The sequence below is a fragment of the Polynucleobacter difficilis genome, assembly GCF_003065365.1.
Taxonomy (GTDB): domain Bacteria; phylum Pseudomonadota; class Gammaproteobacteria; order Burkholderiales; family Burkholderiaceae; genus Polynucleobacter; species Polynucleobacter difficilis.
On the sequence record NZ_CP023276.1, the window covers coordinates 397551 to 453857 of the forward strand.

At 48.9% G+C, this 56307-nt stretch carries 59 protein-coding genes (2 of these 59 running past the window's edge); 46 read left to right on the forward strand and 13 right to left on the reverse strand.

What is annotated here, in order from left to right:
- The 12 genes from puhE to AOC34_RS02155 form a co-directional block, all read left to right on the forward strand.
- Nucleotides 1-635: the 3' portion of a putative photosynthetic complex assembly protein PuhE gene (puhE, locus tag AOC34_RS02100; protein ID WP_159074781.1), read on the forward strand. It extends 127 nt beyond the left edge of the window; the window shows 635 of its 762 coding nt (coding positions 128-762); its start codon lies beyond the left edge, outside the window; it ends in the stop codon at nucleotides 633-635.
- A gap of 138 nt (nucleotides 636-773) precedes the next feature.
- Nucleotides 774-1655: a chlorophyll synthase ChlG gene (gene chlG / locus AOC34_RS02105; RefSeq protein WP_108468552.1), complete on the forward strand. Its 882-nt coding sequence runs from the start codon at nucleotides 774-776 to the stop codon at nucleotides 1653-1655.
- Nucleotides 1655-2956, forward strand: coding sequence for a BCD family MFS transporter (locus AOC34_RS02110; protein WP_234408133.1), 1302 nt, complete (start codon nucleotides 1655-1657; stop codon nucleotides 2954-2956). The genes chlG and AOC34_RS02110 overlap by 1 nt, the downstream gene beginning before the upstream one ends.
- A 2-nt stretch (nucleotides 2957-2958) precedes the next feature.
- On the forward strand, nucleotides 2959-4173 hold the full coding sequence (locus AOC34_RS02115; protein ID WP_108468553.1) for a geranylgeranyl diphosphate reductase: 1215 nt from the start codon (nucleotides 2959-2961) through the stop codon (nucleotides 4171-4173).
- Nucleotides 4174-4176: 3 nt separating this feature from the next.
- A complete protein-coding gene (locus tag AOC34_RS02120) occupies nucleotides 4177-4668 on the forward strand; it encodes a TspO/MBR family protein (protein ID WP_108468554.1) in 492 nt (163 codons plus the stop codon).
- A gap of 12 nt (nucleotides 4669-4680) precedes the next feature.
- Nucleotides 4681-5982, forward strand: a complete 1302-nt coding sequence (gene hemA, locus AOC34_RS02125; RefSeq protein ID WP_108468555.1) for a glutamyl-tRNA reductase — start codon at nucleotides 4681-4683, stop codon at nucleotides 5980-5982.
- Between the two features lie 15 nt (nucleotides 5983-5997).
- On the forward strand, nucleotides 5998-7899 hold the full coding sequence (gene dxs / locus AOC34_RS02130; RefSeq protein ID WP_108468556.1) for a 1-deoxy-D-xylulose-5-phosphate synthase: 1902 nt from the start codon (nucleotides 5998-6000) through the stop codon (nucleotides 7897-7899).
- The gene (locus AOC34_RS02135) at nucleotides 7881-9086 is read left to right on the forward strand and encodes a Coenzyme F420 hydrogenase/dehydrogenase, beta subunit C-terminal domain (RefSeq protein ID WP_108468557.1); all 1206 of its coding nucleotides are present in this window, start codon (nucleotides 7881-7883) and stop codon (nucleotides 9084-9086) included. Before dxs ends, AOC34_RS02135 begins: the two co-directional genes overlap by 19 nt.
- Nucleotides 9087-9325: 239 nt before the next feature.
- A complete protein-coding gene (locus tag AOC34_RS02140) occupies nucleotides 9326-10303 on the forward strand; it encodes a cobalamin B12-binding domain-containing protein (RefSeq protein ID WP_108468558.1) in 978 nt (325 codons plus the stop codon).
- 74 nt (nucleotides 10304-10377) lie between these two features.
- Nucleotides 10378-11100, forward strand: a complete 723-nt coding sequence (locus AOC34_RS02145) for a pseudouridine synthase (RefSeq protein ID WP_108468559.1) — start codon at nucleotides 10378-10380, stop codon at nucleotides 11098-11100.
- Between the two features lie 162 nt (nucleotides 11101-11262).
- A complete protein-coding gene (locus AOC34_RS02150; RefSeq protein WP_108468560.1) occupies nucleotides 11263-11715 on the forward strand; it encodes a bactofilin family protein in 453 nt (150 codons plus the stop codon).
- Nucleotides 11716-11828: 113 nt separating this feature from the next.
- The gene (locus AOC34_RS02155) at nucleotides 11829-12650 is read left to right on the forward strand and encodes a hypothetical protein (RefSeq protein WP_159074782.1); all 822 of its coding nucleotides are present in this window, start codon (nucleotides 11829-11831) and stop codon (nucleotides 12648-12650) included.
- Nucleotides 12651-12699: 49 nt separating this feature from the next.
- Here the strand turns inward: AOC34_RS02155 and AOC34_RS02160 are convergent, their stop codons facing one another.
- Nucleotides 12700-13104, reverse strand: a complete 405-nt coding sequence (locus tag AOC34_RS02160; RefSeq protein ID WP_108468562.1) for a bactofilin family protein — start codon at nucleotides 13102-13104, stop codon at nucleotides 12700-12702.
- Between the two features lie 96 nt (nucleotides 13105-13200).
- Entirely contained in the window at nucleotides 13201-13512 is a 312-nt protein-coding gene (locus AOC34_RS02165; RefSeq protein WP_108468563.1) for a hypothetical protein, read from the reverse strand.
- Nucleotides 13513-13760: 248 nt separating this feature from the next.
- On the opposite strand from AOC34_RS02165, the gene AOC34_RS02170 reads away from it, so the two are divergent.
- A complete protein-coding gene (locus tag AOC34_RS02170; RefSeq protein ID WP_108468564.1) occupies nucleotides 13761-14789 on the forward strand; it encodes a helix-turn-helix domain-containing protein in 1029 nt (342 codons plus the stop codon).
- 38 nt (nucleotides 14790-14827) lie between these two features.
- Nucleotides 14828-15298 carry a bactofilin family protein gene (locus AOC34_RS02175; protein ID WP_108468565.1) on the forward strand — a complete coding sequence of 157 codons (471 nt, stop codon included), beginning with the start codon at nucleotides 14828-14830 and terminating at the stop codon, nucleotides 15296-15298.
- 95 nt (nucleotides 15299-15393) lie between these two features.
- Here the strand turns inward: AOC34_RS02175 and AOC34_RS02180 are convergent, their stop codons facing one another.
- Complete coding sequence (locus AOC34_RS02180) at nucleotides 15394-15771, reverse strand: hypothetical protein (protein ID WP_108468566.1); 378 nt, start codon at nucleotides 15769-15771, stop codon at nucleotides 15394-15396.
- Nucleotides 15772-15797: 26 nt separating this feature from the next.
- Nucleotides 15798-16070, reverse strand: a complete 273-nt coding sequence (locus tag AOC34_RS02185; RefSeq protein ID WP_108468567.1) for a hypothetical protein — start codon at nucleotides 16068-16070, stop codon at nucleotides 15798-15800.
- Nucleotides 16071-16252: 182 nt separating this feature from the next.
- On the opposite strand from AOC34_RS02185, the gene AOC34_RS02190 reads away from it, so the two are divergent.
- The 3 genes from AOC34_RS02190 (at nucleotide 16253) to AOC34_RS02200 (ending at nucleotide 18065) form a co-directional block, all read left to right on the forward strand.
- On the forward strand, nucleotides 16253-16828 hold the full coding sequence (locus tag AOC34_RS02190) for a hypothetical protein (RefSeq protein ID WP_108468568.1): 576 nt from the start codon (nucleotides 16253-16255) through the stop codon (nucleotides 16826-16828).
- 104 nt (nucleotides 16829-16932) lie between these two features.
- Nucleotides 16933-17313: a hypothetical protein gene (locus AOC34_RS02195; protein WP_159074783.1), complete on the forward strand. Its 381-nt coding sequence runs from the start codon at nucleotides 16933-16935 to the stop codon at nucleotides 17311-17313.
- A 23-nt stretch (nucleotides 17314-17336) separates the two neighbouring features.
- Nucleotides 17337-18065: a GGDEF domain-containing protein gene (locus tag AOC34_RS02200; protein WP_108468570.1), complete on the forward strand. Its 729-nt coding sequence runs from the start codon at nucleotides 17337-17339 to the stop codon at nucleotides 18063-18065.
- 3 nt (nucleotides 18066-18068) lie between these two features.
- On the opposite strand, the gene rpoN is transcribed toward AOC34_RS02200, so the two are convergent.
- Nucleotides 18069-19460 carry an RNA polymerase factor sigma-54 gene (rpoN, locus tag AOC34_RS02205; RefSeq protein ID WP_108468571.1) on the reverse strand — a complete coding sequence of 464 codons (1392 nt, stop codon included), beginning with the start codon at nucleotides 19458-19460 and terminating at the stop codon, nucleotides 18069-18071.
- A 262-nt stretch (nucleotides 19461-19722) separates the two neighbouring features.
- On the opposite strand from rpoN, the gene AOC34_RS02210 reads away from it, so the two are divergent.
- From AOC34_RS02210 to AOC34_RS02275, 14 genes are all read left to right on the forward strand, one after another.
- Nucleotides 19723-19911: a hypothetical protein gene (locus AOC34_RS02210; protein WP_108468572.1), complete on the forward strand. Its 189-nt coding sequence runs from the start codon at nucleotides 19723-19725 to the stop codon at nucleotides 19909-19911.
- A 151-nt stretch (nucleotides 19912-20062) separates the two neighbouring features.
- Nucleotides 20063-20497, forward strand: a complete 435-nt coding sequence (locus AOC34_RS02215) for a surface-adhesin E family protein (protein WP_159074784.1) — start codon at nucleotides 20063-20065, stop codon at nucleotides 20495-20497.
- A gap of 9 nt (nucleotides 20498-20506) precedes the next feature.
- On the forward strand, nucleotides 20507-21265 hold the full coding sequence (locus AOC34_RS02220) for a PilZ domain-containing protein (RefSeq protein ID WP_108468574.1): 759 nt from the start codon (nucleotides 20507-20509) through the stop codon (nucleotides 21263-21265).
- A gap of 42 nt (nucleotides 21266-21307) precedes the next feature.
- Nucleotides 21308-22123, forward strand: coding sequence for a hypothetical protein (locus AOC34_RS02225; protein WP_108468575.1), 816 nt, complete (start codon nucleotides 21308-21310; stop codon nucleotides 22121-22123).
- Nucleotides 22124-22182: 59 nt separating this feature from the next.
- Nucleotides 22183-23157: a PDZ domain-containing protein gene (locus AOC34_RS02230; RefSeq protein WP_159074785.1), complete on the forward strand. Its 975-nt coding sequence runs from the start codon at nucleotides 22183-22185 to the stop codon at nucleotides 23155-23157.
- Nucleotides 23154-23561 (forward strand): hypothetical protein, encoded by a 408-nt coding sequence (locus AOC34_RS02235; RefSeq protein WP_159074786.1) that lies wholly within the window; start codon nucleotides 23154-23156, stop codon nucleotides 23559-23561. The genes AOC34_RS02230 and AOC34_RS02235 overlap by 4 nt, the downstream gene beginning before the upstream one ends.
- A 39-nt stretch (nucleotides 23562-23600) precedes the next feature.
- Nucleotides 23601-25547: a hypothetical protein gene (locus AOC34_RS02240; RefSeq protein WP_108468578.1), complete on the forward strand. Its 1947-nt coding sequence runs from the start codon at nucleotides 23601-23603 to the stop codon at nucleotides 25545-25547.
- Nucleotides 25548-25576: 29 nt separating this feature from the next.
- Nucleotides 25577-27130 (forward strand): hypothetical protein, encoded by a 1554-nt coding sequence (locus tag AOC34_RS02245; RefSeq protein ID WP_108468579.1) that lies wholly within the window; start codon nucleotides 25577-25579, stop codon nucleotides 27128-27130.
- Complete coding sequence (gene flgA / locus AOC34_RS02250) at nucleotides 27130-27819, forward strand: flagellar basal body P-ring formation chaperone FlgA (protein ID WP_108468580.1); 690 nt, start codon at nucleotides 27130-27132, stop codon at nucleotides 27817-27819. The genes AOC34_RS02245 and flgA overlap by 1 nt, the downstream gene beginning before the upstream one ends.
- Before the next feature lie 85 nt (nucleotides 27820-27904).
- Nucleotides 27905-28240, forward strand: a complete 336-nt coding sequence (gene flgM, locus AOC34_RS02255; protein WP_108468581.1) for a flagellar biosynthesis anti-sigma factor FlgM — start codon at nucleotides 27905-27907, stop codon at nucleotides 28238-28240.
- A 47-nt stretch (nucleotides 28241-28287) separates the two neighbouring features.
- The gene (locus AOC34_RS02260) at nucleotides 28288-28701 is read left to right on the forward strand and encodes a hypothetical protein (RefSeq protein WP_159074787.1); all 414 of its coding nucleotides are present in this window, start codon (nucleotides 28288-28290) and stop codon (nucleotides 28699-28701) included.
- 74 nt (nucleotides 28702-28775) lie between these two features.
- Entirely contained in the window at nucleotides 28776-29579 is an 804-nt protein-coding gene (locus AOC34_RS02265) for a PilZ domain-containing protein (protein ID WP_108468583.1), read from the forward strand.
- Nucleotides 29580-29676: 97 nt separating this feature from the next.
- Entirely contained in the window at nucleotides 29677-30354 is a 678-nt protein-coding gene (locus tag AOC34_RS02270) for a tetratricopeptide repeat protein (protein WP_108468584.1), read from the forward strand.
- A gap of 75 nt (nucleotides 30355-30429) precedes the next feature.
- The gene (locus AOC34_RS02275) at nucleotides 30430-31113 is read left to right on the forward strand and encodes a tetratricopeptide repeat protein (protein ID WP_108468585.1); all 684 of its coding nucleotides are present in this window, start codon (nucleotides 30430-30432) and stop codon (nucleotides 31111-31113) included.
- 33 nt (nucleotides 31114-31146) lie between these two features.
- On the opposite strand, the gene AOC34_RS02280 is transcribed toward AOC34_RS02275, so the two are convergent.
- Genes AOC34_RS02280 through flhA form a run of 4 tightly spaced genes read right to left on the reverse strand, consistent with a single transcriptional unit; the run spans nucleotide 31147 to nucleotide 36452 of the window.
- Nucleotides 31147-31836, reverse strand: a complete 690-nt coding sequence (locus AOC34_RS02280) for a FliA/WhiG family RNA polymerase sigma factor (RefSeq protein WP_108468586.1) — start codon at nucleotides 31834-31836, stop codon at nucleotides 31147-31149.
- A gap of 39 nt (nucleotides 31837-31875) precedes the next feature.
- A complete protein-coding gene (locus tag AOC34_RS02285) occupies nucleotides 31876-32691 on the reverse strand; it encodes a P-loop NTPase family protein (RefSeq protein ID WP_108468587.1) in 816 nt (271 codons plus the stop codon).
- Nucleotides 32688-34325, reverse strand: coding sequence for a flagellar biosynthesis protein FlhF (gene flhF / locus AOC34_RS02290; RefSeq protein WP_108468588.1), 1638 nt, complete (start codon nucleotides 34323-34325; stop codon nucleotides 32688-32690). Before flhF ends, AOC34_RS02285 begins: the two co-directional genes overlap by 4 nt.
- 36 nt (nucleotides 34326-34361) lie before the next feature.
- A complete protein-coding gene (gene flhA / locus AOC34_RS02295; RefSeq protein ID WP_108468589.1) occupies nucleotides 34362-36452 on the reverse strand; it encodes a flagellar biosynthesis protein FlhA in 2091 nt (696 codons plus the stop codon).
- Between the two features lie 141 nt (nucleotides 36453-36593).
- Here flhA and AOC34_RS10210 point away from each other — a divergent pair, with 141 nt between their 5' ends.
- Entirely contained in the window at nucleotides 36594-36764 is a 171-nt protein-coding gene (locus AOC34_RS10210) for a hypothetical protein (protein ID WP_159074788.1), read from the forward strand.
- Here the strand turns inward: AOC34_RS10210 and AOC34_RS02300 are convergent.
- A complete protein-coding gene (locus tag AOC34_RS02300) occupies nucleotides 36751-39318 on the reverse strand; it encodes a flagellin N-terminal helical domain-containing protein (protein WP_108468590.1) in 2568 nt (855 codons plus the stop codon). The genes AOC34_RS10210 and AOC34_RS02300 overlap by 14 nt on opposite strands.
- A gap of 392 nt (nucleotides 39319-39710) precedes the next feature.
- Here AOC34_RS02300 and AOC34_RS02305 point away from each other — a divergent pair, with 392 nt between their 5' ends.
- From AOC34_RS02305 to AOC34_RS02330, 6 genes are all read left to right on the forward strand, one after another.
- Complete coding sequence (locus AOC34_RS02305) at nucleotides 39711-40922, forward strand: flagellin N-terminal helical domain-containing protein (protein WP_159074789.1); 1212 nt, start codon at nucleotides 39711-39713, stop codon at nucleotides 40920-40922.
- Between the two features lie 71 nt (nucleotides 40923-40993).
- A complete protein-coding gene (locus AOC34_RS02310; protein ID WP_108468592.1) occupies nucleotides 40994-41398 on the forward strand; it encodes a flagellar protein FlaG in 405 nt (134 codons plus the stop codon).
- Between the two features lie 91 nt (nucleotides 41399-41489).
- Entirely contained in the window at nucleotides 41490-42863 is a 1374-nt protein-coding gene (gene fliD, locus AOC34_RS02315; protein WP_108468593.1) for a flagellar filament capping protein FliD, read from the forward strand.
- Between the two features lie 26 nt (nucleotides 42864-42889).
- Entirely contained in the window at nucleotides 42890-43333 is a 444-nt protein-coding gene (gene fliS, locus AOC34_RS02320) for a flagellar export chaperone FliS (RefSeq protein ID WP_108468594.1), read from the forward strand.
- Between the two features lie 82 nt (nucleotides 43334-43415).
- Nucleotides 43416-44477: a hypothetical protein gene (locus AOC34_RS02325; RefSeq protein WP_159074790.1), complete on the forward strand. Its 1062-nt coding sequence runs from the start codon at nucleotides 43416-43418 to the stop codon at nucleotides 44475-44477.
- Nucleotides 44467-44763, forward strand: coding sequence for an EscU/YscU/HrcU family type III secretion system export apparatus switch protein (locus AOC34_RS02330; RefSeq protein WP_234408134.1), 297 nt, complete (start codon nucleotides 44467-44469; stop codon nucleotides 44761-44763). The genes AOC34_RS02325 and AOC34_RS02330 overlap by 11 nt, the downstream gene beginning before the upstream one ends.
- 181 nt (nucleotides 44764-44944) lie before the next feature.
- Here AOC34_RS02330 and fliE read toward each other — a convergent pair whose 3' ends face one another.
- From fliE to AOC34_RS02345, 3 genes are read right to left on the reverse strand one after another with little or no spacing between them, the layout of a single operon-like run.
- The gene (gene fliE, locus AOC34_RS02335) at nucleotides 44945-45268 is read right to left on the reverse strand and encodes a flagellar hook-basal body complex protein FliE (protein ID WP_108468597.1); all 324 of its coding nucleotides are present in this window, start codon (nucleotides 45266-45268) and stop codon (nucleotides 44945-44947) included.
- 21 nt (nucleotides 45269-45289) lie between these two features.
- On the reverse strand, nucleotides 45290-46780 hold the full coding sequence (locus tag AOC34_RS02340; RefSeq protein WP_108468598.1) for a sigma-54-dependent transcriptional regulator: 1491 nt from the start codon (nucleotides 46778-46780) through the stop codon (nucleotides 45290-45292).
- Between the two features lie 23 nt (nucleotides 46781-46803).
- Nucleotides 46804-47946, reverse strand: a complete 1143-nt coding sequence (locus tag AOC34_RS02345) for a sensor histidine kinase (RefSeq protein ID WP_159074791.1) — start codon at nucleotides 47944-47946, stop codon at nucleotides 46804-46806.
- A 178-nt stretch (nucleotides 47947-48124) separates the two neighbouring features.
- On the opposite strand from AOC34_RS02345, the gene fliF reads away from it, so the two are divergent.
- The 8 genes in view from fliF to fliM are tightly spaced (at most 32 nt apart) and all read left to right on the forward strand, a layout consistent with a single transcriptional unit that may run on beyond the window.
- Nucleotides 48125-50074 carry a flagellar basal-body MS-ring/collar protein FliF gene (gene fliF, locus AOC34_RS02350; RefSeq protein WP_159074792.1) on the forward strand — a complete coding sequence of 650 codons (1950 nt, stop codon included), beginning with the start codon at nucleotides 48125-48127 and terminating at the stop codon, nucleotides 50072-50074.
- Between the two features lie 17 nt (nucleotides 50075-50091).
- Nucleotides 50092-51186, forward strand: a complete 1095-nt coding sequence (gene fliG / locus AOC34_RS02355; protein WP_108468601.1) for a flagellar motor switch protein FliG — start codon at nucleotides 50092-50094, stop codon at nucleotides 51184-51186.
- Nucleotides 51173-51979: a FliH/SctL family protein gene (locus tag AOC34_RS02360; protein WP_108468602.1), complete on the forward strand. Its 807-nt coding sequence runs from the start codon at nucleotides 51173-51175 to the stop codon at nucleotides 51977-51979. Before fliG ends, AOC34_RS02360 begins: the two co-directional genes overlap by 14 nt.
- Complete coding sequence (locus AOC34_RS02365; protein WP_199908311.1) at nucleotides 51976-53361, forward strand: FliI/YscN family ATPase; 1386 nt, start codon at nucleotides 51976-51978, stop codon at nucleotides 53359-53361. Before AOC34_RS02360 ends, AOC34_RS02365 begins: the two co-directional genes overlap by 4 nt.
- 6 nt (nucleotides 53362-53367) lie before the next feature.
- Nucleotides 53368-53814, forward strand: coding sequence for a flagellar export protein FliJ (locus AOC34_RS02370; RefSeq protein WP_108468603.1), 447 nt, complete (start codon nucleotides 53368-53370; stop codon nucleotides 53812-53814).
- Between the two features lie 26 nt (nucleotides 53815-53840).
- Nucleotides 53841-55424, forward strand: a complete 1584-nt coding sequence (locus tag AOC34_RS02375; RefSeq protein ID WP_108468604.1) for a flagellar hook-length control protein FliK — start codon at nucleotides 53841-53843, stop codon at nucleotides 55422-55424.
- Nucleotides 55425-55451: 27 nt separating this feature from the next.
- Nucleotides 55452-56201, forward strand: a complete 750-nt coding sequence (locus AOC34_RS02380; RefSeq protein ID WP_108468605.1) for a flagellar basal body-associated FliL family protein — start codon at nucleotides 55452-55454, stop codon at nucleotides 56199-56201.
- A gap of 32 nt (nucleotides 56202-56233) precedes the next feature.
- Nucleotides 56234-56307, forward strand: partial view of a flagellar motor switch protein FliM gene (fliM, locus tag AOC34_RS02385; RefSeq protein WP_108468606.1) — the beginning only. 1024 nt of this gene lie beyond the right edge of the window; only the first 74 of its 1098 coding nucleotides appear in the window; it begins with the start codon at nucleotides 56234-56236; the stop codon falls past the right edge of the window.

Consider the following 56307-nt stretch of genomic DNA (forward strand, 5'->3'; position numbering starts at 1 on the left):
TGTTGTTCTTTGCGTTTTGGGGCATCAGCATTTCCAGTACGCAAGATACGGTGCTGGGGGCTTACTGCGCATTCACCTGCGCCATCTTGATTTGGGGTTGGCAAGAATTGGCTTTCTTGCTGGGCTACATTACCGGCTCACGCCGTGTACTCTGTCCAGCGGATGCGAAGGGTTGGCAGCGCGCCTGGTACGCATTTCAAACCATCAATCACCATGAACTCGCTTTGCTCGTACTAGGCATTGTGTTAGCCGTATTGCATGTCGACGCCGTTAATACGACGGGTCTGTGGGCTTTCGTGATTTTGTGGGTAATGCGCCAAAGTGCCAAAATTAATATCTTTCTGGGCGTGCTCAATTTAAATGAACGCTTCTTGCCAGACCACCTCAAGTATTTGCAGACGTACTTTCGCCGCCGTCCGATGAATTACCTGATGCCGTTTTCGGTTGTGCTGGCGGTTATTGTGGTGACGCCGTTATGGATCGATATTTTTACGGCGACGGAGAGTGCATTTGCTCTTACGTCCAAAACCTTGCTTGCGACCCTCTTGTCGCTGGGCATTTTGGAGCACATTTTGCTGGTCTTGCCGTTTTCGAGCGAAGGCTTGTGGAAATGGGGATTTCGGGAGGGGCGCTAAAGCCCTTTTTTAAGGATTCCTGCACTTTGCAGTAATCTAATGGTAAACCCGTAGGATAGGGTAACTCCCAAGCCCTAAACGGGTAAATAGTGTCAAATTTATTTGACAGTCTGATATGTAAATGTAAAAATTATTTACATGAATATGCCTCAGATCAGTGCTGTCGCAACGCTGCTCAAACCCATTACGTGGTTTCCGCCGATGTGGGCGTTTGCTTGCGGTGCGATCTCATCTGGATATTCCATTACTGCCAATTGGCAGATCATGTTGATTGGATTATTACTCACAGGCCCCCTGGTCTGTGCATCCAGCCAAGCCACCAACGATTGGTTTGATCGCCATGTCGACGCGATTAACGAACCGAACCGACCCATTCCATCGGGACGCATTCCAGGTCATTGGGGTTTATACATTGCCATCGCGTGGTCACTCTTGTCATTACTCATCGCTAGTGCCTTGGGTCACTGGGGATTTATTGCAACGATGGTGGCACTGGTTTTAGCGTGGGCCTACAGCATGCCACCAGTACGATTAAAACAAAACGGTTGGTGGGGAAACTTAGCGTGCGGATTAAGTTACGAAGGCTTGGCGTGGATTACAGGCGCTGCACTACTTGCCGGCGGTATGGCGCCGAGCATGCCCTCATTGACCTTTGCGATTTTGTATAGCCTCAGCGCCCACGGCATCATGACACTCAATGACTTTAAGGCGATCGAGGGCGATCGCAGAATGGGCGTGCGCTCCTTACCAGTCCAGCTCGGTGTCGATCGCGCAGCGCGCTTAGCGTGTTGGGTCATGATCGTGCCACAAGTGATTGTTCTCATCTTGCTCTTGTATTGGGATCGCAGTAACTACGCACTGGCGATTGCTGGCTTAATCGTATGTCAGCTGGTGTTGATGCGGAAATTTTTATCGGATCCCGTGCGCTACGCACTGTTCTATAGCGGCTTTGGTGTGCCACTCTTAGTGAGCGGCATGATGGTTTCCGCATTTGCCATACACGCATTCGGGGCACGCTAATGAGCATCGCACTCACTCCGACATTTATCCGTACGAGCGGTTTTGGCTGGCTCGATATCGTGCGTTTGGGTTTGGTCCAAACCGCCATTGGCGGGATTGTGGTGATGACCACATCGACCCTCAATCGCATCATGGTGGTGGAATTGGCGCTACCTGCGATTCTTCCCGGTTTGCTGGTGGCCTTTCATTACTTCATTCAAGTCATACGTCCCCGTATGGGGCACGCTTCTGACAGCGGAGCCAAGAAGACCCCTTGGATTATTGGCGGTATATGCGTGTTGGCCCTGGGCGGATTTGGGGCAGCGCTTTCCACCGCTCTGATGGCAAGCTACTTGATTCTCGGGATTGCGTGCGCTGCATTGGCTTTTTTCCTGATTGGTATTGGCGTCAGCATTAGCGGCACTTCGCTGCTGGCACTGCTTGCCAAGGGTGTCAACGATGAGCGCCGCGCAGCAGCAGCAACCATCGTGTGGCTGATGATGATATTTGGGTTTGCGTTCACCAGCATCATGGCCGGTAAGTTTTTGGATCCCTATGAGCCTTACAAAGTAGTCGTGATCTCGGGAATCATTTCAACGATTGCAGTATTGGTAACCATCGCCGCCCTCTATCGATTGGAAACCCCTGAATTACAAAATAGCCCTGTGCACGCAGAACGTAAAACACCGTTCCGTCAGGCATTGGCCGAAGTGTGGGCGGACGGGGATGCCCGTCGCTTCTCGATCTTTATCTTTATCTCCATGTTTGCGTTTAGCTCGCAAGATTTAATCTTGGAACCATTTGCAGGCATCGTCTTTGGCTATACCTTAGGGCAAACGACCAGTCTCTCAGGCGTGCAGCACTCGGGCGTACTGATGGGCATGCTACTCGTGGCGATTTGCGGTTCGAGTCGATTGCGCGCCTACTGCGGCTCTTTACGTCTATGGATGATTTATGGCTGCGTGGCTTCCGGTATCGCAATGCTGGGCCTGGCGATTGGCAGCATGGTTGGGCCTGAGTGGCCACTGCGTTTTAACGTCTTTCTATTAGGCCTTGCTAATGGTGCATTTTCGATTGCCGCAATTGCCTCGATGATGCGCTTGGCGGTTGCTGGCGGCGCTGGAAAAGAGGGTGTTCGCATTGGTCTTTGGGGCGGCGCGCAAGCGATTGCCTTTGGTGTGGGTGGACTCCTTGGCGCCGCAGCCAGCGATATCGCTAGAGCTTTGATGGAGAGTCAATCCGTTGCCTACGCCAGTGTATTCAGTATTGAGTCGGGATTATTTATCGCATCAGCTTATTTAGCTTCGAAAGTGGAGAAGTGATTATGCAAACAAACCAACATTCCGTTGTGTATGACGTCGTCGTAGTCGGCGGCGGTCCAGCGGGCGCTACTGCGGCAGAGACGCTCGCTAAAAAAGGCAAGAAAGTATTGTTGCTAGATCGACGGGGACGCATCAAGCCTTGCGGGGGCGCAATACCACCACGCCTCATTAAAGATTTTGCGATTCCCGATGAACTGCTCGTTGCTAAGTCCACTTCAGCGCGCATGATTTCCCCAGCGGGTAAGAAAGTCGACATTCAAATTGAGAATGGCTTTGTCGGTATGGTTGATCGTTCGGAATTTGATGAATGGTTACGCAATCGCGCAGTTCAACATGGCGCAGAGCGACGCGATGGCATTTTTGAGAAGTTAACGCGGGAAGGTGACTTGGCACGCATTCACTTTAAGGTGCGCGATAACAAGTCCACGGTAGAAGGCGCAATGGATAGCATCCTGGCAAGGGCGGTGATTGGTGCCGATGGCGCTAAATCGCAAGTGGGCCGCAGTGCCGGCGTGAAGGGATGTGCTGAAGCCAATTACGTCTTTGCCTACCATGAGATTGTGAAAACACCAGCAGTGAAGCCCGAGTCGTACAACCCGGATCGCTGCGATGTGTTTTACCAAAAACCGTTATCCCCTGATTTTTATGGCTGGGTATTTCCCCACGGCGATACTTTAAGTATCGGCACGGGCAGCGCGGATAAAGGTTTCTCACTGCGCCATGCGGTTGGCAAGCTCCGTAAAGAAATTGGCCTGGAAAATGCCGAGCTGGTTCGCCACGAGGGCGCGCCCTTGCCAATGAAGCCCCTTAAAAAATGGGATGACGGCAAGCAGGTGGTACTCGCCGGCGATGCCGCTGGAGTCGTCGCTCCGGCATCAGGCGAAGGTATTTATTACGCCATGCTCGGCGGTCAATTGGCCGGTGAGTCGGTGATGGAATTTTTAGAGAGCAAGAACCCAGCATGCTTGCAACTCGCTCGTAAGCGTTTCATGAAAGAGCACCGCTTGACCTTCATCGTGCTGGGCATCATGCAGTATTTTTGGTACACCACCAATAAACGCCGTGAGAGCTTTGTGAAGATGTGCGAAGACAAGGATGTGCAAAAGCTGACCTTCGAGTCATACATGCATAAAAAGCTGGTGCGCAAGAAGCCTCTGGCCCACGTCAAGATTTTCTTTAAAGACATGGGCCACCTTCTCGGGATTGCCAAAGCCTAAAAAATGAGTACTACCGACTTCCTTCTTCAAAAGCATGTGCTCGCTGCTGCGGCCTGGGTTTTGGTCGTAGCGATTGCGGGCGGGCTTGCGACTGAAGTAGGGGCTTGGTACAAAGCTTTGGTACAGCCACCATGGAAACCACCCGACTGGGCTTTTGGAGTGGTGTGGACCTGCATCTTTATTGCGTCGGCGTTTGCCTGGCTCGAGTTTTGGAGTCGCGGCCCGAGCACCAATCAAAAATCCATCGTGATTGTTTTGTTCCTCTTGAACGGTGCTTTCAATATTTTGTGGAGTGTCTTGTATTTCAAGCTGCACCGTCCTGATTGGTCGATGATCGAAGCATTCTTTTTATGGGGATCGGTCGCTGCCATTATTGTGGCGATGATTCCGGTATCGAGCGTAGCGGCGTGGTTGATGGTGCCGTACTTGGTGTGGGTCTCGATTGCGATGGCCCTCAATTGGGAAACGATTCGCCTCAATGGACCGTTTGCTTAAGCGGATATCACCATGAAACTACTCAACCTAGGCGTAAACCACCACACCGCACCGATTGATATTCGGGAGAGTGTGGCCGTAGCGCCTGAGGTTTTGCGCGATGCCTTGCTGGATTTACGGGCCTATCTCAAAGGTACCAATGCAGCGAGCTCGCCTGAGGTGGCGATTTTGTCGACCTGCAATCGCATGGAAATCTATTGCGCTGCCAATGATTTGGATTACACCGACAATCACCTAGAAGCCAAAGCGATTGATTGGCTCGTGGCGCAAAAAAACATGCACCACCATGAACTCAAGCCCTATATTTACTCTGCCAAAGAGAATATGGCAGTAAAGCATGCCTTCCGAGTGGGCTGCGGCCTGGATTCGATGGTGCTGGGTGAAACCCAAATTCTGGGGCAGATGAAACAAGCGGTGCAGCACGCCGATGAGGTAGGCACCCTAGGTTCTTATTTAAAGCCGTTATTCAATAAGACCTTCTCGATTGCCAAAGCGGTTCGGGGCAATACGAAAATTGGTAGCCAGTCGGTATCCATGGCGAGCGCCGCGGTGCGCTTAAGTGAACGTATTTTTGGCGATATTGCCAATAGCAAAGTACTCTTTATCGGCGCCGGTGAGATGATCTCCTTGTGCGCCAATCATTTTGCAACCCGCAAGCCCAAGCAAATTACGATTTCCAATCGCACCCTCGATAAGGGCCATGAATTAGCTGCTGTGTTTACGCAGCAAGGCATCGCTACCGAGGTATTTGCTTTGCAGGACCTGCCAAGCCAATTACATCAGTTTGATATTGTTGTTTCCTGTACTGCCAGCTCCTTACCCATCATCGGTATGGGCATGATTAAAACCGCATTGAAGGCGCGTAATCGCCGGCCAATGGTCTTAATTGATTTAGCGGTGCCGCGCGATGTGGAGCCAGAAATTAAATCGATTCGCGACATTTACTTGTATTCCGTAGATGATTTGGGTGAGGTAGTGCAAGCCGGGCAAGACAGCCGCTTGCAAGCCGTATCCGAAGCAGAGTCGATTATTGATCAGGGCGTGAGTGAGTTTTATGAATCCCTGGAGCGCCGTACCGTTGTGCCGATTATTCAGTCTTTGCAAGAATCAACCGAGCAGTTTAAGCAAATTGAATTGGAAAAAGCCCGCCGGCGTTTGGCCAAGGGCGATGATCCGATGGATGTGATGGCGACGATGGCGCAGGCCTTAGCGAATAAGTTAATGCATGCGCCAATTCATGCCTTAAAAACATCCCCCGCCAATGAATTGAATGATTTCAAAAAAATTATCGCCAGTATGTATGGCCAAAAATAGGACAGTGAGGTCGCTATGCTCAAAGTAACCAATCTTTTAGAGACCATTGGATCCCCGCAGGATCTTAGAGACTGCGATCCAGGTCAACTGCCGCAGCTCGCGCATGATTTACGGGAATACATCTTAAAGTCGGTTGCTAAAACGGGTGGACACCTGTCATCCAATTTAGGCACGGTAGAACTTAGCTTAGCACTGCACTATGTACTCAATACCCCAGAAGATCGGATTATTTGGGATGTGGGTCATCAGAGTTACGCGCACAAGATATTGACCGGTCGCCGCGAGGGCATGGCCAGTTTGCGCCAGTTCAATGGCATTTCGGGATTTCCACGGCGTTCTGAAAGTGAGTTTGATGCCTTTGGTACCGCGCATTCGTCGACTAGTATTTCAGCGGCATTGGGCATGGCGGTTGCGGCTAAGACTAAAGGCGAAGATCGTACAGTAGTGGCGGTGATTGGCGATGGCTCCATGAGTGCAGGCATGGCCTTTGAAGCGATGAATAACGCTGGCGTGCGCAAAGATGTGCCGCTGATCGTGATTCTGAATGACAACGAGATGTCGATTTCACCTGCGGTGGGCGCGCTCAATCGTTACTTTGCAAAACTGATTAGTAGTTCAGCTTATGCCGTCACCAAGCGCGGCCTGGATCGCGTCCTGTCGTATGCACCGCCGCTGCGGGAGTTTGCTAAGCGGCTCGAAGGGCATGCCAAAGGCATGGTTGGGCCAGCTACCATCTTTGAAGAATTTGGTTTTGACTACTACGGCCCGATTGATGGGCATGACATTCATGCTCTCGTTGCTACGCTCGAGAATATTAATAAGCTGGCTAAAACCGAAGGCCCGCAGTTCTTACACATTGTCACCAAAAAGGGCAAAGGCTACGATCGCGCTGAGGCCGATCCGATTGCTTACCATGGCCCCAGCCCGTTTAATATTGAAGCCGGAATACAGCCCAGTAAGCCGTCCAAACAAACCTTCACTCAGGTATTTGGTAAGTGGTTGTGCGATATGGCGGCAGCCGATGAGCGCTTGATTGGCATTACGCCGGCAATGCGCGAAGGCTCTGGCCTAGTGGAATTTGAGCGCCGCTTTCCAGAGCGTTACCACGATGTCGGTATTGCCGAGCAACATGCCGTAACGTTTGCTGCCGGTATTGCCTGTGATGGATTAAAACCCGTTGTCGCGATTTACTCCACCTTCTTACAACGCGGCTACGATCAGTTGGTGCACGATGTAGCCTTGCAAAATCTACCCGTAGTCTTTGCGATTGATCGGGCCGGTATGGTCGGTGCGGATGGCGCCACGCATGCCGGTGCATTTGATATTGCTTATTTACGCTGTTTACCCAATATGCTGGTGATGACACCGGCCAATGCACGCGAGTGCCGTGACATGCTCACGACGGGCTTTACCTTCGATGGCCCATCGGCGATTCGCTATCCCCGCGGCAGTGGCCAGGGCCCCGATGCAGGAACATCACTTGAGGCGATGGCAATCGGTAAAGGTCAGGTAGAGCGGAGCATTCAAGGTAACCCTGCTAAGCGCATTGCATTCATCTGCTTTGGGCCGATGCTCTATACCGCCATGGAAGTGGCCGAGGCAATCGATGCTACGGTGGTCAATATGCGCTTTGTAAAGCCGCTCGATGAGGAATTACTCAAATCCATTGCATCCAGCCACGATGGCATCGTGTTTGTCGAAGACAGCTGTGTGATGGGTGGCGCTGGTAGTGCCTGTCTAGAGTATTTAGCAGAGCAGGACATTCAAGTATCGGCCTTGCAGATTGGTTTGCCCGATCAATTTACCGAGCACGGCGATATTCCTTCGCTGATGGAGCTGTATGGCATCTCAGCTAAGCAGATTGAAGCTCGGGTGCGCACCCGTTTTGCGATTGAGGCATGCACGACAGCGCCGTAAATCAAGTCGCACCCTATCGGGATTTATGCACTGACTGCGGCGTATCGCGCAGCAGTGATCCCAAGCGCTGCGGCTCTGCCTGTCAGTTTATTCAGCCGGACTATCCCAGCTTCGAAACCGCAGTGCATGGTCGCCCGCGCAATCTGATTGAATCCGATGAGGTCTTTTTCGGGCCTTACCTCAGCATGGCGCGGGCGCAGATGAAAGAGCCTCTAGCGGGAGCGCAGTGGACCGGCATCATCACGCGCATTGGTGAGTTGCTGCTTGAAAAAGGGATTGTGGATGCCGTGGTGACGGTAACAGGTGATTCCCAGGACCGCTGGAAACCCGTGCCCATTATTGTGACCAAGGCAGCCGATATGGCCCAGTGCCGCGGTATGCGCATGGGCTACGCACCCGTAGTGCAGTACCTCGAACTAGCCAAACAAGCCGGTCACAAAAAAGTAGCGATGATTGGCATTCCGTGTCAGGTGTATGCAGCGCGCGCATTGGAGCAGGAGCTGGGTTTTGAACAACTCCTGATTGTGGGCTCACCCTGTTCAGACAATACGACGACTGAACACTTCCATCACTTTTTAAGTTTGTTGAGCAAAGATCCCGATAGCATTACTTACTTGGAATTTCGGGCGGACTACAAAGTCGAATTGCGTTTTAAAAATGGCACGAAACAAGAGATCCCCTTTCTGAATTTGCCCTTATCCGATTTACCCAGCGATTTTTTTCCGCTGACGTGCAAGACCTGCGTGGATTACGTCAATGCCTTATCGGATATCACGGTGGGCTATATGGCCGGTACCGGAGCGCAGTGGGTGATTGTGCGCAATCCGCGCGGACAAGCTGTGCTGGATTTGATCGCTCCTGAATTAATACTCGAGCCAGTCACTACTGCGGGTAAACGCATCTCGGCAGTGCAAGGTTTCATGAAAAACGTCAAATTAGCCGCTGGAGGCTTACCCGTTAACCGCATGCCCAATTTTTTGCGTCCGATCATGGCCTGGGTCATGCCCCGATTTGGTCCTCGTGGACTGGAATTTGCTAAAGCCCGTGTTGAGATGAAGGGTATAGAGTCGGTTTTGCACTTGCGGCAAATGGCGCCCCACAAAATCAAGAACATGGTTCCCAATCACGTTTGGGCAATTACAGATAAGTATGGGTTAAGCCCTGAATCGACTGAAAAAATAAAGTAAGGCATAGCAGATAAGTGGGGGCAAAGCAGCTTAGATGGTGAATGGTATTTTTTTGTAATGTGAAAGCCGACCTACAGGTAATCCCCTAGTGGTATTGGAGACCGTGCGAGAAAGAAAAAAACCATTTATAACGTAAGTTCATTTACTTACCTGGACCTCTTATTTGCCTTCGATTTCATTTACGTATATTTAATATTTCCTCGTAAAAATGATCTGGTGGGACCATTTAACCGAATAACATGAACCTTCTAAGGTTAGTTGATTTAGCGCGCGAGAAATTGGTTATCAAAACCAAGCCGGTATCTAGTGCGCCCGATGCAATCAATAACAGCCAGCGCAATGCATGGGCCGATTGCTTGACCAATGATGCGCCGATTGATGGGGGTGCGAACACCCCAATTGAATCGCATCCCTTATCGAAGGCATGTACCCCGGAAGAGTATTTAAGTTCTTTGGTGAAAACAATTGAAGGCAATATCCTGCCGCACATTGTGGAGCATCACTTAAAGGCCGATCGATTAGAAAACGGCCAACTCAATGTGCCAGCGCATCCCAGTATTGACAGTGCGCACATTGATCAGCTTTTAATCTTACTTTTGCAAGACGACGCCACCCCTTCAGCAAACTACGTTAAAGAATTGTTTGCGAATGGCATTGAGCTGGAAGAGATTTACCTGAACTTACTCACGCCAGTGGCGCGCAAGCTCGGCGAACAATGGGAAAGTGACGAAGCGGACTTTACGCAAGTCACGGTAGCGCTGTGGCGCATTAAGCAATTAATGTATGACCTGAGCCCCGTTTTTCAGGAGTACGCCGAGTACAAGCAACAAGGCAAGAGCGTGATGTTAGTCCCTTTGCCTGGTTCGCAGCACACCTTAGGCCTCTTTATGGTGTCCGAGTTTTTTGCGCGCGCAGGCTGGCGCGTGTGGGGTGAGCTTGCCGCAACTGAAGCCGATATTTTGCGCATGGCCAAGACGCAGTGGTTTGATGTGATTGGTTTATCCGCCAGCGTGCGCGAGCAATTTCCGGATCTCAAACGCATGATCATGGAAGTGCGATCGGTATCGCTCAACCCCCATGTCGGCATCATGATTGGTAGCCCGGTGTTTAATCAAAACCCCGAATTGGTTGAGGATTTGGGCGCGGATATGGTTGGAGTGGATGCCGTAGACGCCTTAGAAAAAGCCACCTTTCATGTGGAGCAGCATAAAAAGTAAAGGCGCGCTTTGTCGGCGGTGGGGTGATCGGTGTATTCTGCTAGGCAGACATTCACCGATCCTAATCCCATTGCATGGCCAAACCCCTTACGCTCGAAAAAATACTCTTTAGCCAAGGCTTTGGTACTCGCCGCTATTGCAGTGATTTGGTGTATGCCGATTTAGTCGAGGTCAACGGCGTCCTTGCCGATGATCCTGAAATCAAAATGGACCCAGAAGGCCTGGTGCTACGGGTTGAAGGCATGGATTGGGTTTATCACGAAAAAGCCTATATCGCGTTTAATAAGCCTGCTAATTACGAATGCTCCCATAAGACCAAGCATCACCCGAGTGTCTATAGCCTCTTACCAAGACCCTTAATTGAACGAGCAGTGCAGTGCGTTGGGCGCCTGGATCAAGACACGACCGGTTTATTACTACTCTCGGACGATGGGCAATTTATTCACCGCATGACCACCCCCAAGAAGAACATAGGCAAGGTCTATGAGATCACTGCAGCCGAGCCAATTACCCAAAAGCAAATCGACCATTTACTGAATGGCGTTGTCTTAGATGATGATCCCAGCCCCTGTTTTGCCAAGGCATGCGTTTTGATGGATGAGCGGCGCTTGGCAATGACGATTGTGGAAGGGCGCTACCATCAGGTTAAGCGCATGCTCGCCGCAGTCGGTAATCACGTTGCCGCTCTACATCGTTCCTCAATCGGAAATTACGGCATGCCAGCGGATTTGAAAGAGGGTCAATGGCGCTGGATTGATCCCCATGAAATGGCATTGCTGGCACAGCCGATCGAATAAGCTGTGGCGGCAAACCTGATGCCTTAGATTGCCGAATTATTAAGTTTGTATTTACTAACTTAATTCATTATTTCCACCCAAAAGGAACGCTCGTTGGCATGGCGGAATGAAGCTAGAATGAGAGCCCTGCCAAGAAAAGGCAGGGCGCTATCAGGAGAATGAATGAAAATGTTCAAAAAATCCCAATCTATTAAGTTCTTGCAGCCCACCATGGAGTCCTTCGAGACCATAGTAGGGCCAGCAACCGAGGTGCATGGCAGATTAGTTGCTAATGAGAGTCTGCGAATCGACGGGCGCGTCATTGGCAATATCGAAGCGCGCCAGGGCAAAAGCGTCAGTATTGCGCTAGGTAAAACGGGCGTAGTTCAGGGTGATATTTTTGCATTTCGAGTGCTGGTTGCTGGGCGCGTAGAGGGTAATATTTACGCTACCGAGCGCGTCGAATTGCATGAAGGTGCAGAAGTACGAGGGGATATTACGTATGGCCAGCTGGGAATTGAACACGGCGCTAAGTTAAATGGCTTGATGATTTCCACAAACGGCGAAAGTCCACAGGGATCTACTGACTCCGCAGCAATCTTTCAAGCAAATTGGAGCAAAATAAAAAGTAGCTAAAGCGCGCTGGATACGCCATTGCTTTATTTGCGCCACATTAAGAATAGGTAGCCATGGGATTATTTGATTTAGTAAAAGGCAGGCCCTCGTTCATGGGTCAATTGCAATTTGATATGAACGTCTTCCAATTTTATGGCGAGCGATTTAAATACGATAGCTTCCAACACTTTTGGCATGCAACTATCCCAAAGGCGGATGGAGGAGAGGCGCGTTTAGTTGACCAGCTCTACGCGTGCGAGGTTGAATTTCCCAAAGACGATTTTCTGCATGCTCAGTTAGCGCAGGTGTGCTTAGATATCGAAAAGCATTGGTTTAATACCTACGGAATCAGTCCTGAGTCACAGAGCCTTTTTTTAAATATTAGCGCGCAAGCACGTCAAGCATACGAAGAATCAATTGCATCAGAGCCGGCAGAACAAGCGGAACCAAACCCAGAGCTACGGGTAGAGGGCTGCAATGCGTCTTTTAAAAAATACGAGCAAGGCCTCGCAGAACTCGGCTTACCTGCATTTGATGACGCAATAAAAATGCATTATTTTATGAGTGATATTAATGAAAATTTATCTGCTTCATTTAAGTACAGCGGTAGCGTGCTTAAGGTATTAGAACAAGATTCCTATATGCAGGATGACGATGTGAGCTGGGGGCGCTGGACTCTGTTTAGAGATACCACTGGCTATACCGATATTTGGATTGTGCGAATTGAAGGGGGTAGGGCTGAGGTGGTGAAAATGGTTTCCAAGGTCGATGCCGATACGTATAGTTTGGATGAGGCTCCCAGAGGAATCCAATTCGACACAGAAATTTTCAAAGCAATCGATAAGACCCGAATTACTGCATTTGATAATTCAGAATTTAATGATCCCCCGCCACCGTATTTCCAAATGCTGTCGATGATGCAGGCGATAGCAGCTAAATCCGATAGCGGTTCATAAATAAAAAATGCCCCATTACTGGGGCATTTTGATGAAGGCTTTAAACCAATTACTCGGTGTCGCTAGAGTCCATATTCTGATAACTTGGGGTGCTGGATGGCGAGTAGCTTGTGGATGACACAACGGAGTCGATCACCCTGAGCTCACCACTTAGCTTCGCCCCTTTTTCAACGCTCATTTCAGCGTATTGGGTGAGGCCAGTAATTTTTGCGCTGGAGCGAACATTCAGGTGATTAGTTACGTGAAGACCTTGGGTCACTTCGCCTCTAACTTCGACTATTTCCGCATTGATTCGCCCATTCACAATACCCGAGGTGTCTACTAAAACCTCTTTTGTATTGAGCTCACCTTCGACTAGTCCGGCAACGACAGCCATTTCTGGCACCTCAAATGTACCTTTAACAATGACGCCTTCGCCAACAAAAAGAGATCCTTTTGGATTGTTATCCGCCATATTAAATATCCTGAAGTATTAAATGTGAAACCATAATATATCAATATCGTCAGAAGATAAAAAGGGTATTTGTGCCCGTTGCCCTAAATTAGGGCGTCATTTTTTTGTTGTAGTGGGGGTCGACAGCTCTGAAAACTGATCTTTCAGATTTTTTAGCTCACCAATCTTGCTTTCGATGAGCGGAATTTGTTTTTGAAGGGCCTCCAGATTTTTACGGTAATGGATCTCAATCTCATCCATTTCCTTACGGGTAATCACCCCCCCCATTTCTTTGGTCATTTCGGGGCTAAATCGAATGGCCACCCGAAAACCAAGAAAATGAATGCCGATCCCAAATATTAGAAAGACGCTTATCGATAAAAAGGCGATTTTTACTAAAGTTCTTCCCGTTATCTTGATTTGCTTCATGGTCGAAGTGGACCCTGAAATCCAAATAAGCTGCATTTTGCTGTTAATCCTGTGTAGTTAAGGGTTATCCCTTGAATGAACCTATTTTACCAGTTGACATGGATTTTTTTTAAGCGGTGCGTCCGCCGAATAAAGTTCCTGCAAAGCGGCCTAATTTGCTAATATTCATCTTTATAAATAATAGTGACAAAAGTAAGTATTACTGTGACCCATATTATTGCGGTGCAGTAAATATCAGGATAAGAGGCATGTCGCCAGTAAAAAACACCCCAATGCCAGATATTCTTGGATCCGCACTAAAGGCGGCTAGGGAGTCACGCCGGTATGAACGTAATGAGTTAGCAAGCTTATGCTGTTTATCCGCCAAAATGATCACCGAGTTGGAAGAAGGGGGGATGAGTTCCTTCTACAGCTATCCGCTAAAAATCAATGCGGCCAAACGCGTTGGTACGCTGCTAAATCTTGCGGAATCGTATTACCTCAATTACCCACGCGCAGCTATTGTGACAACGGAAGAGAATGAAGAAGCTTCCTTAGCGAGTGGGATTAAAAATGAGCGTAATGGCAGCGTATCCTCTAAAAAGACCCCTCTGTCTGCGCAAGACAGTGTATCGACGACTGATGCCGTTGATTCTGCAATCACAGAGCGATTGGAGTGGCAGGAGCTGTTGACAGAAAAAGTGGGCGGGGATTTAGCGGAGGCAAATAGTCGGGGTGGATTTCGCTTTCCAGTGAAGTCGATCGCCTTTCTTTCCCTTGGGGTTGTAATTGCGGGAGTCGTATTCAGCTTGAACTCAAAATACGATATCGCATATCAAGTTGCTGCACTGCTTGATCGAGAGCCAAAGCCACACGAAATGCTTCCCGTAGAGCCACCAAAGGTAGCTAGCGATGAGGCGAAGACCGAGGTGCAAAATCCGCCTGCCGAAGCAAGTCAAGAAGTCAAACCCCCTGAGGCGACTGCGGTGGCTGCCAGCCAGTGCCCCTATAAGCAGGATGCGCAGTTGCTCAGCTACCAATCCCCAAACCCAACGAAGCTTGGTGATGTTGTTAATCTGAAAACACTGATTAAGCAGACATTCTGTTTTATCGATGGTAGCGGTAAACAACTTGTAATTGCTTTAGAGGCAAATACTGCTCATGCTTTTAAGGGCGTAGCGCCTTTTACGGTTCTTGGTCAAGATTTAGACAGTGTTGAAATGTTTTATCAGGGCTGGCGAGTACGGCTGCCAAACGTAGGGTCGAAGCAAGTGAAGTTAGTCGAGGTTAATTTATAGTGCGCTATCGTGCGCGCTATTTTTTCTGAGGTATTAACATGTTCGAATTTTCTAAAAAAGGCCCAATGGCCGACACGCAACTGAGTTATGCCAGCACGGTTGGGGCTGGCTCTACAATTAAGGGCAACTTCACGCACCGTGGGAATTTGCTGTTATCTGGCCACCTGATAGGTGATATACATCAGGAGGAGGATTCTGCTGGATCGAATGATGGCTATACTGCTGTCGTTGGTAAAGCGGGATTTCTCGAGGGCAATATTTACAGCTCCCATGCCATCATTATCGGTCGGATCGAAGGTTCGGTTTATGCAAAGGGCCGTGTTGAAATTTATCCTGGGGCTATCGTGAATGGTGATGTGACGTATTCACAGATTAATGTGCACCCGGATGCCAAGGTCAACGGTAATTTGAAGTGCTTACTTTCGGATTCAACAGAGCATTTGGCTAGCGAACAGGCGGATGCAAATCTAAACAATGTGCTGCCGATAAAAAAGGCGGATGGCTATTAAATACTGCGGGCGCAAATCAAGGGCTCTTCAGCCCCTGTTTTCCAAAGTGAACCACTGCGCTGCATAAAAGCCACTAAGTAAATACGGAAATAAGCCTACTTGGGATAGGCGACGTTTTTTTGCAAATCTTGCAACATCCACGTCTTCGTTAAATCGCCAGTTGGACCAAATGCAACGAAGGCGTAAAGCAATCCTAAAACCAGCAATGCAATCAATACCACTTTAAGGTTGGTATAGTCGCGCGCAGCTGGAGCAAGCTTAGGTGGCGCGGAGTGCTTTGGTGGGGCAAATAATTCGGGAAATGCAGACTCAACTGCCACATTTGCATTTTTAACATGACGATGGACGTGCTCTTCGCTAATCCCCTGTTGAAGCCCGAGAGCAGCGCTCTCATATTCCTTACTCGCAGACTCTAGGGACTTGGCAATGTGCATGTAGCGTTTTTGGCGCTCGTTGAATTCCGGGGTTGTCATGGGCCTGTTCTTAAAAGTATCGATATTTAGATCAAAAATTTACCAACCACATACAGCATTAATCCACAGATTAAAAGGTACCCGAAGCCTTTTGCAAGTGCACGCTCGACCCCTTTTTGAACGATCCTATTCTGAATGCTTTCGTCCGCCACAATATTCTTAATATTCCAGAGGTCTTTTCGAATCACATTCAGGCTTTCATCTGATTTACGGTCCCGTTGTGCAAGGGTAGAGCTAATCTCAGCCATGTGCGCATTTATTTCTTTTAGTTCCTTGATTGCGTCATCCAAATTACCCATATTTATCCCAAAATAGTGATTGTGCGAATGGTTTGAGGCGTAAGCACGTCGACATTGATGAATATTCTAGATTATTGCAAATCTAGCAAATCACCCACGAATTGCTGGAAACCTAAAGATTATGCTTTATAGTAACGCTGAGCTAGTTCGAAGGCTTAAACGTTAATAATTCCCTCGTAAAGATGACTCGCAGCATGGATAGCAAGCCTCAAACGATCTTAAGTCTGGTAACAATCTTGGCAAAAAAAATTGCTAAGGGCCTGTTGTATGCGTTCGCTGCTTTGATAGTGGTTTATTTCATTTTTAAAGTGTGGGAATACACCGCTGAATCAGGTCAGCAGCAAGCAACGAAAGTGTTGCAGGGTGAGCAAAGCGAGCAGTTAAAAAATTTAAGCAAGCAGATCGCCACGTATTCTCCATTAATCGTCGGTAGCTCCTCACTTCAGTTTGTGAAGCGCCCCGTCAATGAGCCCCTATTTCAGTATTTGCTTGGCGGCAGTTACCAACTCTTTATAACTGCTTTGGAAGACAGCGAACCGCTGGTTTACGTTGGACCTTTTATTTTGGGTTCAGGATGCCAAAAATTGGGATGCGCGCTATCTCGAGCTGCCTACTTAATAGACCCTAGTAAGGGGCGTGTTTATGCCGCTACGATCGAAAATGGCAAAACCCGGTATTTTGGTTTTACAGAAGGGGAGTCAATCCCCCCTGCGTTTGAAACTTGGGCCACGAAACCGATTGCGGGGGACTCAAAATGAGCGTCGGCTTCAGCAAATGCAAACCCATCTTTCGATTTAGTGTCGCCTGTATTTTATTAATGCTAGCCTGTGGTGCAGATGCAAAGCCCCCGCTAGAATCCAATATGAGCAAGGCCGCAGATCCTAGAGCGGCAAAAAAATCGAGTAGCGATAGCGATATCGTGCTGAGCAAAAATGCCGAGACTACCTTATATTTGCTTGCGGGTTGGGGCAAGGCTGAGGACTCCACAACGTGGTACACCGTCTCAGCCCACTTTAACAAAGACCAAATCGCCCCCGAGGGTAAGCCATTCAATTTGTTTAGCGCGAGCGGCGCCTTGGATTGCAAAGCAAACTCCTATTTTTATTACCGAACGTCCTATCTGTTTTTTGATGCGAAGACGGGATCGCTCAATGAGGTGTATTTTGAAAAGAATAAATCCAATTCAATGCCCATCGATGCCGGCAGCGTCGAAAGCGATGTCAAAAATACGATTTGTAAGTAGTTCATCGTAAGCTGAAGTCAGTTATGGCACTCAGCAAAACCAACACCCAACCCTTGACTAGCAATTTAGTGGATCCTGATCCAGCCAAAGCTGCAGAGCAATTTAAACGCCACCTAGCGTATTTGCAGGAGATTCTGCAAGGAACAAATCGTCAGGCCATGATTGCGTGTTTAACTCAGGACTCGAGTACGACGCCATTTCAGCGGCGCATGCTGATGGAATTTCTGGATGGGGTGCATAAGACCGGATCCGCTAATCGCGATGAATTAACTGGAATGTTGACGCGGTCCAGTCTTTTGGATCGCTACTCCAAAAAGAGCCCTTCCACAAATAACAAGAAAACTGCCTTAACCCTCTACTTTATCGATTTGGACGGGTTTAAGCGCGTCAACGATCAGCACGGACATGCAATTGGTGACCAGGTTTTGACTGCAGTTGGCGCCCGCATTCAGGGCGCGATCAGACCCGCCGATATGGCGGTGCGCTGGGGGGGTGATGAATTTATCGTGGTATTTGAGGACGTGCACGAACCAGAGGTGGTAATCCAGCTGGCCGCTCGCTTGCTCAGAATCATCACCGCACCCTTGCACTTAAGCTCTGAGCAATCGATCGAGGTCATATTGGGCGCCAGTATTGGCATTGCAATTGGAGCCGACGGAACAACATCCATTAGCGATTTAATTGATCAAGCTGATCGAGCAATGTACCAAGCAAAAAAATCGGGAGTAAACAGCATTCACATTTTTCCGTGAGCTCTATTCCTTGCGCAAATGAACTGCTGGAATGCGCAGCGATTCGCGGTATTTTGCTACGGTTCTTCTGGCGATCACATAGCCTTGATCATTCAATAATTTTGCAATATGGGTATCCGAGATTGGCTTTGTGCTGGATTCGCCCTCTACAATTTTCTTAATCAGTGCTTGCACTGCCGTTGAGGAAATGGCACCACCTTTTTCCGAACTCAGCTGACTGCTAAAAAAGTATTTGAATTCGTAAATTCCCAGCGGACACGCTAAGTATTTTTGGGTTGTCACGCGGGAAATCGTGGATTCATGCATATTTACACTTTCGGCAATTTCCCGCAGCACCAGGGGCCGCATGCCAACTGCGCCCATAGAGAAAAAGGTTTGCTGGCGAGCAACGATTTCTTGAGCTACCTTCAGAATGGTTTCCTCTCGCTGCGCAATGTTTTTCACAATCCAGTTTGCTTCCAACATTTTTTGCTTTAATGCGCCATCCGCTTTCTTGCCTCCATTTTCATTGAGGATTCTGGCGTATTCCGTATTGAGGGATATGCGGGGTTTGGCGCTTGGATTGGATTCTACGACCCACTTTCCACGGCTTGGTTTGACGACCACGTCGGGCAAGACCCATTGATCATGCTCGCGTTCAAATTGACCACCAGGGTTGTGTTGCAATCGCCGTATGCATTCAACGGCCTTCATCACTTCGGCCTGTGATTTGCCGCAGGCTTGTTTTATCTTGGGCCAATCTTTGGAGCCTACTTGATTTAAGTGTGTATTCACAATGCGTTTTGCAAGTGCCCATTCATCGGCATTGTGTTTCTGCTCATGGAGGATGCGATCAATTTGCAGTGAGAGGCATTCAGCGAGGTTACGTGCCCCTACCCCTGGGGGGTCGAGTGTCTGTAGTATTTTTAAGCCCGATTCGATGCGCTCCATTGCACTGCGGGCGCTACCCATCAATTGAGCGCCAATTTCTGCATTAATGGATTCCAAGTCGTCCACCAAGTAGCCTCGGTCATCAAGGCATCCAGCCAAATAGGCAAGCAGGGATTGCTCTTGGCTGGGAATGCTCAGTAACTGAATTTGCTCTTCGAGGTACTCCAGCAAGGTTTGCTTGTGTGCCACGCGCTCATGTCGCTCTACCCAGTCCTCATCATCTTGGCTTACGGGGCTGCTGTTGGACCAATTGTTTTGGGCTACTTCGATGCGTTCATTGGATTGACTGAGATTGGATTCGATTTCCGGGTTGGGCTCGAATTCCAAGAGGGGGTTTTCTTCGGCTGCTTTTGCTAATTCCTGCTCTAACTCATTGTTTGATAGCTGTAATAACTTGATGGCCTGCTGCAGTTGCGGTGTGAGGCTAACCTGGGGGCTAAGTCGATTATTAAGGGATATAGCCATAACGGGGTTTACAGACGACCAATTGCTGGGGACTTAGGGTAGGGCCCATTCAATAGGCCGAAATTGAGCTTCCAGATTAAAAAATGCAGTTCGAAAAACATACCCCCATTCTAACCACAAGTACTGGATAAATTGCTTTATAAATTAGAGGCTTAAGGAGTTTTAGTGCCTGCTAGAGTAATTCAGCTGCAATAATGACCTAATCAAAAGAGCCGGTATGGCCGTATTAAGAGAACGACAGAATAAATAGGCATTTCATATTATGGAAAATCCAGTCATTACCGAGCACCGCATACGAGGCGAGCGCTTCTATACCATCGAAAAAAGCAGCAAAATTGCTTTTTACACAACCAATATTGCTGCAGCACGCTATTGGGTCAAGCACGTCATCAACGGGGAGTCGATTCCAGTCCCAGTGGATGGTGGATCTGAGGATGCGCCGACTGCCTAAATTGAGGCTTTGTAGCAGAGTACGTTTACCAATTTCGGGGGCCAAACCCCCTTTGACAGTAGATGGGCTTGACTGTCTAGATGCCCACAACCGATGCACGCGTTTAAGGGCTACTTTTACCCCTTAGATGTCCGTATAATTGCCAATTTATGTGGCTTTGACCATGGGCACCCCTTTTTTCACTAAACTCGTTTTCGCAGTCGCCTCCAGTTTTCTTGGGGCTGGTTTTGCCTATTCTCAGGCAAAAGACGATTTGGTCATGGTTCTCGATGGCAAACAGTATTCCATCGCCTATTACAAAAGCTCTATTAAATCCTTACCCCCCGATTGGAAAAAAGTATGGATCATTACCAATCGAAAAGCGGATGAAGGACAAACTCAATCGCGCGTCGTATCGGTACGCCGAAACATTCTTTTTAATTGCGTGCGTAATACCTACTCTACGCTGGCGGCCATCAATTATGCGGAGCCCAATGCAGCCGGTAAACCCGTGCTGCAAACCGATACCGGCTTTAACTTAAATGATGACCCGGTGCCGGAAGGAAGTCCTTTAGCTATTGTGCAGAGTCAAGTTTGCACGTCTTAATTTAATTCTATGAAATTTAATATACACCCGCCAGAGGCATTAACAAACATAGAGCCAAGCTTTCATGTGGAGCCTCGTGCTATCGCAAAAACGATCGAGCGCGAATTATTTAAAAAACCCCTTGCGGGTTTGTTTGCGCTGGATGGCTTGACCCGGGAATTGCCGGTCTCATTGCTTGAGATCAAACAAGGCTTAATTGTGATGAAGCCAGAAATCAAGCCCGAAGGCGGTCTCACCAGCCTCGTTGGTGGGCAGCGGGTGGTGGTGCTCTGTGGCGATACGGGAAAAATGCAATTTTTAGCCCTTAATCTGAAGTTAACGGAGGATGGAAATATCACCTGTCCGCTGCCATCCGATTTGCTTTTGATTCAGCGTAGAAAAGAGTTTCGTACCCTGGGCCCTGCGGATGATGATTTAAGTTTTGTGCTTTGCTTGGGCGCCGGTCAGGAATTATTGACTAAGGTGATCGATATTTCAGCGCACGGGATATTGCTGGATATTCGCTTGGGCGCAACCGAAGTGGAGGTTGGTCGGTATTGGCACTCTGGTTATTTTGAGCGGCTGAAATCGCGCTCGACCACCATTGATTTGCTGATTAAAAATGTACGGCCCGGGGCAGCAATGGATCGCATTCGCGCAGGCTGTGAGTTGTATGAGCCCAACAAATTAGTCCTGAAAGAATTCGAGAGTACACGCAGCGCGATTGAAAATGCCAGAGTGCAAGGTCGCCTCAATCGATGGCATCTAGGGGCATCATGGTATGTCTAAGTTCACTTTGATGCAGCGCCTCGATTTCGAAATGAATTGACCATGAATTTTTTTGCCAACCTAACTACCGGTAAGCTCATCATGATCATCAGCGTGCTGATGTTCATTGCGCTTTTGTATTTTTTTATCCGAGATTTTTACGGTAAGGTGCTGGACGGGGCAAAGGGCAAGGCGAACGAGGCAAAGCCGGCGGAACCCGTGATGGTGGCGAGTTTACAAAAAACCCATCAACTGGAAGAAGTCATCAATCAAAAAATTGCCAATATGAAGTTGGACCTCATGGCCGAGCGGCTTCGCATTACATCCACTGCCGAGGTTCTAAAAAATCTGGCTGCCGAGCGTCATCTCCCAGAAACCTTGTATCAAATCTATTTTGAGACGCGTGCGTTTCCGAAGAAGAGCCTCGAGGCTCAACAAACTGACCTTGAGTGGCATGCTCAGGCAGGAATTACCGCTTTAAGAGTAGACCCATTGCCCTTAGACGATGGAACGGTGATTCATTTCACACTGCATAACTACCCTTACACACTGACTGCAATTAACCACCGTTTTGCAAGAACCTACTATGTTGAGTTAACCCTGCGTGATGTTGATGATGTGCGATTGTTTGTCGTGCGGGTTAAGGCAAATGAAGCAACCGGCCGCGACATCTTAGAAACGGCCATCATCGAGATGAAGTCGGGTGATTGGATTGATGATATTGCGAGTTGTCGCTTATTGATGGACAAGCGCAAGACGGAAGTGCAGTTGATGGCGGAGCACCGCGAAGTAGAGATGCTAAAGCAGCGCTTCGTATTAAATCAATCTAGCACTAAATTCAGCGCAAGCAAGCCTGACCCTAGTCGTAAGAAAGGCTAGAGCCCATCTTGTTTGCATTTCGCCCCCCTCGATCCCAGCGCACGATTTACTTCTGGTTTTTGGCATTTTCCAGTTTCTTGGTGGTGGTCTCATTAATGACCCTACTGGGGGCGGCGAGTGAACTGTCTAGCTCCTCGGATGAGCTAAAAAACCTTAAGGTAACTGGCCCCAATTTAGAAGACTTTGTGAAGACACAAAGCATCGACTTTCGCTTAACCAATAACAACAACCAACGCCGACTCAGGGCAGTAGATATTCCAAAGCTGGCGGACGATGCGATTGTTCCGGTGGGATTGGATGAGGCCGTCAATCGGGCCTTCCAATTTTTTGCGGAGTTTGAGAATAAGCGGTTTAAACCTATTCTGGACGTGACCTTGCCAGTTGTTGAGTCCGTTGACCCCGCTTCTCCCGCTGGTCTTGCCGGAATAAAGCCTGGGGATATTGTCACCTACCTTAATGCAGTCAAAATTGAATCGGTAACCGGTTTTTATTTTGCGCTCAACGATAGACCTGCTGCGGAAGTGACACTAAAACTATTGAGAAATAAAAAGGACGCTATTTCAGTTGTCATGCGAATAGCCGGCAAGGCGCCAATTAATGACAGTAATGTCGGTTTACGTTTTGTCACCCCTCTAGATGCGGTTTACTACACCGAGCAAGAAACGAAGCGCCAAGTCGATCAATATCGCCGTGAGATGCTCTCCGCAATCCCCATTGATTGGCGTGCGGATGCGGCCAATAATTTAATGCAAAATGCAAAGCGCTTAAATCTGATTGCCAGAGCAATTATTGATCCCTCTGGGGCGAATCCAGCCAAGATTCAATCGCGGGAGGTATTAGCGTGGCAGCACAAAAAGTACCTTGAAAACGTTGAAGTGTATTTTTCGCAGAAATGGAAAATTGAGCGTCGCAGTGCTGACCATTTAACTGGAATGGGCGATGCCGTCGTCGCTCTCATTTGCAGCTTATTTATTTTTGCTATTGCATTTGGCTTATTTTGGTATCAGCGGCAGCTACCGGGTAAAGGTGCATGATGAATAGCGAAAAACCAGAGCATTGGCTTGGTATGCGTATCAATGGAGAGCGGTATGCGCTACCAGCAAGGTCAGTGCAGTCGGTTTTTTTATACCCCGAAGCAGAGCAATCGTTGGGCGATTTGCGTATTAGTGGTGTTGTTGTTCATGAGGGCGCCCCAGTGTATCTGCGCAGTCATTTTCAGGTATTGCGGTTTAATCGCCGCTCAGAAACACTCTCGCATTGGCAGCAAGTACTTAAGCCAGAAAATGCCCCATGGATTCTGGTTTTAAAAGAAGGCCCAAATCAAGGTCTTGGCTTTCGGGTAAATAATATTGCTGGCCCCTTTCATGCCTCCATCGTAAGCGACTCCGTGTTCGTGCATCACCATGGGATCGACTATTTATTGTTGGAGGCTTCTTAGGGCCAGGTGATCGACTGATTCATTCGCTAGAAAAAATTTATGAGCAAAAAATATCAAAACCATATCTTTCAGCGGGCAACGACACCATGGCGCTGGCTGGCCATTGTTTCGTTTGTTATTGCGTTGATCGCCAGCATCAGCGCATTTATCTCCGCACGCAATTGGGTCTCGGATGGCAGCTATTTGCAGTCCATTGATATTGAGCAAATTGAAGTATTGCGCCTCATTCCGGCCTTAAAAGAATTGCAAGCCCAAACCAATGGAGCGGTTGGACTTGATCCTAGCTTTTTCAATAATCTGAAAAAATCCGATAGTCTATTTAAATCTTTAGCCGGTGATCTAAAGCCGCAGGCTAATGCGGCAAATACAGGCGCTTCAAAAGCAGGGGCTTCAGCAGCGCAGCCACAAAATGCGCCGAAGCAAGCTGCAAGCGCAGCGCCGCAAGCCACCCTTTCCGATAACCCGATATTGGCTTTTTTCCAAAAAGTAGACGCCAAAATCATGAATCTCCTGTTTGGTAAGCCCGATAAATATGCTTATTTAACAGAAGACAAGTTAGAGTCTACCGACTCGCCTAGCGATTCTGGAAAGTCGCCTCAGGTCAGCAGCATCCAAGATGTTTTACAAGGGGCCAAGAAAACAGAACAGGCCATTGGCGCCGTTTTAGCCCAGGAAAAAAGCTTAGCCGGTTTCGCTATCCTGGCCAAGTCTGCGGAAGCCTTGTTGGCTCCAAAAGGCGCGTTGGAGCTGGATAAGATGGCGGCTGATTTTCCAGCCAAAAGGTATGCGGAAAGCCTAGATGCGTTTGTGAAGGCAAACACGGCATGGCAAAAAAATATCATTGACTCGGCCAATAATGCCGAATTACAAAAGGCCTTGGGTACGGTAATCGACCAAAAAGTATTGCTTGAGATTGAGTTTGGCAAAAAAGGAGCGGTTAAAGCGCTACCGAAGCTAGGTGAGGTGATGGTTAAGGTAAACCAAACACCGTGGAACACCAAGTTGCCGCAAGAAAGTGCCCTCGCTATAAAAATCTATGCAGCTGGCATATCGACTGTGCGTGATTTTGCGTCCGGTCATGAGGCCTTGAAAGTCGTTGCTCAGCAGAACTCCCAGGGCTTGGGATTCTTTGATTTCGAGACTGCGGGCGGCTTTTTAGGACTTACTCTTTTGTCACTCTTCGGAATGGTTGGGGTTGCCATTGGAGGCTTCCTCTATCAGCGCAATACTAGCCTCAACGCAATCGATTTGCAGCGTGCTGCACCCGTTGCCTCTGCTACCGACCAGCTCCTCAGTTCAATTGATTTAGGCTTTGATAATGCGCCCAGCATCAAGGTGTTGGATAAAAAAGAGCCGGATCCAAAGCCTGCCGTAGCAGAGCGCCAACAAGTCAATGAAGAAGCGGTATCGCCTGAATTAAAAACAGTCGTTAACGTCATTTCCGAGCTGAGTGGTGACTTAAAAGAGAGAATTACGAATATTGAGCGGCGCTTTAAATTACTGGGTCAGTTAGGTAATAAGCTGCGCCATTCAGTCAATACGCTCCAAGACAAGGCAGCGCAAATTCGCCCTGCTAGCCCCAATGAGGACGATGCGATTTATGCTGGCTCAAGCGACAGGAGCAGTAGAGTAGGCCCATTGGATCAACTTCAGGATGCATTCTTTGCCTTGAAACAGCAAGGTGTCCGACTCTATTTGGCGATTTTGGATAATCACTCCAGCAAGCAGCTTGCAGTGGAGACGGAGCAATTAAATCTATTGGTAGACCGTGTCGAAGCGACTGTGTCGAAAATGAGGGGTTCCCTTGCGTTGGCTTTGGACCAAGCGGCTGCGTCGGAGCAGCTTGCCCCAGAAGTCTCTTTAGAGGCGATTGAGCTAATGTCGATGGATGCTAAGCAAGTGATTCGTGACCTCGATGTTTGGCAAGAAGAGTTTGATGGTCTTGGTCAGGAGTTTTCGGACCTGAAACGTCAAGCTAAAACCTAATGCGATGTATTGGATAAAAGCGCAACCTTATGGCTGAAGAAAAACCGCTATTTCTAATTGACGTTGATCGTGCGATCGAGGGGCTGCTCTCGTCTTCCCCGGTCAATGGCGACGCGGGATCAGCCAGAGTGCAGTCTATGGTGATGTACAGCGTTGATTTGGCAAATGCCCTTGACGGAGCTGGGCTAGATGCATTAAGTGGATTCGCCAATGCCTTGTCCGAGAGTTTTGTTGCCAATCGGCCCCAAGCATTTTTGTTAATTCCAGAGTTAATTACTTTAGTCAATGCAGAAGCGGCGTTGATTCATCCGTCTAGCAGCACCCAGGCGCCAGTCAGTCTTGAGCGCTTAAATCAGGCCAAAGCCGATTTCGAGAAAAAATTAAGCCAATTAAAAGAGGGCGTACCCATTTCGACGGAGCCATTGTCAATTGCTACCCCGCCGTCTGATGTGATGGTAGAGAAAGTGGAGCCGCAGGCTTCGCAAATGGCGCCCATCGATGAAGATGAATACGTTGATGAATTTCCGAATCAGGAATTTTCTTCGGAGCTCAAACAGCGCTTGCGTGCATTCGAAAAGCCCGCAGAGCCTCAAGCTCAATCAGCAGCAGCTCAATTTGCAGCAGACGAACGCAGGGATTTTGAGTCGGCTGGCAATGAAGACCACGCTGTTCGTGACCTCAATCGGCTTTTTACGCCACGGCAAGATTCGCCGCCCGCCGTTATGCCAGGGGCTGCGCCAAAAGCATTTTCAATGCCCGAGGGAGCGCCCAAGCCGATTGATCGGGCAAGTACCTTTGATTACTCGGCCCACACACGGTATCACGATCGGCATTACGTTTTAGACCGCGCAAGCAATTTGAATCGACTACAAAAAGCCCGTAGCTTAGCTGGTCAGGGGCAAAGTTGGAGCGGGGTTGAGCTCGACTTTGTACTGAGCAAAGAGCAGGATGAGTTAATCCATGTAGGGCAGCAATCGTTACGGCATATTTTTGATAATTTGACGGATGAGCTTTTAATTGATGAGGTGTATGCCGATGCAGACATAGCCCAGCAACTTCTCACGATTCTCAGTATTTTGCCGCCATGCCCCAGTATTTTTGCGGTTCAGCAAGGGTTGATGATCTTCATCGACCTCGATCACATTTCCTTATCGCAAGAGCACCTGTTGGCAGTGGGAAGCATGATGGCTGAAATCGGTGGCTCTTTAGAGGTGCATCACGAAGGCGTCCGTTTATCGTGCCCATCGAGTCTCTTACGAATGCCGATGGCGTATTTTTCACGCCATGGAAATTACTATGCTGTGTCGGCGATTCAATACTTAGGTGAAGAGCAACTGGACAAAGCCTCTGACTCTAAAGTGGATTCGATTGGTGAAATCATTCATCCAGCCAGAAAGATTGCGGTCCGCGCTGGACTCGAGACCTACTGGCTGTATGCCCACGAATTTTTGGGCGTGGAAAACATGAATATCCATCAAAATATTCCTGCGGTCTTGGATCGACCCCATTGGCTTGCTGGCGTTGCTCTGGATGGGGCCAATAACGTCTATTCTTGGGTTGCGCTCGAGAGGTACATCAAATAATGCGTGGCTTTCGGGTTCCGCTTTGTATTGGCTTACTACACTGGTTCTTGGCGATTTCAGCCCAGGCCGCACTGACGCCGGACTTAGAGGCTTCAATTAAGCGCTACATTCAAAAAAGCCCTAGCGTCAACGGCTTGCGAGTGGAGGTTCAGTTGATTGAGCCCAATCAGGTGATTCCACCCTGCATCGGCGGCTCGATTGAGATCATCACGCCCCCCGGCGTCCGGTTGTGGGGCAGAAGTTCCCTGCAATTGCGCTGCGCCAAGGCCTCGTGGATGGTGAATGTGCCATTAAATATCCGTGCGTACGGCGATTATGTGGTGGCTAGTCGCTATCTCCCTTTCGGGCAAAAGCTGGAAAGTGGCGATATTCGGGTGATTGAGGGCGATTTAAGTATCCTGCCCGACGATGTCTTGAGAACGCCTCGGGCAGCCTTTGATAAGGTTTTGGGTCGCCCACTGCAAATGGGTGCCCCGATTGGGCTAAACGATTTAAAGGAATCTGCCGTAATCAAATCAGGAGACCCTGTTTTGATCCAGTTGGTCGGCAAGGGCTTTCAGGTATCGGGTGAAGGAACCGCGCAAAGCTCTGGCATGGTTGGTGATATGGTGCGGGTGCGCCTGATGGATGGCCAGACCTTGCAGGGTAGGGTATTAAGACCAGGCGTGGTTGGGGTTAATATAGAGTGAGTAGTGACTTACTTTATGCGGTACAGTAGCATTTAGGAGCAGTTGGCTTGTAAAATGCAGGTAAAGCAGTAAACAGGAGAAGACGATGAAGATTAATGAGAATGCACCACTGATTCCGCCACAGTCCGGAGTGGGTAAAGCCACCCCAGGTTCGAACTCGTCCGCTGTAAATCAATCTTCTGCCAAAGCGACTGCTGAAGCGGTTCCGGGCCCAGCGGTTAATCTGGATATTAGTTTGACCGCTAAATTGGCTGAAGTGCAAAGCGATTCCAAAGCCAACAAAGCAAGTGACCAGGCCTTAATCGAAAAACTGCGTGCCAAGGTTGCTGCAGGTGAATTCGAAATCGATTACAAACAAATCTCCCAAGCCATGCTCAAGGATGTGGTTGCTGCGATTGGCCAAAAGCCAAACAGCATCTAAGTCGCGCTCGATCCTGCAGGCAACGCTCACCACGCGTTCACCCCACTATGACCGATTTCACCGGCACAATGCCATTTGATGCATTGCATGCATTTCTAGAAAAAATTGATACTGCTGTTCGGGACTTGCGTTCCGCCCTCGAGGCCAATGACATGGATCGCTTGCCAGCCGCGCTTGAGCTCACCAATGCGGCTTTAGAGTCGATCAATGGGTATCCCGGCGGCGCAGAAAAACTCAGAGGAGATATTAATCAATTCCCAGAAGATCAAAAAGAGCAGTTATTAAACTTGCTCAATGAAACGTCCACCAACCACCAAATCAATGGCGATCTAATACGCCTTGCGATGCAGCGCAGCGCTGCCATGCAGTCCTTTATTGCGCAGCAAGCCCCGGGCGCAACCTATGGCAGCGACGGCGGCGTTCCTGGCTCGGTTGGTGGGGTATTATCCCGCAAGGTTTAGTAGGTATTCATGCCCGTCTAAGGCGGGCTTCCATGGGGTAAACATTCGTATAATTGGGGTTTGCCCAAGCCCCAATGGCGATTCTGCTTGATGGCGGCAAGGGGCCACTTGAACTGCAATCGATGCCATTTAAAATTTACCGACCCGACGCTGGCGACATTGACCCTAAATACGCATTAGATAGTCGGTTTTTGTACAAAAACCTGGAAAAATTCTTTTCCCCAGCCCCAGTTTCCGCCATCTTCAATACCAAATCGTCACAATTGCTGCCAGTAAGTGTGGATGGCATCGACGCTAAAACGGGCTTTAAGTTCAAGGTGGAGGAGCCCCCTAAAAATGGGGTCCACGCATTCATCAGCGACCCTTGTATTTTTGTATCTGGCCTTGAGCTGGGTAAATTGCAATTTCCGATGCAGGGATTGAGGCTACTCGATAACGGATTACTGGCATGCGATATCCCCAAAGCAGTTAATTTAATCCAGCGCCGCGATGATTTTAGGGTTCCCGCCCCGCCCGATAGGGCATTTAAGGCCTTGATTTATTTCAGTGTCGGCAAGGAAATGATTGCAGACATTATTGATATTTCCGATAAAGGCATTCAGTTTGATTTGCGCCTCGGTGCCACCGAGCTGGAGGTCGGGACCATTTGGACCAGTTGCACCTTAGAGCGATTGCAAGCGCGAACCGCCAAGTTTGATCTCATCATCCGAAATGTCAGACCGAGCCTATTAGAGGAGTCGCGAGTCCGGGTAGGGTGCGAGTTATATCAGCCTACGCGCTTGAATCTAAATGAGTTTGCCAGTACAAGGACGGCCATTCAGAGCTCCCGAGTCAACCATCGAATCAATTATTGGTACCAAGATACCTCGTGGTGTTGATTTTCTGGCGCCAATTGTGACAAAACAGCAATGCGACGAGTATGGCTGGCAAACTATAATGGTAATTATTTAATCATCTATTTTGGAGTTCGTTTCCATGGGTTACGGCGCAATTGAATTAGGTCAGCTCAATATGCAAAAAGGCAAATTTGATGTTGCCTTTGATATTTTGTACGACTGTGCGGTCAACGACCAAAATGACGATGCCGTTTTCCTGATGACCAAAATGGTGTTCGACGGAAACCTCTCTCCGGAGCACATTGAAAAATTCTACGAATTGCAAAATGGACATACCAGCCTGGGTAATGGTTATGCGCTCTTTAATGTGGGCTTGATGCACGAGCGCGGCCTTGGCAAGGTGGCCCAGAATTATAAAATTGCGGTCGAGTATTACCAAAAAGCGATTAAAGAAGAGGTAAAAGACGCTTACTGCAATTTAGGCAATATCCTTGCCCTCGGCTTAGGAATGGAGCAGGGGGTTCCAAGGGATGTAAAGATGGGCGTGAAGTACCTTGAAGTAGGGGCTGCAGAGGGAAGTCGGCAGTGCGCTTACACCTTAGGCTCACTCTACGGTAAGGGTGAATTTATTCCGCAAGACCTTAAAAAAGCCTTCTACTATCTCTCGCTAGCAGCGCTGCAGGGGCATGATCAAGCAAAACGGGTGCTGCATATTTTTGTACATAGCCATAAAGAAAACTATGACGAAGAGATGACGGCTGCGGAGTTGCAGTTTGGCAAGATACAAAATCTCCGCATGCTGTATAAGTGCATGTAAACGGCTGGCAATGGAGGTCCGTTTGACCTCATAGTTGCAGCCTGCTGTAGTATCCACACCTTTGATTGGCCCCCCATGCAGTTTGATAATTCGCGCTTAGATATTGCTACCTTAAACCTTAGAAAGGGTAGATACGCTGCCGCATTCGAGATTTTCTTTGAGCTCGCGGTAAACGAATTCGATCAAGAGGCTCAATTTGCTTTAACCAAGATGTGTTTTGATGGGCATCTTGATGCAGAGCAAATCCATAAGTTATTTACTTGGGTGAACTCCAACAGCAGCCTGGGCAATGGCTATGCCCACTTTAATGTGGGCCTCATGCACGAGCGCGGTATGGGGGAGATTAAGCAAGATTACAAGACGGCGATTGAGTATTACGAGAAGGCAGTTAAAGAAGAGGTACACGACGCCTATTGCAATCTCGGCAATATCTATGCACTTGGTCTTGGTGAAGAACAAGGCATTCCAAGGGATATTTTTAAGGGCATTGCGTATTTGGCGGAAGGGGCCCAAGAGGGGAGTCGCCAAGCTGCGTACACTCTGGGCTGCTTATATGAAAAAGGGGAGTACATCCCTCAGGACCATAAAAAAGCCTGCTACTACCTGGTGCTCGCCACCTTACAAAAGCATGATCAAGCCCACCGGGTCTTGATTATGTTTCAGCACGCCCACAAAGGAAATTACGATCTCGAGTTTGATGCGGCTGAGGCGCAGTATGGAAAAATCCAGAACATGCGCAAACTGTATCGCTGCCTGTAAAGGGCTTACACAAACCAATACTGGGCTTTAATACTAGGCCTTCAGCTTGGCCCGAATACGAATCATGCCTTGCGTATGAATTTGGCTAATGCGACCTGGGGTGATGTTCATCACCTGGGCAATTTCCCGATAGGAAAGGTCTTCCTGATAGTGAAGACCGAATACTAAGCGTTCATTTTCAGGTAATCCCTCAAGAATCACCGCAATGCGTTCGGCGAGCTGACTCATCGCAACCGCGCGCATTGGATCGGAATCCATGGCATCGGTGGGCAATAGATCATCGGATAGGTCATCCAGGGGCATCAGATGCACCATGTTGGCCATGATGGCGTGGTATGCCTCGATCGTGATTTCAGCGCCCGTCGCGATTTCCTTTTCGGAGGGGTGCCGACCTAAGCTTTGCTCCAGTTTGCGCGTGACCTTCTCAATGCCTTCAAGTTCATCCCGCTGATTGCGGGGAAGAATGTCATTTTTTCGGCATGAATCATAAATTGCGCCCCGAATGCGAGTGCGGGCATAGGCCTCAAAGGCAAGGTTGGCTTGCGGCTCATACCGATTGAGGGCATCCAAAAGACCAGTCAGTCCTTCTTGAATCAGATCATCGACTTCGACGTTGGGCGGCAGTCGCGAGCAAATTTGATGGGCAATTCGCTTGACCAAGGGCAAATGCTGCTCGATTGCTTGATTTATATCGATCGACTGGGCGTAGGCAGATGGCTTCAATCACAACTCATTTTGTGGGGGCACTTCATTCTATGCGACTTAGCTTGTGATGCGTGCAGAGATCGCCTTAAAAAATCCCATGGGCAACACAAACTCATGTGAATCCCCCTTGCTTACCGGGCTCCAGGTTAAATCATCGGGATCTTCCTCAACGCGCTCTGCGGTGAAGGCTTTGATCCACCCAATGAACTCCAGGGGCTGCTCTAGGGCAGAAAGCGAGGCGGTGTGGAGTTTCTCAAAGGCCTGCGAACCGGCGGCTTCATCTTCTCCGCCCACGATCAAGATCGAGAGCGGCTCATCCACTTGCAAAATCGCCATTTGACGAATCAGGACCATGGCTTTCTTGAGGGAGTCATGGTCGCTTGTCGTTACCAGAATGCGCTTAATGTTGCTGCCGTAATACGAAACAATGTTGGCTTGCGGATCAATTGTGGGAAAAATGATGTAGTCAATATCGATTTCATGGCTGACTAAACGTTGATCCAACTGCGGGTATTTGGCAAAGCGGTGGCTTACCTCGGGACGCAATTTAACGCTGGTTGCATACCAAAAATTCTCTTCAACCGCTTTAATGCTTCTGGGCAAGTCAACGGAGCTGGTAAATACTTGTCCTAAGTCATAGCGAATGGGGTATAAAAACCCCGACATGGTTTTGCGCTCCGACAGCGCAATCTCATCAATCAGTAGTACTTTGTGCCCTAAGTGCTTTACATTCTGTGCGGTGCTATGACCGAGGTGAATGGTTGAATCGGCATCGAGGGTGCTCGCAATGCAAATCACCCGCGCCAACTCGGCGCCGAAGATCGTACGTAAGCCTGCCGCTTGATCTGTACTGCTGGTGGCTGCTGTGTTCATGGATTTACTTTGCGAATCCAGTCGCCCAAGTGGTCTGAAAGCAGCGCAGGCACTTGTTCATCTGTAATCGAGAATGTTTCGGAGAAAGCACGTATGGCCATCGCGCGGTGACTCAAGTAATTAATATCCGGCTGGCTGAGGTCTTCTGGAACGCGCTGTCCATTGGAAACAAACAGCACGGATAAATCATGGCGAATCACACTATCAATCACGGGAGCGAGATGGGCGGCCTCATCAATTTTGGTGATGATCACTGAATCGAGTTTCTCGCCATTGGCATTGAGCATCGCTTGGTTATGCAGATTAATGACCTCTTCCTGGGTACGCAAATCAGTTGTCGAGCTCATGACCAAAATGCGCTTTGCTCTACTAGAGCCATGCTGCAGCAGCAGGGATTGCTCAATCATTAAGGTGTCGCGTTGGCTAACCCCGGCGGTATCCAGAATCACGATCTTGCGATTGGAAAACTCCTTAATCTTTGCAGCCAAATCCTCACTGTCTCTAACGGCCGTGAGCGACAGGCCCAAGATTTTGGCAAAGGTTTTGAGTTGCTCCTGAGCGCCAATACGGTAGGTGTCGGTTGTCAGGAGTGCAACTTGATTGCGGCCATAACGCAATACGCAGCGCGCCGCAATTTTGGCAACGGTCGTGGTTTTACCAACACCGGTTGGACCAATAAACGCAAATACACCGCCGCGATCAAAAATATCAAATGCATGGGATGTCTTGATCATGCACTTGACTTGCTCACGGGCATTTTTGATAAGGGCCGGAACACTCAGATCATCAGGCAGTTTGCGCGCAATTTCAGCGCACAGCTTGGGTGAAAAGCCGCTGTTTAGCAGGTGCTTCACAATTTCGGTAACGTGTTTATTTTCCTGCTGAATACTGCCCCAAAAATTACTGGCAACATGGGACTGCAGGAGGTATTTCACTTCACTGATTTCGGTTAAAAGCTTTTCGACCTTGGGTGAATTGGCCGATTCAAACTCACTTAGACTGGTTGCAACAGGCGGCACGCTTGGGGCGCTAGGAGCACTAGAGGCAACTTCTTTTTGCAATACTGCTTCGGAATTACGATGGGCTTGTGCTGCATTTTGCGCGGCCACCCTGGCGGCGTTTAGCGCTGCAAGATCATGCGTAGCCTTTGCATTTGCGGCGGCAGATGCATTAAATATCGCGTCATTATTGGAAGGATTGATCACGCTGCTGTCGTTGCGCTGTATGCGCTCAACATCATTAAATGAGGTTGGGAAAAATGCTTCGGAACCCGGTGCTCGAATGGGGCGACCCGCTCTAGCTGGGTTACGTCTGAGGCTCCCTACAGGAATATCGCTGCTGCGCACTTTTGGCTCGGGACTCTGCACACGGCGGGCAATGGCATTTTCAAATTTATCGGAGAGGCCAGATTGGGCCATGGACCGCTCTGAAAATGGACTGACTTCCGCATTGAAGGCATCGGCTACTTCCGAGTGGCTAGATAAATTGGCTAAGTCTTGCGAGGTGATGGCAATGATCTCGACGCCTTGGTCGGTGTCTTTCGTGGACAGCACCATCGCATCCGAACCCAATTCAGTGCGAATCAACTTTAATGCTTCGGCCGTATTGGCTGCGATGAATTTTTGAGGGCCCATGCTTTCGCTCCGGAGTAGATCTCTTGTATGGTGATTTTAGGGGTTTTTGCCCGTTTGGGAGCAAAGAACTTTGAAGAAAGCGAGATTGGCGGTAGGCGGTAATTCGCTTAAGGCCAGCACGATTGCTTGGGGGCAAACTCGGCGCGCTATTCTGGAGATGGTGGTGCGGGTTCGTGTGCCGCAAACGATCACTGGGGGCAGGTTTTGGTTCTCCATTTCCTGGACCCCTAGAATAACCTCTTCACCAAACAGGCGGGCCAATGAGGGCTCAATTAGCCCATCCGGCGCAATCGCGCCAGCGCCTATCGATTGTTCAATCAAACGCTCAAATTCCGGCTGAATGCCTAAAACTTGGTAATTGTTACCGTCACCCAAGGTATCTTGAACGATCGTGCGGCGCAGTGCATAACGAATGTGAGGCAAGATTTCCAATGGGTCATTGAGCTTTCCTGCAAATTCGCTGGAGATCTCCAAAATGGTGCGCAGGTCTTTAATGGGTACATTTTCTTCAAGTAAAAGCTGCAATGTGCGTTGCAACTGGGCCACGGTCACAATCTTTGGAATCACATCCTCAACCAGTTTGGGGTAGCTCATCTTGAAATGATCGAGTAAATCTTGTGTTTCTTGGCGACCCAATAGCTCAGCAGCGTGCTGGTGAATCAGGTGATCCAAGTGGGTAGTAATGACCACCGCAGGCTCAACCACGGTATAGCCTTTGGCGATCGCTTCATCGCGCATGTTTCGCTCGATCCACACTGCGGGCATACCAAAGGTCGGGTCTTTGACTTCAATGCCTGGAATTTTTTCAGTACCACTTTGCTGAATCGCCAGCAAGCGATCGGGTAAGCACTGGCCCCGGCCAATTTCTGCGCCGTAAAGCAAGATGCGGTAGGTTTCCGCATTGAGTTGTAAGTTATCCCGAATGTGCACCGACGGAATTAAAAAACCAACTTGGGTCACAAACTTGCGCCGAATGGCTTTAATGCGTTTGATCAGATCGCTCTCATCGCCCTTATCCACAAGGGGAATCAAACGATAGGCCAACTCAAGGCAAAGCGGCTCAACGATCGGTACGTCTTTCCATTCCAACTCTTCATTTACCACGGGCTTGGCAGAGGCAATTTTGTCTGCCGCCGCCTTTTGTTTGATGCGTTGATGGCTTACGTAGGCAAGCCCCCCAAAGAGCACAGCAAAGCTAAGGAAAATGAAGTGAGGCATACCGGGCAAAATGCCCAAAATACCCATCACAGCAGCCACTACACCCAAGGCGCTGCTGTTGGCTTCAAATTGCTTAGAGACCTGCCCTGAAAAATCATCTTCGGTCGCAACGCGAGTGACCAAGATACCCGCCGCCGTTGAAATGATCAGCGCCGGAATTTGTGCAACCAGGCCATCACCAATCGTGAGCGATGCAAACACGGCAAGGGCTTTGCCAAATTCCATGTCGTGCTGCAGCACGCCGATCATCACGCCGCCGATCAGGTTGATCACCAAAATCATGATGCCGGCAATGGCATCGCCCCGAACGAACTTAGAGGCACCATCCATGGAGCCGAAAAAGTCTGCCTCTTGTGCAACGTTGGCGCGGCGGGCTTTTGCTTCATCTTGCTGGATCAAGCCCGCATTGAGATCGGCATCAATCGCCATTTGCTTGCCGGGCATCGAATCCAAGGCAAAGCGGGCAGATACTTCGGCCACACGGCCAGAACCTTTGGTGATCACCACGAAATTGATTATGGTGATCACGATAAAGATGACGATACCCACCGCGTAATTACCGCCAATCAAAAACACACCAAAAGCCTCAATGACCTTACCGGCGGCATCCGTGCCCTTATGGCCTTCCATCAGCACAATGCGGGTGGAGGCTACGTTGAGCGAAAGGCGCAATAAGGTGGTGAGAAGCAGTACGGTGGGAAAAGCAACGAAATCATTAAAACTCTTGATGTTGATCGCCGTAAACAGAACAATGATCGAGAGTGCAATATTGAAGGTAAAGAGCACATCGAGCAGAAACGCTGGCAAGGGCACCAGCATCATGACCAGTACTAACAGTACCAATATCGGGATGGCGCCTTGTGCCGAGGGACTCGGCAATCGTGCGGTGTCAAAACCCAATATTTTCATGCGTATAGGTCTATTGCCTGATCAAAAAAGGAAGAAATCGCCTAAAAACAGCGCTAAATCAGTAAGCACTAACCTATATCTAGTGATTAGCGCCCCAATAGACACTAAATATACTGTAGTTCAGGGGAAAAAACATCAAAAATGGCAAAAATTGCCGATATATTAAGACCCGATCGGCAAAAATGGCCTATTGCAACAAATCCTTGTTTTCGCGGGAAAAAATACCTTAAAACGAAGCAGTGGGTCGGTAAGAAAAGGGCCGCAGAAGCGGCCCAATTAATGAAGATCCCGTTACTGCTTATTTGGACTTAATGTCGTCCCAAAGGTTGATAAGGGTACGGATTGGATTTACCAAGGAATTGGCCTGAGTGATCATTTGTGCGGCTACTCTTTGCTGAACCTCGCCCGAGGCCAATTTTGCGGACTCGGCTGCCACATCGGTATCAATTAAATCCGATTTAGACTTTTCCAGATTGATGCTTTGGGAGCGTAGATTGGTATTGATAAAGCCCACTTGGTTCATTTGCACGCCAACGATACTGCGCTCATAAGAGAGGTAGTCAAGTGCCTTATTGGCTTGTTCTTGCAGGTAGTCAAAGGCAGAGTTCCACTCCGCAGAGGTATTGCTTGAGGAGAGGCCTGCCATGGCGGTAATTTTCTGGTCAACCGCAACCAAATTGGAATTATTGCGCGGTAGAGAAGGTTGTGGGTCACCAACAGTAATCGTTGCTGTAGCTGATCCATCCCAAGCTTGACGACCAGGCGTCAGGTTTATTTGTAAACCAGAAGTCGCATCCGTAAATACGTTGGTGTTGTGCGTGATATTCGTGGTTACACCGGATTTGGTGATGGAAAGGACGGCATCACGTGCTGGATCGATACCAACTACAGAATTTAATAGAAAGGTATTTGACGTGAAGTTCTGATCCCAGCTAGTGGCGCTGTATGCATAAGTCGATGTGTCGCGAACATATGCAGAATTGACGGGTTGGTCACGCGTTCCGAGGTCAACAATGTAATTTGGATTTGCGATTGTGTTGCCAAATCCATCGGTAATCGTTACGCGATGATCTGCTGTGGGGTCATAACGCGAATCGTAAGCATAAGTGTAGTTCTTATCCCAATGGGTGTTGTACCAAGAGGCCAAAGGCGCGGGGGGTTGACTGCGCGTACTGCCGCCGTATTTCGGGCTAGTGGAGTCATAAACAGGGTTGTACGTATTTGCGTAAGGATAAATATTGTTGTAAGCGGGCGTGGGACCAAGTTCGGTAAGAATGCGATTACCGGCTGAGCTTGATTGGATGTTTCCAGAACTTTGTAGGGTTGAGTAAACGCCGCCACTTAAACTTAAATAGGCATTGCTATTGCCCTCGTATCCTGAAAACGACGTCGCTGATGTTGTTACTGCGTTTCCAGTGCTGGGATCTGTAGCACCACTAAGATAGCTTGGAAAGGATGTAGTTAACTTTCCATCTGCAGCTAAACTCACATTCCCATAAATTTTGGTACTCGGTAAGGTATCAATACCCACCGCCAAATTAAGATTAGTAAACGACACCGCATTGGCTGCACCGGTTGCGCCACCATTGATTTTTACTGAATAGTCGCCAGTGCCCCTTTGATACAAGCGTGCTGAAATATTTTGATCGTTAAGACTATTTACCCAGTTTGTGAACTCATTGATGGAAACAAGTGCGCCTCCGGACCCACTCAATCCTGATCCACTGCTTGAGTTGTAGGTATTGCTGCCTACAGTAAGGCTAAAGCCCGCATTAATTCCAATACTATTGGCATTACTTAAAGCCCCCGTAGCGCCGGTGCCAGTAAATCCAACTAATTCAAATTCAGTAGCGGCGGCCGATTGGCTGGTTGTGATGGTGTAGGTGCCTTTTGCTGTCGAGGCCGATGGCAACACTTGCAATGCAGTGGGATTGGTATTGCTCACCCCATTTTGGTTTTGTGTCGCCGGATCAAGCTCTAAGTCTGGCTTTGCTATGGTGGTGAGGTTAATTGGTCTAAAGGAAACTAATAAACTATTGGTTGCCCCACTACCGAAATCCAATTTAACCGCCTCATCCACAATGACGGGTTTAAAGAGATTGCTCAGTTTTTGCGTAATCTCTTCAGCGCTGTCAGTCAGGTCATTAACGTTATTAGCCTTCGTTCTGCTCTTTAAAGTAATGGAGATTGCAAAGTCGCTGAAGTTGAGTGTTTGATAAAAATCCGTATTTCTGGCGCCAGTTGGAGTTTGGACTGTAAGGGTTTGCGTTCCCAGAATGTTGTCGTTGGCATCGGTTTTGCTCATGGTGAGCTGGGCGCCCACATTCGACAACTTATAAATACCAGGCCGAGCCCCCACTACATCGATTGTTGAGGCTAAGGTATCGTCCAGCGTCCCAACATTTGTACTATTCTGAATGAGTCCAGAGCTGCTATTAAGTACGCCAGAGTTCGTAAGCAAGCCGTTGCCATTCATTTTAGTGCGATCAATGACGTTATTGATTTCTTGGTTGAGTGAAGACAGTTCGGTCACGATGTTCATTCTTTGTGAACCGCTCAAGCTGTCATTGCGACCCCGAACCGCTAGCTCGCTAATGCGCAAAAACATATCTTGCAGTGATGCTAAGCCAGTATCGGCAATTTGCATCATATTGGTTCCATCGTTTAGGTTTCTAACCGACTGGTTAATAGCCAAAATTTGTCCCACCATATTTTGAGAGATTGCCAGCGAGGCCGCATCATCTTGGGCTCGATTAACCCTTTTGCCACTAGAAAGATGAAGCACCGTCTCGGAAAGCGCCTTTTGAGCCTCAGCAAGTCCTTGCTGAGCATGCAAGGAGGTGACATTCGTGTTTAGTGTGACCATATTCCAGCTTCCCAATCATGCAATAGTGAATAGATTGCCAAATACAGCAATCCGAATTGGCTCAACGGCTAATACTCTGGGTTCGTTTAATTGGGCTGGATTCGGGTGGGGCGCGACCCTAGGCCTATGAATGCTGCAATGCATTAATACGATCAAATGCACCTCATTTGAGCCTGGATATGGCGTTTTAATAGGCAGTAATTCAGTCGATACCAAAACAACAAACTCAGTTTATTTATAATTAAATCAATGACTTAAGTAAATGAAAGTGAATTTCATCAGAAGAATGCTGAATTGGTCTAAACAGTTCCCGAAATCAAGCCGTTATGTGTTTTACAGGGGAACGAAACAAAGTTGGATGCTCCCTTAACAGTTCAACTAAGGAGATTTACATGAGTACAGTAATTAACACCAACTTGGCTTCTCTGTATGCCCAAAACAATTTAAGCAATGCACAAAATAACCTAGCGCAATCAGTGCAACGTTTGTCTTCAGGTTTGCGTATCAACAACGCCAAAGACGATGCGGCTGGTTTGGCAATTAGCCAGAACATGCAAGCTCAAATTAACGGCGTTGATCAATCACGTAGAAATTTGAATGATGCAGTAAATTTAATGCAAGTTGCCGAGACATCGTTAACTACAATTCAGGATATGTTGTTGCGTATTAAACAATTAGCCACCCAAGGCTATGATGGTTCGCAATCTACCGCCCAAAGAACTAATCTTGTTGATGAATTAGTGCAGTTAAATACTGAAATAAACAATACTGCAATACGTTCAAAGTTTAACGGTAATAGTTTAATTTCTAACAGTAACACTATAGATACTACGGGTACTATTAAAAATGCTACAACTTTTGGCGGTATGACCATATCCCAAATGAACGTGGCAGGCGCTGTCGCGGGCGGGACTTATAATGCTACATATGACACAGCTTCAAATATTTTGACACTTACTAACGGTACTAACGTAGGCTCTGTTACGCTTGTAGATACAGCTGCTAACTCAAGTCAAGTGATTTCATTTGCCAATCTCGGAATTAGTTTTCTTGCAACGAATAATACTGGCGCATCAATTGATGCAGATACCCTTGGTGCTACTGCTGGTGGATTGGGAGGTGACACCCTTAAAGTAACTGCTGGAACGGCTGCAGTTACTTTTCAAGCAGGAGCTGATGTTCAGGCTGAAAATTTGATTACGTACACAACTATGAACGTACTAACAAATGGCTCTGGAGTTGATTCTCAGATGCAAAACTTAGGCACCCAGATTACTGCGATGGCTGCAGGCGCTGCAACTTATACAAGTGCTCAGTGGGCTACCGCCTTCAATACTCTTGGTGGGTATGTTGATACTGCAAATAATTATATTTCTGACAAAAGATCTAGTATTGGAGCCTTGACAAATAGAGTTGGCTACATCATGACCAATCTTGAGTCTCAAAGTACGAACCTCAAGGCTTCCAAATCGGCAATCCTTGATACAGACTTCGCCGCAGAAACTGCAAAGCTGACTAAGGGTCAGATCATGCAACAAGCAGCAACAGCGATGTTGGCGCAGGCAAACCAGATGCCAAACGTAGTTCTATCATTGTTGAAGTAATTAGTATAGGATTAATGCAAAGTCTGGAGCAATTCAGTCTTTGCATTTTGTGATTTCAGAAGGAGAGACATATGAGTCAAGTCGCCGCATTAAATAATTCCCCTGCTGCTTCAGGTGCGGGAGTAATGCCTACGGCTACTTCTGTGCCTGACCGCGCCCCTACTAAGCAAGTTCGTTCTGATGCCGAAGTAGTGGCCGTAGCTGCTAGTACAGAGATTAAGCCGTCAAACGTAGCTGAATCCTCGGCTCCCACGCGCGAAGTGGTAGCTAAAGCCGCCGAACAAATTCAGAGTTTCGTAAGTTCCATGGGCCGTAATTTGGATTTTTCTGTGGATAGCACAACGGGATACCATGTGGTTCGGGTAACAAACCCAGAAACAGGCGAAGTAGTTCGTCAGTTGCCGACCGAGGAGTTAATCCGAATTGCTCGGAGCTTTGAGCAGCTAAACGCGGCTTTAGTGCATCAGCGAGCCTAGTTCCGCAAATATGTGCCAATTAACAGATTGGCACATATTTTGCATGTCCTTGGTACTAATTTAATAGTTTACATGGACTTAGGCAGATAAAATGGCAGTCAGTAGCGCAACCTCAACCTCCAATATCGACGTAGCTGCCATTGTCGAGCAGTTGATGACGGTTGAAAATCGTCCTCTAGATGTTCTAAAAGCGAAAATTACCCAGCAAAATACCGTCATCAGCGATTTAGGCGTTATTAAGGGTAAGGTTAGTACATTCCAAGAAGCACTTCGGGCCTTTCAGGACCCCACTACATTTAACAGCGTATCAGCAAGTAGCACGAATGCTGCAGTGGTTGGGGTGCTTGCCTCAAATGGCGCCATTAAAGGCAACTATTCTCTCAGTGTGAATGCGGTGGCACTTGCCACGAAAGCAACCGTTAGCGGATATGCTTCAGCAATAACATTAGCCGGCATTGATGCGGACGCTGGTTTTGCTATCACCATTGGATCTACAACCTACAACACTAAGGGTACGCCGGCCGGAACAGCGGTCATTGGAGCAAATCCAACGGTCACTGATCTGAAGAGTTGGATCAATGCATTAGGTGAGGATGTTAGTGCAAGTGTGGTTCAAACAACTGCGAATCAATATTCATTGATGATTCAGGGAACAAAGACTGGAATCGATAACGCTGTAACGTATACGGGTCTCACATCCCCTGGAACAGTCTCTACTATTGCCGCGCAAGATGCAAGTTTTAGTATTGATGGCATTGCCTTCACCAGAAGTACCAATTCCGTCAGCGATGTTTTAAATGGCGTTACTTTGAATCTAGTGAAGGCTTCGGATACTGCCCAGACGATTTCGATTACTAAGGGCGCAGATGTTTCAAGTGCTGCAATTAATACTTTAATTAAAGCCTATAACGATTTAATGAGCAGTTATAAAGAAATGACTGCAAATTCAAGTAACTCATCAAAGCCAGGGACATTTGCAAACTCCCCGACCGCTTTATCGTTTATTAATCAGATTAAAGCCTCTTTTGCTAAAGGTATTAGCTATACCGAAGGCGGCGCATTAAAGACCATGAGTCTCAGCACGCTGGGAATTGATTTGCAGTTAGATGGCACCGCAAAATTTAACTCAACAAACTATGCTACTGCCAGTGCAAATGGGTTGCAAGACGTTTTAGCATTGGGCGTTGCTGCTGGGTATATCGATAGCAGTAATAATCTCAATACATTCTTAACTGCCCAAGTAAAAACCGGCGGCATCCTAGATTTGCAAATTCAGTCAGAAAATAATTCAGTTCGTAATTTGACCAAGCGTCAAGACGATTTGCAGACACGCCTCGTTTCGGTTCAGAATAATTTGATTTCGCAATACTCTGCACTCAATGCCTTGCTCTTTCAGTTAAACAATACCAGCACCGCATTGACTAGTGCTTTAGATGCACTGACTAATAGTCAGAGCAATAATTAATTTTTGAGAAAGTGATCGGTATCCCTATGGTATCTAAATCTGCACGGGCATATGCCGCCACCGATACCTTAACTGGCGTACACGGATCGGATCCAGGCCAGCTGATTGTGCTGGTCTATGAGCGCACATTCGATCACCTGAAGTTAGCAAAAAAGGCACTTGAATCTGGTGACTACGGTATTGAGCCTTTCACCAAAGCGCACGATTTGATTCAGCAAGGGTTGCTGGCCTGCCTGGATTACAAAACTGGCGGCGATGTTGCTCAAAGTTTAGGTGCTATTTATGAGTGGTCTTTGCGTGAGATTCTGAATGCCCGTCTGACTAAGTCGCCCCAGAAAGTACAAGAGGTTTTAGATGTTTTGGCACCCCTGTATGAGGCATGGTTAGCCTTGGCGCCTAAAGAGTCGATTCCTGCCTTGCGCCTTGTTCAGGGATCTGGTGAAACCGCATCGCGCGCAGTTAATTATTAAATAACCTCTCTTTTGTCGGTGTTTGGTTTTTTGCTAGTAAGGCATTAAAGTAATAAGACCTTTTACTTAAAGAGGATTGAGTATGGCCATACCAATTCCCTCGAATTCACCCATTAGTCCGATGGTCGATCACCAGCGGAATGATCTGATTGTTCCTCCCGCAGCCCCCGCTGTCATAGAAAGCCTCGGCTCCATTGATCCCCGAGTGGCATTGAGGATGGCTTTACCAGTAGTCAATAATCCGAATAGTGCACGCTTGCAAGATGTACTGCAAAACGCAGCTGGCCGATTTGGAGTCAGTGTTGCCTCCGAACCGAGTGTTGATCAGGCAGTACTGTTGCAGCTTTCCTCTATGACGGGTGACTTGGCTGAGGCAGCTGGCAATCCCAATCAAGCTCGGACAATCAGTTTACTGTCGCAAAGCCTGGCGCGCATGGATACCTTGGGCGGCGCAGCCTTAGGGCAACTGCTCTCCGATATCTTGGCAGTAGAGGTGCCTGAGTTAGGTAAGTCGGTCGTGACCGATGCCAAGGGGGCGCTTGCGCAAAATGCCGCAGTGAATTGGCCCGGCACTACCAATACAAATCCTCTAGTCAATGCAGCAGACCCCAAATTAGCAATGACGGTCTTGTATCAAAACTTACAGAGCTCCGGAATGTTTGCGGCTGATCAATTGCGGCGCTTACTTTTTCCTGCTAGTGAAGATGATGGCAAGCCTTTAGTTACTGCTGGTAGTGTGGAGGCTGAGAGTGCAGCGCTCCTTGGGCAGATTGCGACAGACTCTGCTGTGGTGAAGGATTCAGTCAAGTTGTTATTGCGCGGTGATCTTTTATGGCAAGGGCAGCTGATGCCCAATGTGCAAGGACGTTTGTATCGCGAAGATGCTTGGGAAGCCGATCCAGAGCAGCCGGGGCAATTGCAAAAAGGCAGCCGCATTACGATGGAAGTGAACTTGCCTAACTTAGGCCCATTCAAAGTAGTCGGTACTCAGTTTGGTGATAACGTCCACGTCGCCATTGAAGGTGCTCCCGAAGCGCAAAGCACATTGGCAAGTTCATTTGCCAGCTTGCTAGAACAAATGCGAACCCAGGTTGATCCGGATGCGAAGGTTAGCCTCAAGGGCGGAGGCACTTTTGGCACTTGATAAGAAAACCCGCAAAGCCGTAGCTCTTGCTTATGAAATCAATAGTGCTGCGCCGCGCATTACTGGACAAGGTGAAGGCTTTGTAGCCGATGCAATCTTGGCCAAAGCCAAGGAAATGGGCATACCCACACGAACCGAGCCGGAGCTAGTGGAGTTCTTAATGCAACTCAAACTCAATGAACTGGTGCCACCCAAACTCTATGCCGCTGTAGCAGAAGTGCTGGCGTGGGCCTATGAGACTGATGGCAAGGTGATACCTAAGCCAGAGAATATCGCCGACAGATAGAGTTAATTTGACTTGCCGAGCAGAAAACTAATCTCCGCAAAAAATGCGGAGATTAAGCTGCGTATTCACCGCAAATGCAATTATTCACCGCATTTTTTGCGGTGAATAGACCATCTGGGCACAAAAAAGCCCAGATCAACTGGGCCTTGGCTTAATACGGTGTTGCTTGTAGTTCAGGCGATTACACCTGGAGGTTGGTCACTTCTTTGTAGGCGTCAACCAAGCGATTGCGAACGGCAATCATGCCTTGAAGGGATAAATTGGCTTTTTGCAAGGAAACGATGACATCTTCTAAGGAGGTGTCGGATGCCCCAAGCGTAAAGGACTGAGCCTTGGCTTGCGCGCTATTTTGAGCGGTATTGACGTTCTCAATGGCGTTCTTGAGCACGGCTGAGAAATCAACCCGATTCGGATCTTGGCTGTCGGTAGTTACAGGCTTGCCGCTGGCTGCAGCAGCTAAAGCCTGCATCCGGGTAACCATGGAATCTACGTTCGGTGTGTTCATGTATCTAATTATCTAACAAAATCAATCAATAAGGAAGCCAGCTTCTTTATAAGACTTCAGCTTGTAGCGCAGTGCTCTAGCGGATATTCCTAATATTTCTACGGCTTTTGTTCTATTTCCATTTACTTCTGCCAACACCTTGAGAATGTGCTCTCGCTCAACTGACCCAATGTCTTGGCCTATTTCACCCTTTATTGATGCAATTTCTGTGCCATTTTGAGGCATTGCGCTGCTCAAATCCTGATTTATTGGCTCTTTTGGGCGGTGGTCTGCGAGACCAGGGTGGGTTAGCTGGGAATCGTCTAGCTCTAAATCTTCCGCATAAATTTGGTCCCCATCGGCCAATAAAACCGCCCGCTGAATGATGTTTTCCAGTTCCCGAACATTGCCAGGCCAAGGGTACTTTTGGAGCAGTGCTTTCGCGGCGGTACTGAGTGTCAGCGATTCGCGACCGATGTTCATGCTGTAGCGCTTCAAAAAAAACTCGGCCAAGGGAATAATGTCGAGCGGACGATTGCGTAATTCCAGAACATGGATAGGGAAGACGTTTAAGCGAAAGTACAGATCCTCGCGAAACTTGCCTGCCTTGACTTGCTCTTGCAGATTTAAATTAGTGGCTGCAATGATGCGCACATCTGCCTGAATGGAATCGGTTGAGCCAATGCGCTCAATCATTTTGTCTTGCAAGACGCGCAATAGTTTGGCTTGCAGTGGCGCTGGCATTTCGCCGATCTCATCTAAAAAGAGGGTGCCTTTGTGGGCTTGCTCAAACTTACCAGCTTGGGATTTGGTTGCACCAGTAAACGAGCCTTTTTCATGACCAAACAAAATGGATTCCAGCAAGGTCTCTGGAATAGCAGCACAATTAATCGCTACATAAGGTCCTTTGGCACGCTTGGACGTTTTATGAATGTGATGCGCAATTACCTCTTTACCAGCACCCGATTCACCGGTGACTAAAACACTGGTGTCGGTCGCTGCCACGCGCTCGCAGCGCGTGAAGGTGGCAATGCTTTGGGGATCGACGGCAATCACGCTATGTTCGACGGAGCGAATTTGCGAACCCGTTTCCTTGGCTTTAGGAGCAGTTTCTACCGATGCAATTGCTTCGTTGGAGTTTGCTTTTGGCGCTTCGGGTGGGTGATAACGAGAAATAATTTCAATTAACTGCTGCGGCACAAACGGTTTGATCAAGAAGTCCCTTGCCCCTGCCTTGAGCGCCTCTACTGCGAGCTTGGTATCGGCAAATGCGGTCATGATGACAACCGGTAAATCGGGGCACTGGGTTTGCGCAATCTTTAAAAGATCGAGGCCAGTCATGCCTGGCAGCTTAAAGTCCGTGACTAACACCGTATTGAGTCCAGGGCGCAAGAGGGGTACCACGGTCTCTGCCCGCTGATGCGTGACAAAGTCAATGTGCTTCATGCGCAGCGTGACGGCAATGGCTTCCCGGAGGTCTTCATCGTCCTCAACCAAAATTACCGGAAAACGTGCATCGATGGATTCATTCATTTCAGTAAGCCGCTTATGCGTATTTAAGATTGGGTGATAGGTAGGGTGATTTTGAAAACGGCACCCTCGTGGGTGTTGTGAACGCCAATGCTTCCGCGGTGCGCATCGAAGGTATTTTTAGCAATCGATAAGCCCAGGCCCGTGCCATTGGCGCTGGTGGTAGAAAATGGCTCAAATAAAGAATCAATCATGGTGCTGGCAATACCGGGGCCTTGATCTGCAATCGTGATGATGAGCTTCTTGGATTCCGTTGTTGCACTGAGTAAGACGGTATCGCCGGCTTTCGAAACAGCGAGTGCATTTTCAAGAATCGCAACCAAAGCATTGGGGATGGACTTGGGCTCTACCAGCAACATCACCGTATCGGGAATAGCGCAATCAATGGAGAGGGTGACTCCTTGGGTTTCAAAGAGCGCCTGAATACTGGCTTGTGCTTCTTCAATCAGTTGCTTGGCCGAAGTGAGTACTGTTTTATTGGGACGATTGGAAATAAATCGCAACATGTCTTGCGAGAGTTTTTCAAGGTCCATTAACTGCTTACGTAGACGCAAGGCAAATTCTTTGGCCATCTCAGGCTGCACTTCATCGTCGCAAAGGTGCGACGAGTAGAGCAGGGCGGTAGCAAGCGGTGTACGGAACTGATGCGCAATGCCTGCGGCCATCTTGCCCATCGCGGTGAGGCGGTTCTCGCGCTGGGTTTCTTGGTGAAGTGCAATGTTGGCGGTAATGTCTTGAATCTGAATAAAACTACGGGTGCCTTCATCAATGCGAATGACTTGCACCATTTTTTGCGGTGAATTAGGGTCTTCTGGGCCGCCGATCACGTACTCACCGGGGGCGATCGAGGCTTGCCACTCGTTTGGCAAGGCAAATTGCTGGCCCTTGCTAAGGCTAGGTAAAAAATGCAATACGGCCGGGTTATGGAGCAACACAATGTTGTTTTCCAGCAGGATCACCCCAGCCGGAATCGCATTTAACAAGATGCCAAGCCGTTGATTGGATTGCTGGAGCTCGGAACTCAGCTGGTTGATTTTGTCCTGGAGGTCCGCTTGCTGGGCCTCGAGTTTTTGGGACTCCGCATAAAAAATGGCAAACGCCTCTTCCAGGTGCTTTGCAGCCAGGGCGGGATCATGCTCCACGTTTACGGTAGCAGCGGGCTTGGTCAATGTGTATCGATGCCTATCAATGCATAGTTCATGGCTTGCGTTTACGCATACGCAAGGCGGCAATTTTTGCCTCATTCAAGGCATAGAATATCAATATTTAGGGAAAAATGGCAAAAATGTTCTATATTTAGTGCTATAGTTCTAAAATAACATTGCCTGATTTGACGGAATCGACCCATTGAGCGAAGAAGCAAAGCCCGGATTACAGGAAAGCGCAAAGGATGCAGCAGTAGTCAATATTGGCTCTAAGGCTGCCTCCCAAGCTACTCCAGGAGCTGTCCCATTCACGGGCAAGGTGAAACTCCCCTCAAAATTAGGTGAATTGCAGCAGCGCTTTGGCGCCCTCAATCTCCAGCAACGCCTCATTGTTACCGCAGCACTTTTTTTGTTTATCTCGGTGCTGATTTTTGTTTCGGTTTCTGGCCGCAGCAAAGACGATTACCGCGTTCTTTTCTCCAGCGTCAATGAGCGCGATGGAGCTGCGATCGTAGCTGCCCTGCAACAGATGAATGTGCCTTACAAATTCACTGAAGGCGGCGCTGCAATTTTGGTTCCTGAATCTTCGGTGTATGAAACCCGTTTGCGCCTTGCTGGACAAGGGTTGCCGAAAGCAGGCAACGTTGGTTTTGAACTCCTTGAAAACCAAAAATTGGGTACCAGCCAGTTTGTTGAGCAAGTTAATTATCAGCGCGCCCTTGAAGGTGAATTGGCGCGCAGCATTAGTTCATTAGCCCAAGTGAAATCAGCCAGAGTGATGCTGGCCATTCCGAAGCAAACTGCGTTTATGCGTGAGCAAGAAAAGCCCACGGCTTCCGTAGTGATTACGATGCATCCAGGTCGCTTCCTCGATTCACAACAAGTTGCCGCCATTACGAATCTGATTGGTTCTTCTGTGCCGAATTTAGGCCCGGCCAATGTGACGATTGTGGATGCTGAAGGAAGCTTGTTGGCGCCCAACGCACAGCGTCTAATGGGCCTCGACAGTACCCAATTAAAGTACGTAGCAGAGTTAGAGGGCGCGTTATCCAAACGGGTTCAGGCGATTCTTGAGCCGATCACCGGTAAAGAGAATATCCGGGCGCAGGTTACAGTCGACATGGACTTTGGTGAAGTGCAGCGCACCGAAGAAACCTTTGGTCGCAACTCGCCACCCAATCAATCTTCGATTCGCAGCCAGCAAACCAATGAAGCAGCATCGCCTGGATCTGCCGCGGCGGGTGTGCCCGGCGCCCTGACCAACCAGCCACCCGGCGCCGCGCAGGCTCCTATTAATGCTCCAGGCGGAGCGGCCGCCAATACCGGACCGCAGAACCTCAATGCACCTCCAAGCAGCTCTGGCGGAACGGCCACTAACCTCAAAAGGGATGCCACGATCAACTATGAATTGGATCGCGCCATTCAGAGCATTAAGTCCCAAAAAGGTCAGGTTAGAAGGATTTCCGCTGGTGTCGTTGTGAACTTCAAGCAACCTCCTGGGGTCGATAAGGAAGGCAATCCACTCAAGCCAGTTCCGTACAGCGCCAAAGAGTTAGAGCAGATTAATAATTTAGCCCGCGATGCGGTTGGGTTTAATGAGCGCCGTGGCGATAGCGTCAGTGTTGCCAACATTCCATTTAAGATCGAGGCTGACCTAGAGCCTCCTTTTTATAAGCAGGCTGGCGTTATTGAGCTCAGTAAAGAGTTCTTTAAGTTCGCTATTATTTTGGGTTCCTTGGCGATTATTTTCTTTGGCGTAGTGAAGCCATTGCTCTTTCCTAAGAAAATGGATGAGGCTTTGGAAGAGCAGCGCATCGAAGAAGAGTTTGATGAGAAAATCAAAGCCGAGATGGCTCAGATGGATCCAAAGGCGCGCGAGAAACGCCGCATGGAAATGGAGCTGCTCAAAGAGCGTCAGCGGATTGCTGAAGAGGAAGAGCGTGCTCATCTTGAAGCGGAGCGTGCCAAATTGGAAGAAGAGCGTAAACGTGCGGATGAAGGAAAAAAACAAGAGTACGAAGAGTTACTCAAGTACGCACAGGAATTCGTGGAAGAGAACCCCAAGGTGGTTTCTTCTATATTTAAAGAGTGGTTAGCTGACGATGCCAGCAAGACAAATACTGCGAATGCCGCTGCGGCCGCTGCTGCTTGAGATAAAGGGTAAATACGATGCCGGATGAAGTAGCCGCCCCCAAACAGCTCTCGATTGCTGAAGCCCTCAAGGAAGGTGTTAAGGCAGCAACTCAATCTGGCAATCTGACTTTTGACGAGCTGGATGGTGCTTCGCGTGCCGCCGTGGTCTTGTTGGCGGTTGGCGCTGAATCGGCAGCAAATGTCTTGCGCCAAATGACCCCATTTGAAGTGCAGCGCCTTTCCGGAAAAATGGCGGTGGTGCGTTCCTTAAGTCGCGATTTGGTTTTGCAAGTGCTGCGCCAATTTAAAGAAGTCACTGAAAATAATTCGCAAGTAGCGTTTGATACCGACTCCTTCATGCAGAACATGCTGACCAAAGCCATGGGCGCAGAAGGCGCTTCTGACTTGCTAGGTCGCCTTGAATCCACGCTGGACATGTCTGGTATTGAAACGCTCAAGCGGATGGAATCCGATGTTCTCTACGAGATGATCAAAAATGAACATCCGCAAATTATTGCTACCGTGATGGTGTTCTTAGATCCATCGCAGGCAGCATCGGTACTGAAGTTATTTGGTGATGACTTGCGTAACGAGTTGATTCTTCGCATTGCTTTGCTTGAGAAGGTACAGCCGGCCGCTTTGAAGGAGTTGAACGAGGTGATGTCGCGCTCTGCAGGACCCGATGCGGATTTCCGCAGAAGTACCGTGGGCGGCGTGGTACCGACCGCAGAAATTCTCAATATGCTTTCGGGCGGCTTGGACAAAGAGGCGCTCAATACAATTCGCAATTTCAATGTGGAATTGGCCGATGCGATTCAAGAGAAGATGTTCGTCTTCGAGGATTTCAACGAAATCGAAGATCGTTCGCTGCAAACCCTGTTGTTAGAAGTTCCACAAGACACCTTAATCGTTGCATTGAAAGGCGCAAGTCCAAAGCTGCGCGAAAAGCTGTTCAAGAATATGGCAAAGCGTGCTGCCGACGGTGTTCGCGAAGATCTGGAAACCAGGCCACCCGTCAAAGTACAAGAAGTCGAAGAGATGCAAAAAGAAGTTATTCGCATTGCCCGCGCCTTGTCCGATGAAGGTCGCATGATCATGGAAAGGGGCAAGTCAGCCGATGCCTTCCTCTGATGAGGACTCCTTGCTGACGAGGTGGGAGCCGCCCTCTTTCGATCCGCCAAAGCCCCCTAAGCCACCCAAGGTTGCGCCCATTTATTACCCAACGGTGGAAGAGGTAGAGGCGATTCGGGAAGGTGCTTATAAAGAAGCCTATGAGTTGGGTTCGAACCAAGGCTTTGTGGAAGGCAGAGATGCCGGCTACAAAGAAGGCAAAGAAGCCGGTTACCGTGAAGGCTACAAGCAAGGCTATGTAGAAGCGGATGAAGAAACCAAGCGCCTGCAAGATGCTTTAGGCCGCTTGCTGGAGGCGCTCACCGGCATGCCCGAAGCGATTGCTGAGCCTTTAACCCAATTGAGTTTTGAAATCGCCTCACGCCTCACAGCAAATGCATCGATGGAGCGCGCTCCCTTTGTTGCCGCAGTTCAAGAGGCACTCATGCGCTTGCCCCGCCCAGGTGAAAATTTATACCTGCGTTTACGGGCAGAAGAAGTGGAGTCCTGGAAAAAGATTGTGGATGATCCGGGCCTCCCATTTAACTGCACTATTTTGGTCGATGCGGACGTGCGTCCAGGGCATGCTTATGTTGAAGTCAGCGGCGCCCGAATCGACGTTGGCCAAGAGGCCCGCCTTGCACTCGTCCGCCATGCCTTGGGCTTAGACGCTATTGCAGAGATAGACAGCACAGCCGATGCAATGCCACAGAGTGACACGCAGCTGCTCGGCAATGCGCCCAGCGAACCTCCTGCATTGGATCCAGATCCGCCTGCGGATGAACTGGATCCTCCTCCGGCAGAAAAAGAGTGAGCCATCTACTGCCTGCTCAATTGGCAGATCAGCTGGAGGCGCGCCGGCAGCATTTAGCAGTGGCTCCGCGTTCCATTCGGGAAGGCAAGCTCAAACGGGTTTCGGGCATCGTGCTCGAAGTTGAGGGCTTGCCTATGAGCATTGGTACTGGCGCAACCATTTTGTCTGAGCTTGGCGGTAAAACCTACGATGCGGAGTGCATTGGTTTTAATGGCGCCATTACGTATTTGATGCCGATCGATACCATGGAGGGCATCTCTCCGGGCGCGCTCGTCTATCCGGCAAACACGCCATTTAATTCGGGTTCGGGCTATACCTCTAGTAGCGTTGGCGAGCCTCTGCCCATTGGTGAGAACCTGCTCGGGCGCGTAGTCGATGGCTTAGGTCGTCCGATTGATGGAAAAGGATATGGTGAAAAACAGTTTTCGCCATTCATTCAGAGAACCCTAAACCCACTGGACCGAACACCGATCCACGAACCTTTGGATGTCGGCATCCAAGCGATTAATGGTTTGCTAACGGTTGGCCGTGGGCAGCGGGTTGGCATTTTTGCAGGATCGGGCGTGGGCAAAAGTGTTTTGCTCGGCATGCTGGCGCGCAATTGCGTGGCGGATGTGATTGTGATTGGTTTGGTTGGCGAACGCGGTCGCGAGGTGCGTGAGTTTTGTGAGGACACGCTTGGACCAGAATCATTTAAGCGTGCGGTGGTGGTTGCTGCTCCTGCAGATGCCTCACCCTTAGCGCGTTCAAAAGGTGCTTCGTATGCCACCGATGTGGCCATCTGGTTTAGAGATCAAGGCAAGCACGTCGTTTTAATTGTGGATTCCTTAACCCGCTACGCTATGGCCTTGCGGGAGATTGGCCTGAGCTTAGGGGAGGCGCCTGTCGCTAGAGGGTATCCGCCCAGCGTATTTGCGCGGATGCCAGAACTGGTGGAGCGGGTTGGTAATGGCGCAAACCCAGACGGTTCGATTACGGCGTTTTATACCGTCTTGCTCGAAGGCGATGACACCAATGACCCGGTGGCGGATACCGCACGGGGTATTTTGGATGGGCATTTTTTCTTATCGCGTGAATTGGCCGACAGTGGCCACTACCCCGCAGTGGATGTGGAGAAGTCGATTTCTCGGGTGATGCCCAAAGTGGTTTCTAAAGAACATCTTTTGTCTGCACGGCGTTTAAAGCAACTTTACAGTCGCTACATGCGGGGGCGTGATTTGGTTTCGATGGGCGCGTATATCGCGGGAACCGATCCGGATTTAGATGCTGCACTGCAAGCATGGCCTCACATTCAGGCGTTTTTACAGCAAGATGCCGAACAAGCCATTCCAATAGACGAAACGGAAAAGCGCCTGTTCGAGATTGCTCCCCCAGTGGTGTAATGCAATATGTCCGCAATTGAACTGCTCCTGCGCCTAGCCAAGATCCGCGAAGATCAAGCCATGGCCCGAGCAAAAAGGGCTGCCGGACAGGTAAACCAAACTAAAGCCTTTCAAAATCAAGTACTTGAGTATGCCAAGGACTATGAAGTGCAAATGATTGCCGGCGGCAATCAAAGTGTTTCCGTTGCCTTTATTCAGGATGCCAATGCGTTTCGAGAAAAGCTGATTCAGAGCTCCATCGAGATGGATGGGCAAATTCAAGGCTTAGCGAGGGCCTCAGAAGACACCCTACAAACCGCCACTCAGGCCAGAATGCGTACCCGCGGATTAACAAAATTAGTCGACAAAATGAAGCTGGAAGCCAGGAAAAAGAAGGCGAAGGCGGAAATGAACCTGTTTGAAGATAACTACGCCGCGAGGGCAAGTGCCAATTCTGGCACGAAAGATGCATAGTAAGTAGTGTTCCTTTTGGAGAGGCTATGCCAACAGTAGGTCAAATTCGAATGCAAGCAGCAGCCAGTGACGTGAATAGCGCCACTAGCAAGCCAGGCTCTATGCCCGGCGGCTCTGCTATGCCCGCCGGATTTGAAGCCTTTGCAGCTGCCTTGGATCGGTCCAGCATGACGCGCCTTGAGGCGCGGGCAGGATCAGATAGAGTTAGTTCTCAGCCCATGCCGCTGGCATTTAGTCGGCAAAATTTGCCGAGAATGGGCTCTCAAGCGGAAGATCCTGCAAAAATTACCGATGCAATGCAGTTGTTGATGGCACAGCTCGCTGCACAAGGCCTCTTAAATACTGCCCTGCAAACGCCTAATCCAGCAGTCCCACAGGTGAACTCAGCGGAAACCGATTCAGCAGCGCGCATTCAAAGCCTGATGGCAAGTCTCAATGCTCAGGCGGGTAGCCCAGATACCCAGGGTCTCATGCAGTTGGTAAATGGTCAGCAGCTTGATGCCAAGCAATCGGCCTTAATAACGCAAGCGCTCTCACGAGCCATGAAAGCCTCTGGCCAAAGCGCTGAAATAGCGATGCAAAGCCAGGCCGCATCCCTAATGCAGGCATTGCAACAACAGTCTTTAGGTCAAACTACAGCTCAAACTCCAGCCCAAATTGCGAGCGCGATTCAGAGCTTGGCTCAGAAAAATGGCATTACCTTGCCACCAGAGATTCAGACGCAATTAACGGCGCTCATGAATAAGGCTGCTGACTTGGGTTCCATTAAGTTGTTGGCGGCGGAAGGTGCTGGACAGCAAAAACCAATCGCAGTCCTTGAGCAAGCAGGTGTAGTTGACCCTGCTAAAGCCGCCACCATTCAAAACGCCACAGATCCTAAAGCAGCCAATGCACTGATCAGTGCAGGCGAAAAAGCAGTGAAAGCAAAATCATCGGATGCCATTTTGACGCCTGGCCAATCGGGTGATAAGGCTGCAGCTGCAAAAGGAGCGCCATTACTGAGTGCGAGCGCCGTGGATGCCAAGGGTGCGATCGAGGCGCACAGCATATCCCTTAATGAAAATAGGGAATTTAAGGATACCTTGGACACAGGGGAATTTAACCCCGCCAATGCTGCTAATTTAGCCCGCGTAGATGCCCAAAATATCAGTAATCAGCAAAAAATTGAAATGAAAGCTGCCGAGGTTTCATTGGCTACAGGCCCACTTCATGAGCAGGTTATGAATGCGGCCAAATCAGGTGGCGGACGCATCCTCTTGGAATTAACACCGCCAGAGCAAGGAACCATTCGCATCGATCTGCGGATTGACCCGGCTGGACGTGCCCACCTGATAGTGGAAGGCGCCAGCGATGCCACCAAGTCCCGACTGGATCAGGGCGGCCAGAGCTTGAAAAATGAATTTGCCCAAATGGGCCTGAATTTATCACTGGATTTGAGGCAGGACAGTCAATTTCAGCAGGCACGCGAGCAAGGTTTTAGCAATCCTCGATCGGGTTTTTACAACAGCCCACCCCCACTTTCTCAACGCTCAGATACAACATTGGCTATCGGTTCGGTCCGATCAGGTGATAATAGGGATAATAGCAATGCAGTTCACCTGTATGCTTGATATTATTGAGTAAAGAGGAATACAGCGATGGCTGATGAAGAGCGTATTGAACCGACTTTAGATCCAAATGCTGCAGCGCCGGCTGCTGGTGCATCCCCCCCAGCAAATGGAGACAATATCCAAGAAGCAGAAAAACCAAAAAGCAAGAAAATGCTTTTCATCATCATTGGTGTTGTGGTTCTGCTTGTGGCCGCCGTGGGCGGTTACCTGTACATGCAAAGCTCTGAAGAAGCTAGAAAGCTTAAAGAAGCTGAGGCAAAGCGCCCCGAAAATATTCTGAAGAAACAGTTGATGGAGCGTAAAGAGAATGCTCCGCCAATCTATATTCCCTTGGAAGAAATGATCGTAAACCTGCCAGGGCGCGGTGGCGAACATTATCTGCAGGCTAAAATCGTTTTGAGAACCAACGATTCGGCCACTGAAGGCAAGATCAAGAATTTCATGCCAGTGATCCGCGACAAAATTATCACTGTGCTGTCTTCGCGGCAAATGCAAGAGTTGGCCACGGTTGAAGGCAAAGTCATGATGGCGCGGGAAATTGCATTGGTCATTAACTCCATCATTGCGCCTCAATTAACCGCTATTTATATTTTGCAGCAGCAACCCGGTACAGCGGATATGCAAAATTTAGAGCGCATTGGTGCAGTTCCGAAAGAGACATCCTCTGGCCAAAAAATTACAGGTGAAGCAGCCCGCGCTGCAGCTGAGTTCTGGAATGTCACCGAAATGGATTTACCGGTGCAAGCCGTGTTGTTCAGTTCGTTTGTGATGCAGTAATCGACTACTTTAGAAAGTCCACCTAGGAAAACATGGCGGCAGAGGAAATCAATGTCGAGATGAACATTGACGCTGAAGATCAGCGTGCGATGTTTGATAAATCGAA

What these genes read in the sequence shown, in the direction of transcription:
- chlG (WP_108468552.1), top strand. Translation starts at nt 774, where the DNA reads ATGAATATGCCTCAGATCAGTGCTGTCGCAACGCTGCTCAAACCCATT.
- AOC34_RS02110 (WP_234408133.1), top strand. Translation starts at nt 1,655, where the DNA reads ATGAGCATCGCACTCACTCCGACATTTATCCGTACGAGCGGTTTTGGC.
- AOC34_RS02115 (WP_108468553.1), top strand. Translation starts at nt 2,959, where the DNA reads ATGCAAACAAACCAACATTCCGTTGTGTATGACGTCGTCGTAGTCGGC.
- AOC34_RS02120 (WP_108468554.1), top strand. Translation starts at nt 4,177, where the DNA reads ATGAGTACTACCGACTTCCTTCTTCAAAAGCATGTGCTCGCTGCTGCG.
- hemA (WP_108468555.1), top strand. Translation starts at nt 4,681, where the DNA reads ATGAAACTACTCAACCTAGGCGTAAACCACCACACCGCACCGATTGAT.
- dxs (WP_108468556.1), top strand. Translation starts at nt 5,998, where the DNA reads ATGCTCAAAGTAACCAATCTTTTAGAGACCATTGGATCCCCGCAGGAT.
- AOC34_RS02135 (WP_108468557.1), top strand. Translation starts at nt 7,881, where the DNA reads ATGCACGACAGCGCCGTAAATCAAGTCGCACCCTATCGGGATTTATGC.
- AOC34_RS02140 (WP_108468558.1), top strand. Translation starts at nt 9,326, where the DNA reads ATGAACCTTCTAAGGTTAGTTGATTTAGCGCGCGAGAAATTGGTTATC.
- AOC34_RS02145 (WP_108468559.1), top strand. Translation starts at nt 10,378, where the DNA reads ATGGCCAAACCCCTTACGCTCGAAAAAATACTCTTTAGCCAAGGCTTT.
- AOC34_RS02150 (WP_108468560.1), top strand. Translation starts at nt 11,263, where the DNA reads ATGAAAATGTTCAAAAAATCCCAATCTATTAAGTTCTTGCAGCCCACC.
- AOC34_RS02155 (WP_159074782.1), top strand. Translation starts at nt 11,829, where the DNA reads ATGAACGTCTTCCAATTTTATGGCGAGCGATTTAAATACGATAGCTTC.
- AOC34_RS02160 (WP_108468562.1), bottom strand. Translation starts at nt 13,104, where the DNA reads ATGGCGGATAACAATCCAAAAGGATCTCTTTTTGTTGGCGAAGGCGTC.
- AOC34_RS02165 (WP_108468563.1), bottom strand. Translation starts at nt 13,512, where the DNA reads ATGAAGCAAATCAAGATAACGGGAAGAACTTTAGTAAAAATCGCCTTT.
- AOC34_RS02170 (WP_108468564.1), top strand. Translation starts at nt 13,761, where the DNA reads ATGTCGCCAGTAAAAAACACCCCAATGCCAGATATTCTTGGATCCGCA.
- AOC34_RS02175 (WP_108468565.1), top strand. Translation starts at nt 14,828, where the DNA reads ATGTTCGAATTTTCTAAAAAAGGCCCAATGGCCGACACGCAACTGAGT.
- AOC34_RS02180 (WP_108468566.1), bottom strand. Translation starts at nt 15,771, where the DNA reads ATGACAACCCCGGAATTCAACGAGCGCCAAAAACGCTACATGCACATT.
- AOC34_RS02185 (WP_108468567.1), bottom strand. Translation starts at nt 16,070, where the DNA reads ATGGGTAATTTGGATGACGCAATCAAGGAACTAAAAGAAATAAATGCG.
- AOC34_RS02190 (WP_108468568.1), top strand. Translation starts at nt 16,253, where the DNA reads ATGACTCGCAGCATGGATAGCAAGCCTCAAACGATCTTAAGTCTGGTA.
- AOC34_RS02195 (WP_159074783.1), top strand. Translation starts at nt 16,933, where the DNA reads ATGAGCAAGGCCGCAGATCCTAGAGCGGCAAAAAAATCGAGTAGCGAT.
- AOC34_RS02200 (WP_108468570.1), top strand. Translation starts at nt 17,337, where the DNA reads ATGGCACTCAGCAAAACCAACACCCAACCCTTGACTAGCAATTTAGTG.
- rpoN (WP_108468571.1), bottom strand. Translation starts at nt 19,460, where the DNA reads ATGGCTATATCCCTTAATAATCGACTTAGCCCCCAGGTTAGCCTCACA.
- AOC34_RS02210 (WP_108468572.1), top strand. Translation starts at nt 19,723, where the DNA reads ATGGAAAATCCAGTCATTACCGAGCACCGCATACGAGGCGAGCGCTTC.
- AOC34_RS02220 (WP_108468574.1), top strand. Translation starts at nt 20,507, where the DNA reads ATGAAATTTAATATACACCCGCCAGAGGCATTAACAAACATAGAGCCA.
- AOC34_RS02225 (WP_108468575.1), top strand. Translation starts at nt 21,308, where the DNA reads ATGAATTTTTTTGCCAACCTAACTACCGGTAAGCTCATCATGATCATC.
- AOC34_RS02235 (WP_159074786.1), top strand. Translation starts at nt 23,154, where the DNA reads ATGATGAATAGCGAAAAACCAGAGCATTGGCTTGGTATGCGTATCAAT.
- AOC34_RS02240 (WP_108468578.1), top strand. Translation starts at nt 23,601, where the DNA reads ATGAGCAAAAAATATCAAAACCATATCTTTCAGCGGGCAACGACACCA.
- AOC34_RS02245 (WP_108468579.1), top strand. Translation starts at nt 25,577, where the DNA reads ATGGCTGAAGAAAAACCGCTATTTCTAATTGACGTTGATCGTGCGATC.
- flgA (WP_108468580.1), top strand. Translation starts at nt 27,130, where the DNA reads ATGCGTGGCTTTCGGGTTCCGCTTTGTATTGGCTTACTACACTGGTTC.
- flgM (WP_108468581.1), top strand. Translation starts at nt 27,905, where the DNA reads ATGAAGATTAATGAGAATGCACCACTGATTCCGCCACAGTCCGGAGTG.
- AOC34_RS02260 (WP_159074787.1), top strand. Translation starts at nt 28,288, where the DNA reads ATGACCGATTTCACCGGCACAATGCCATTTGATGCATTGCATGCATTT.
- AOC34_RS02265 (WP_108468583.1), top strand. Translation starts at nt 28,776, where the DNA reads ATGGCGATTCTGCTTGATGGCGGCAAGGGGCCACTTGAACTGCAATCG.
- AOC34_RS02270 (WP_108468584.1), top strand. Translation starts at nt 29,677, where the DNA reads ATGGGTTACGGCGCAATTGAATTAGGTCAGCTCAATATGCAAAAAGGC.
- AOC34_RS02275 (WP_108468585.1), top strand. Translation starts at nt 30,430, where the DNA reads ATGCAGTTTGATAATTCGCGCTTAGATATTGCTACCTTAAACCTTAGA.
- AOC34_RS02285 (WP_108468587.1), bottom strand. Translation starts at nt 32,691, where the DNA reads ATGAACACAGCAGCCACCAGCAGTACAGATCAAGCGGCAGGCTTACGT.
- flhF (WP_108468588.1), bottom strand. Translation starts at nt 34,325, where the DNA reads ATGGGCCCTCAAAAATTCATCGCAGCCAATACGGCCGAAGCATTAAAG.
- flhA (WP_108468589.1), bottom strand. Translation starts at nt 36,452, where the DNA reads ATGAAAATATTGGGTTTTGACACCGCACGATTGCCGAGTCCCTCGGCA.
- AOC34_RS10210 (WP_159074788.1), top strand. Translation starts at nt 36,594, where the DNA reads ATGGCAAAAATTGCCGATATATTAAGACCCGATCGGCAAAAATGGCCT.
- AOC34_RS02300 (WP_108468590.1), bottom strand. Translation starts at nt 39,318, where the DNA reads ATGGTCACACTAAACACGAATGTCACCTCCTTGCATGCTCAGCAAGGA.
- AOC34_RS02305 (WP_159074789.1), top strand. Translation starts at nt 39,711, where the DNA reads ATGAGTACAGTAATTAACACCAACTTGGCTTCTCTGTATGCCCAAAAC.
- AOC34_RS02310 (WP_108468592.1), top strand. Translation starts at nt 40,994, where the DNA reads ATGAGTCAAGTCGCCGCATTAAATAATTCCCCTGCTGCTTCAGGTGCG.
- fliD (WP_108468593.1), top strand. Translation starts at nt 41,490, where the DNA reads ATGGCAGTCAGTAGCGCAACCTCAACCTCCAATATCGACGTAGCTGCC.
- fliS (WP_108468594.1), top strand. Translation starts at nt 42,890, where the DNA reads ATGGTATCTAAATCTGCACGGGCATATGCCGCCACCGATACCTTAACT.
- AOC34_RS02325 (WP_159074790.1), top strand. Translation starts at nt 43,416, where the DNA reads ATGGCCATACCAATTCCCTCGAATTCACCCATTAGTCCGATGGTCGAT.
- fliE (WP_108468597.1), bottom strand. Translation starts at nt 45,268, where the DNA reads ATGAACACACCGAACGTAGATTCCATGGTTACCCGGATGCAGGCTTTA.
- AOC34_RS02340 (WP_108468598.1), bottom strand. Translation starts at nt 46,780, where the DNA reads ATGAATGAATCCATCGATGCACGTTTTCCGGTAATTTTGGTTGAGGAC.
- fliG (WP_108468601.1), top strand. Translation starts at nt 50,092, where the DNA reads ATGCCGGATGAAGTAGCCGCCCCCAAACAGCTCTCGATTGCTGAAGCC.
- AOC34_RS02360 (WP_108468602.1), top strand. Translation starts at nt 51,173, where the DNA reads ATGCCTTCCTCTGATGAGGACTCCTTGCTGACGAGGTGGGAGCCGCCC.
- AOC34_RS02370 (WP_108468603.1), top strand. Translation starts at nt 53,368, where the DNA reads ATGTCCGCAATTGAACTGCTCCTGCGCCTAGCCAAGATCCGCGAAGAT.
- AOC34_RS02375 (WP_108468604.1), top strand. Translation starts at nt 53,841, where the DNA reads ATGCCAACAGTAGGTCAAATTCGAATGCAAGCAGCAGCCAGTGACGTG.
- AOC34_RS02380 (WP_108468605.1), top strand. Translation starts at nt 55,452, where the DNA reads ATGGCTGATGAAGAGCGTATTGAACCGACTTTAGATCCAAATGCTGCA.